This is a genomic window from Tenuibacillus multivorans (assembly GCF_900103915.1).
In the GTDB taxonomy this organism is placed as follows: domain Bacteria; phylum Bacillota; class Bacilli; order Bacillales; family Alkalibacillaceae; genus Tenuibacillus; species Tenuibacillus multivorans.
On record NZ_FNIG01000014.1, the window covers coordinates 1 to 57,671 of the forward strand.

Below are 57,671 nucleotides of genomic sequence, written 5' to 3' on the forward strand. Positions count from 1 at the left end.
ATCGAATCATGCGATTCGATGAATTATCCGGTATTAGCCCCGGTTTCCCGGAGTTATCCCAGTCTTACAGGCAGGTTGCCCACGTGTTACTCACCCGTCCGCCGCTCGTTCCACAAACGTCCTCCCGAAGGATTCTGTCTGCTTCCCGCGCTCGACTTGCATGTATTAGGCACGCCGCCAGCGTTCGTCCTGAGCCAGGATCAAACTCTCCATAAAAGTTTGATTGGCTTAATGTCCTTAAGTTTTATTTCCCAATCGAAAAATAAAACGGAATTGACTACAGGCTATTTTGTTTAGTTTTCAAGGTTCAAAGTCCGTCGCCTCAAAATGGCGACTTTATTAATATACCAAACTCTCAAACAAATGTCAATGCTTTTTTGTTTTATAAGAATTTGTTGAATGCGCGCTGTTTCTTAACGCGACGATTAATAATGTAACATGTTTTCACCTAAATGACAACAGTTTTTTTGAAAACAATTTTTAAATCATTTCGTTCGCGCTTTTTAGCGACAGGGAATAATATAGCATGCATGAAACATATTAGTCAATAGTATTATTAAAACCGCTATCTATATTATGTGCAAATCGTTTTAAATGTTCCACCTTTATTTAACCGAATAATTCCCTATTACAAGTCAGTTCGATTTGCATAACTAAATATATTACGCAAAAACCGTACCGTCAACATGAATCGGTACGGTAAATATATCCAATATTAATCTTTGACTAAATACTGTCGATGATATATGTTCTGACCTTTTGTTTCTACTGCTTTCGTTTCAACAATCCTCCGTTCCACTAAATATTCAAGTAGTATAGATAAGTCTAAAGTATAGTATTGAGTTTCTGGATGGACTTTTAATTCACCAAATGACCATGGTTCATTTTTTTCTCGCATAATATTAAGGAGATGTTCCGCCCCGCGTTCGGCCCTGGAATGGATAGCAAAATCACTGGCCAAGAGCATAAGCTGAATTCGTTTCTCCGGTGGTTCCTCACTTTCCATTAACTCTTCATATAATTTATAGACTTCAGGATCAAACCTTTTGACTTGATTCCAAACCGTGACTTCCGGATGTAAGCCTTTCTCTAAAACTGCCACACGAGCTAAATAATGTAATGACCTTACCATTAAGCTGTTAGCATCTAAGTAATGTTTGGCTGCGAATAAATCCTTACACTCACGATAAGTACGAATTAGTTTTGCGAATTCAACACATTTTCTTAACTGACGTGTTATTTCTGGAAACTCTCTTAGTTTTTCTCTTAAATGACTTAAATATTCATTTCGATCGAATACAATTTTTCCATTGATTAGCCAATCAATTACTTTACGATACCCACTTGTTTCAATCCATTGACCAAGTAAATCTTCTCGAACAATATGCATAGCAGCTGTTTTATCTTCATATTCATAATGTTTAACATACCAGTCCTCTTCTGCTTCACGAACAACGATTAATAAAATAACATCAAAGCTATCTGTAACCGGACTGTTATGATGTAGTTTCTCATATACTAAAACACCGAGTGTATTTGGTTGGCTTGCACGCTCTTGATAAATTGGGCGTAACAGATTTTCCATCACGTCTTCCTCCCTATAACTATCTCAAATGATTAATTCTACATAAATCATGAATTTCCTTTTTTCTTCACATACATCCTTCTGAAAATATGCTATAATTCTAAAGAAATGACAAGTCTTTAGGCGAAGTCAGAAACATAATGCACCTTTTAAAGGTAGGGTAAAATTTTATGCTTTCTATGAAACATATTAGGGAGGTGCCCTTTATTGTCACTTAAATATAGTAATAAAATTAATAAGATTAGAACAATCGCCCTTTCATTAATTTTCGCTGGTATGATTATTATGTATATAGGGTTATTATTCAAAAATTATGAATGGGTTATGGTCCTGTTCATGTTTTTAGGTTTAATAGCGATTGCACTTAGTACCGTTATATACTTTTGGATTGGAATGTTATCAACGCGTGCTATACAGGTTGTATGTCCTGAGTGTGAAAAACCAACTAAGGTTCTGGGACGTGTTGATGCTTGCATGCATTGTAAACAACCTTTAACGTTAGATCGCAATTTAGAAGGAAAAGAGTTTGATGAGAAATACAATTCAAAAAAATATTGGAAGGAACAAGAGAAGACAAATGACTAATGAATTCCCTGCTCCAGCGCAGGGAATTTTTATGTTTTTAATTAAAAAATCAAATAAAAAAGCCACATCACCACTTGGCGATGCGACACAATTTAATGAATTATTAATGACTTGTTTGTAGTTTCGTTTGGCATTCATCACACGTACCGTAAACCTCCATACGGTGATGACTAACATCGAAGCCTGTAACTTGCTCTGCTAATTGTTCAACCTCATCTAAAGTAGGATAATGAAAGTCAACAATTTTTCCACATGAGTCACAAATTATATGGTAATGTTTTGATGTATTACAATCAAAACGACTTGATGAATCACCATAAGTTAACTCTCGAACTAAACCAATTTCTTGAAAAACGCGCAGGTTATTATAAACTGTTGCAACACTCATGTTTGGAAATTTACCTTCAAGTGCTTTATAAATATCATCTGCGGTAGGATGGTTCATCGTATGCATGAGATACTCAAGCACTGCATGACGCTGGGGAGTAATTCTAACACCCGAATTTTTCAATTGAGCTAAGGCTTCTTGTAATTTCTGTTCTGACACCGTCATGCACCTCTCTTTCAACTTATAAAATTATTAAATAAGAATTCTTATAATTAGTTTAATTCTTCGGAAACCTGTTTGTCAATGTATATGGATGTCACGGAAAATTATACCTCTGTATTTAATGGTAGTTCTTCTCCGTTTAATTCTTTATTAACAAAACGTGCAGCTACAAATAAGTAGTCTGATAAGCGGTTCAGATACTGTAACACTAAATCATTTTCTAAGTCTTCAATCGCAACCGCCATACGTTCCGCTCTCCTTACAATCGTTCTTGCAACATGTAGTGAAGCTGCTGCCGGATGGCCGGATGGCAATATGAAATTTTTAAGTTCATCTAGTGATGCATCCCACTCATCAATTTGTTCCTCTAAATCATCAATATGCTCTTGCTTTAATTTCCAAGCGACTTCTTTACCACTAGGTGTTGCTAATTCTGCACCCACATGAAATAAGATCGTTTGGACTTTGTGCAAAGCATCCATGACTGATTTTTTTCCGTCCCAGTTGGTTTGACTTAAATAACTCAACGCCATCCCAATCGAAGAATTAGCTTCATCACAAGTACCGTATGCTTCGACGCGAATATCGTTCTTGTTAACACGTTTACCATAAATAAGTGACGTTTTTCCTTTATCCCCTGACCTTGTATAGATACGCACGACTAGTACCCCCTCTTTGGATCAATCACATTAAGTTCCGGTTTCTCACCTTTTAAAAACTGATCTAAATTTTGTTCAAAGATGTTCAGTGCTCGCGGCATATAGTTACTGGTAATAGATGAATTATGTGGTGTAATCGTGACATTTTCTAAATCCCATAACGGGCTGTTTTCATCAAGTGGTTCTTGTTCAAACACATCGAGAATCGCGTGGCGAATCTGATGGTTTTTAAGTGCGTCAATCATATCTTCTTCAACAACCGTTATGCCACGCCCCATATTAAGAAAAACAGCGTCACCTTTCATTTTGATAAAATGTTCTTTTGTTATCATTTTTTCAGTATCTGGCGTTGCTGGTAAAACATTAATAACAAAATCAGCTTTAGGAAGTAAATCCATTAGCTCCTCATTTTTATAGCATGTATCGAAATACGCTTTCAATTCCCCTGTTCTCGAAACACCAATCGTTTCCATATTAAAGGCTTTCGCAAGACGTGCTGTTTCTTGTCCAATAGCACCCGTTCCGAGAATGAGCATAGTTTTACCTGTAATTTCTTCAATTTTAACTTTCCGATTCCAAACATGTTGCTTCTGATACTCTTTTGATGTCGGTAAATTACGGTAGACTTGTAGTAACATTGCGATGACATATTCAGACATCTGAATCGTATGAATACCTCTCGCATTGGTCACTAATATATTCTTCTCAATGATCTTTTCAAACGGCATTTGGTCTAACCCGGCTGACATCACCATAATCCATTTCAGATTTTCTGCTTGATTGATATGTTCATTTGTTAAATCTTCACCATATGTAATGATAATATCGGCTTTCGGCATATAAGGTTCAGCCTCTGTAATCGGATATTTAAACTGAAAAGTTAATGACGGATATTTTTCTTTCAATTGATGTCTTAGCTCTTCTTTCATTTTTAACGTCACTAATACGTTCATGTCTTTCACCTCTTTTTAAAGGATATAAATGCTACTTCGCCTCTGTTTTCTTTAAAAACTGACCAAGGTTAAAACCCAGGTCAGTTTCAGTCATCATGTTTATAGGTTTTCTTTAATAAAGTCAAGTGCCTCTTCAACGTGATCTTCAACTTTAACTTTTCGCCACTCTTTAACTAGATTACCATCTTTATCGATAATAAAAGTAGAACGTTCTATACCGTAGTATTCTTTCCCAAAGTTCTTTTTAAACTTCCATACATCAAAGTCCTCAGCAACTTTATGATCCTCATCTGCTAATAATAAGAAGGGTAAGTCGTGTTTATCAATGAATTTTTCATGACGGTCAACTGGGTCTGGACTAACCCCTAAAATAACCGCGTCAAGTTCTTCAAAGCTTTTATGATTATCTCTGAAATCACACGCTTCTGTTGTACAACCTGGCGTCATATCTTTAGGATAAAAGTATAACACCACATGCTTCCCTCGAAAATCCGATAAACTCACTTGTTCTCCGTTACTAGCTGTTAATGTGAAATCAGGTGCTTGTTTTCCTACTTCAACTGTCATGACTACATTCCTCCTTAACAATAATCTACTTTAAGATTATCGAAGATTGAAGCTAAAGACAAATTATTTTATTAATTTATATAGAAATGCAGCTGGTAGTAAATAACCAATTGCAGCCTCTACTAATGAGACAAATCGCGCGACACCAACAGGATAAATATCACCGTAACCAACTGTCATTAACGTGACGCCACTGAAATAAAATGACCGCAGAAAACGATCTAACGATGCGCCATACTGGAGTGACATATCTGATAGGACCGTGAAACCAATTCGGGACATTAAAAAATAGATCAAGGCAAAGCCAACCATTAAAATCGCATAAATAATTAAAAATGAAATGAATAGCTCTTTCGAAAAAGCGTTTCGCATCCTAGTATTATGTTTTAAAAAGGTATAAATACTGGAGATAACGATGATTGCTACAAACGCTACACTGAATAACTTCATTTGACCACCATTTTCTTATTTTTGCTATTATTAATTTTTATGACAAACATGTCCACTTCATGTAAAAATGTGTCTCGATGTTATGTTAAAATGGGACTGAATTTAAGACTGGAGGAATGTTGACATGAACCGAGAAACATCTGAAGAACTCTATCAAGAGGCACAAGATTACATAGTCGGCGGGGTTAATTCACCTTCCCGTGCATATAAGGGAGTTGGTGGAGGCACGCCTGTTTTTATGGATAAAGCGAAAGGGGCACACTTTTGGGATGTTGATGGTAATCCATACATTGATTACCTAGGAGCATACGGGCCAATTATTACCGGACATGCCCATCCACATATCGCTGAAGCTATTTCTCATGCTGCATATAACGGCGTCTTATATGGAACACCGACTAAATTAGAAAACCGCTTCGCAAAAATGCTAAAGGATGCCATTCCATCACTTGAAAAAGTTCGTTTTGTGAACTCAGGTACTGAAGCTGTTATGACAACGATTCGAGTGGCACGCGCTTATACGAACCGCTCCAAAATCATCAAATTTGCGGGCTGTTACCATGGACACTCCGATTTAGTACTTGTGGCAGCTGGCTCCGGACCTTCGACACTTGGTACTCCTGATTCTGCGGGTGTCCCAGCTAGTATCGCACAAGAAGTCATTACAATTCCATTTAATGAAACTAAACCACTTGAAGAAGCACTCGAAAAGTACGGTGACGATGTTGCAGCGGTGTTAGTCGAGCCAATTGTTGGGAACTTCGGAATTGTTGAACCTAAGCCTGGCTTTTTAGAAAAAGTTAAAGAATTAACTCATCAAAATGACAGCTTACTCATTTTTGATGAAGTTATTACAGCCTTCCGCTTCCATTATGGCTCTGCACAAGAATTAACGGGTGTAACAGCTGATATGACAGCAATGGGCAAAATCATCGGTGGCGGTCTTCCAATAGGCGCTTACGGTGGACGTGTCGACATTATGGAACAGGTTGCACCGCTTGGACCTGCCTATCAAGCAGGGACGATGGCTGGTAATCCAGCATCAATGGCAGCCGGTATCGCTTGTTTAGAAGTTTTACAAGATCAAGGCGTTTATGACGAAATGGACCGATTAGGACACTTACTTGAAGAGGGGATTTTATCGCGAGCATCTAAACATGATATTCCTGTTTCCATTAACCGACTTAAAGGTGCTTTAACGCTATACTTTACGGATGAGAAAGTCACAAATTATGAACAGGCAGAAAATACAGATGGTGAGAAATTTGCACAGTTCTTTAAATTAATGCTTGATCAAGGTATTAATTTAGCACCGTCTAAATATGAAGCATGGTTCCTTACAACAGCACATACTGAAAAAGATATTCAAGATACATTAGAAGCCGTTGACCGAGCTTTTAGCAAAATGAAATAAATGTTTATCCAAAGCAGACTCATTTTAGTCTGCTTTTTCTATATGGACTGTCAGGGGTTTTGGGGTAGCTAGAGCTAGAGTTGCATTTATACAGTTAAGCTAAAATATTAAATCTTTCAAAAAATTTTAAAAAAGTAGTTGTAATTTTCAAAATACTTCTGTAAAATAAAGATAATTCAATTTAATGGATTACCCCTTATCAAGGAATTCATGTTATGAAACTCCCTTCCTTTCTGGTTATTCCAGATGCCTTTGCAAAATTGCAAAGGTTTTTTTATTTTCAGTACCCTTATAGGTTTTCTGATACAATGAACTTAAATCTAATGGATTGGAGGATGGTCATCATGAAACTCGGGGCAAGGGCATTTAAAACTGGACTAGCAACAGCCATAGCGCTTTATGTTGCAAGTGCATTTGGATTTAAAGCGGGCGTATTCGCTGCCGCCATTGCAGCCGTATCCTCCATTCAACCGTCCATTTACCGGTCGATTCAGACGATTATTGAGCAGGTTCAAGCTAATGTAATTGGCGCAACCTTAGCGATTTTCTTAGTTTTAACAGTTGGTAATGAACCCTTTTTAATCGGTTTTGGTATTATTATCGTTATCGGAATGTGTATGTTATTTAAAATGAAAGAAGATACAACCTTTATTGCGATTATTGCTGTTATTGCGATTATGGAAGCCCCTCAGGATCCATTTTTAGAGTATGCAGGTATACGTTTCACTTCAATTTTAATTGGTATCGTATCAGCGTTCGTTGTCAACTTAGCATTTCTTCCACCGAAATACGAAACACGTCTATTCGAACGGTTAACAAATACGACGAATGACATTTTACAATGGATTCGTGTCACGACTAGACATTTATCAGATCAACCCGCATTAAAAAAGGAAATTGAACGTTTGAATGAAGATATTACGAGACTGGATCAAACGTACTTACTTTTTTCAGAAGAACGTATATATTCAAGAAGAAAAGGCTACAGGCGGGCAAGGAAGCTCGTCCTATTTAGACAGCTCATTCATACAACTAAAAAAGCTTTCAATGTCTTACAAAACTTACATCGACTTGACTATGAAATTGAACATTTTAACAAAGACATAAATGCTCAAATCATTGTTGAGGTCGATAAAACACTTCACACCCACGAAAAGCTAATTTTAATGTATTCAGGGAGAATTCGAAAACAAGAGACTTATCCCGTTGATCAGTTAAGTAAACCTAAAATTCCAGATTTGGTGAATCAACTGATGAATGAATATGATGATAAAGAAAGAGACCGAATGAAATTTCTCCCTTTAGCTTCCAATTTAATGGAATATCACAATGAATTAGTTCATCTAAGAAAACTATTAACAAGTTATTTAAACAGTCAATAAGGCTCCCACGAACAAACGTGAGAGCCTTTTTTATTAAAGATAAGGCACTCCTTCCAATAAGAGTGCCTTACTATACAGTCTTTTTTAAAATAGTTAATTTCTACTTAAACCTCCAATGAGATACTCGAAACCTTAATACATCTTCAACTCTTCTTTTTTCGAATCAAGCTCTTGGACTTGGAATAAGTTATAATACAACTCTTTTCTACGCATGAGTTCGTCATGCGTTCCTTCCTCTTTTATTTCACCGTTATTCACAAGAACAATTCGGTCTGCATGTGTAATGGTTGATAAACGGTGGGCGACAATAAATGTCGTGCGATTATTAGCTAATTTTTCTAACGCTTCTTGGATAAGGTGTTCACTTTCTAAATCCAGCGCAGATGTCGCTTCATCAAAAATTAATAATGGTGGATTTTTCAAGAATACTCGTGCAATTGCGACGCGTTGTTTTTGTCCGCCAGAAAGTTTAACCCCACGCTCACCGACTTCCGTTTCATAGCCATTCGGTAAATCCATAATAAAGTCGTGCGCATTAGCGGCCTTAGCGGCTTGAACAACTTCTTCATCCGTTGCATCTGGATTACCGATACGGATATTCATCGCAACACTGTCACTAAATAAAATATTGTCTTGTAATACCATTCCAATTTTATCTCTTAATGAACGAGCTTGAAGATCTCGAATGTCTTGCCCGTCAACTTTTACCTTGCCACTGGTTACATCATAAAACCTTGGAATGAGACTAACGAGTGTTGACTTTCCTCCACCACTCATACCTACCAGTGCAACCGTCTCACCTTTTTTGATACTTAGATTAATATCTTTTAAAACCAACTCTTCTTCATCGTCATAGCGAAAAGAGACATTTTCAAAAGCGACATCGCCATGAACAGATTTTAATTCTTTAGCTCCCGGTCGATCAACAATGTCATATTCTTCATCTAATAGTTCAAACACACGATCCATCGATGCGTGAGATTGTGTTAGTAACGTAGACGAGTTCACGAGTCGACGCAATGGATTGTAAACGCGGTCCATATATCCAATGAACGCCACTAATGTACCTATCGACAAATTACCACCGATTGCTACATAGCCACCATATACAACAACTAATAGAGGTGCAATATCAGTAATCGTATGAGTGACGGCATAAGATTTAGCATTCCAGTTGGTAAAATTAATCGCACGGTCTAAATAATTCCCATTTCGTTTATTAAATGATTCCTGTTCATAATCCTCTAAAGCAAATCCGCGTGTGACTGGAACCCCTTGAACGCGCTCCGTTAAGTGTCCTTGAACTTCGGCTAATGCCTGGGAACGCTGTTTTGTTAAATTCCTCAATCTTGAATAAAAATATTTCACCGAGATGCCGTAAATTGGGAATAAGATAATGGCGACAATGGTTAACATCGGATCTAAAAACCACATAATACCTATTGCGATTAAAATAGTCACCATATCCAACCAAATATTCATGAGACCTGTTACGACAAAAGTCTTGGTTTGTTCGACATCATGTATTACCCGGGAAATAATTTCGCCAGTTTTCGTCTTAGAATAGAACTTTAAGCTGAGCTTTTGTATATGATCAAATAATTTGTCACGAATGTCATACAGAATTTTACTACTGACCCATTGTGCTAAATATTGTCTATAGTATTCAATCGGTGGTCGTAAAATAAAAAAGAGAAAGAATGATATCCCCATCACCCATAATAGTTTTGTCATTTTTTCATCTGTAGCCAAATCGGCATCAATGATGTCATCAATAACATATTTATAAATTAATGGCATTAATAATGGGATTCCGAATTTTAAAATCCCGACAAATATGGTGATGATTATTTTCCATTTATACGGTTTTACAAATTGTAAATAACGCTTGATACTGTCCAAACTTTCACCACTTTCAATCTCAAAAAACTATATTCTCCTCGCTGAAACGTCAATCACGGAAAAAACCTGTTGTTAGACAACAGGCGGTCAACTTGGAAGCGTTAAATATAATTCGTACCACTTATCAACGAATTCAGGGGAAAAAGGTCCCTTTCGTTGTTGTATCCAACGTTCCAATGTATGTAGTTGCTTATATAAGATCTTCTTTAACACATCAGGATAGTTCATTTGTTGCTGATGTTCATCAAACTCATCTTCATCTAATATCTTGTAGGTCATATCAGGAAAGACTTTTATATCTAAATCATAATCAATATACTTAAGTGCCTCCTCATCAATAACAAATGGTGAACTAATATTACAATAGAAATGAATACCATCATGACGAATCATACAGATAACGTTAAACCAGTAATTACTCGTAAAATATGTAATCGCAGGTTCTCGGGTCCGCCATGTTCGTCCGTCACTTTCCTTAACTAACACGTGATCATTTGCTCCAATTAGTAAATTAGATTGACTTTTTAGTACCATCGTTTCTTCCCAAATTCGATGAATATGACCATCGTGTTTATAGCTATGAATTTCGATGTTTTCACCAGCATTTGGTACTGCCATGCCCCTACCCTACTTTCATTTACCTCTACTTTTAGTATCGCCATTGTAACACAAGAAAATAAATTCAGCGATTATCTCGCATCATGTTTATTCTCTAGTTTAAAGAAGCACCCCTTAATGTAAGGAGTGCTTCTTATAATCCGGCTCACTTAAAAATGATTGTTATTGATTTTGTTGGTTTTGTTGATTCTTCTTCTGTTGAGATTGTTGGTTTTGGCGTTTTACTTCTTGTGGATCAGTCTCTGCAGCAAATTCCTGACCAAACTGTTGTTGTCCTTGGCCCTGTTGAGCTTGTTGGTTTTGCTGTCTTACCTTTTGTACGTTAGTACCTGCTTGACTCTGATTTGGCTGTTGTTGATTTTGTCTTTTAGCCATTTATATCACCTCCGCACTGATTAGACTAACCAAATCGTGCGAATTTATCCGAAATAACATAAGAAAATTGTCGATTAATGAATAAGTTTTTTTATCTTTTGCTGTATGTTTGGCATAGGGTATCGTTCTAGCTCTTCCAGCGTGACAAATTTCCCATCTCCATCAGACTTTTGACCGCCTTTTACAGAAGCATAAATGACATCAACTTCCCAAATAACGTGCGAAAAGACATGGCGAACTCTTTTACCTTGAGTGTAAATATTTATACTTAGACCATATTCTACTTCAAACCAATTGACTAATTCTTTTTGATCAAATTCTTCTTGTAAAACTATGGGGAACTCCCACATATTTGCCAATAACCCTTCATCAGGACGTTTTTGTATAAAAAATTTACCTTCATCATTTTTTAATACGAGGCCATAATAGGAAGAGACCTTTTGCTTTTTTTGTTTTGTCTTAACCGGTAAATCTTTTTGGTCACCATGTTCATAAGCTAAGCAATGCTGTTGAACTGGACAAGTTTCACATTCGGGGTTTTTCGGATGACAAACTAAAGCACCTAATTCCATTAGACCTTGATTAAAAGATGAAGGATCTTCATATGAAATGATTTCCTTTACGACTTCTTCAAACAATTTCTTGGTTTTAGGTTTCGCAATGTCTTCGTCAATATGTAAAATGCGTGATAAAACGCGCATGACATTACCATCAACAGCTGGTTCAGGGTGGTTAAAGGCAATGCTTAAGACAGCACCTAATGTATACGGACCAATCCCTTTTAATTGTTTTAATTCTTTTTTATCACTTGGAACTTGTGCATCATATTTTTCGACCACTTCTTTTACAGCTGTATGTAGATTTCGGGCTCGTGAATAATAGCCTAAGCCTTCCCAAGATTTTAAGACATTCTGTTCATCAGCCTCAGCTAATTCCTTTATGGTTGGATAACGTTCCATAAATTGATTAAAATAGGGGATAACCGTATCAACTTGTGTTTGCTGCAACATAATTTCAGATACCCAAATACGATAAGGGTCCTGATTTTCGCGCCACGGTAATAAGCGTTTATTCCCCTGATACCATGTTAATAGGTCGTGACGAAACGCTTCATCATTGAATAATAAAGGTATAGTAAAAGAAGTTTGTTCCATGACCATCACCTAACTTTGATTCGATTAATAAAAGGAGGAGCATAATTTGGATACTGCAACTCATATTACAATGGGAGTTGCTGTTGGTGGGTTAGCAACTGTTGATCCTGCTGTCCAACAAGACCCTAGCCTATTTCAAGCCGTGCTCATTGGTTCTATCATTGGTTCGCATGCTCCTGATTTTGACACTTTATTTAAATTTAAAGACAATGCAACGTATATTCGGCATCACCGGGGTATTTCACACTCTCCAATAGCAGTACTATTATGGAGTCTACTAGTATCAGGCTCAATATATCTCTTTTATTTAGACACTTCATTTTTACATTTATGGTTATGGGTTCTATTAGCAGTAATTCTTCATGTTTTTGTGGACATTTTTAATCCTTATGGAACTCAAGCCTTAAGGCCGTTTGTTAATAGGTGGATAGCAATTGGATTTATCAACACGTTTGATCCGTTTATTTTTAGTTTATATCTAGCCGGAATTATTGCATGGTTACTCGGTGCTAATCCACGTTACACTTTTTTAATCGTCCTTTTTGTCGTGGTACTCTATCATATAAAACGATATTTAGATAAGCGCGAAATCGTCAAAAAAATGAAGGACCATTTTGATCATGTCGAAAGAGTTGTTACACAGCCTACGATACGGCACAACATATGGCGAGTGGCTGTTATAACGAAGGAGTATTTCTTTGTCGCACGTTCTGAAAACGGTCATATTGAAATCAAGGACAAATTTGAACGAAAGCCTTTACCAGATACAGCAGAGATGAATGCTGCTTTACAGGATAAAAACGTTAAAGCCTTTATCAATTTCTCACCCGTATACCGGTATGAAATTGATCGATTTGACGATTATACTGAGATTCGTTTTATAGATTTACGATATCGCGCTAAAGGGCGCTATCCATTCGTGGCTGTCGTAGCCTTAGATAAATTTTATAACGTCATAACATCTTATACGGGCTGGGTATACTCCGAAGACAAATTACAAAAAAAATTAGAGCCTTTAACTTAAGGGCTCATTCAAAACTATCTTTTTAATAACCCAATTGGTAATGCTTCTTCGCCTTCTTTTAGAATGTTACCTTGTTGGTCTTTGCGTGTGCCCCAGGCGAAAACGCCTCTCATATAATCAATCTCGAACGTTTCTCCTGGAGCACCCTCTATTTCATAAACTTCTCCAGGTTTAAATTGACCGGGATCCATCGCATAGGACTTAGCCATTACCATTTTTCTTTGATAAACGGCATATTCATTAACCATTCCCATCTGTTCAGCTTTTCTTGCCTTTTCTGCAAGTTCAGCAACTTCCTGACGTAATTCCTCTACGGTATACTGACTGTATCGTCGTTGCATGGGAGTTATCTCCTTTCAATCTATGTACAGTACAAATTCTTTTATATTCTCACCTGCCAAGTATACCAAAATAATTTATAATAAGAAACGCACGAAATTTGGAACGAAAATCACATTGGAGGTTTAGACATGAAACGTGTATTAATTACGGGTGCAGGAAGCGGTTTAGGACAATCATTAGCAACATATTATGCCAAGGAAGGCCATAACATATTACTCGTCGGACGCCGAGAATCAAGGCTTCAAGAAACTAAAAGTCTTATTGAACAAGACGGCGGAACAGCTGAAATCCATACCTGTGACATTACAAAATGGGATGAGCTAGAAGCATTGTCCGCATCGATTAAGCAAGTTGATATGTTAATTAATAATGCTGGCGTTGGTTACTTCGGAGCATTTGAACAACTTGAAAAAGAACAAATCGATACGATGCTTAACGTCAATGCTGCAGGGTTAATTTATACAACGAAACATTTTATGCCACACATTTTACAATCCAAAGGTCGAATTTTAAACATCATTTCGACTGCTGGATTACGCGGCAAAGTCCACGAGTCAGGTTATTGCGCTAGCAAATTTGCACAACGTGGATTTACAGAGAGTCTTCAAAAAGAATATGAAGACCGTGACATTACGATAACAGCGGTTTATATGGGTGGTATGAATACGCCATTCTGGGATGAAAGTGATTATGTCGAGGATCCTTCTGTACTTCCATCACCTGATGCAATTGCCGAACAAATCATTGATCAAGATGACGGTCGAGACGAGATTGTATTAGAGAAATAAACTCCCTCACTTTGAGGAGTTTTTTTTCTTACAACCCCTCTTCTTTTTCATCTAAAAATTGATTTATTAAATCCATTGAGAAACCCTTTTGGTACAGTGATCCCATTACTTTCTGTCTCAACTGGAAACCTTCATGCTTACGCGCCTGCTTATTCCAAATTTTCTCACCCTGATACCTTAGGGCTTCCATTTCTTCATCTTCGTCAACTGTAACATCTACCTCTTGTGAAGCCATTTCAATCGCTTCTTGTGTAAATCCTTTTTGCATTAGGGATTGCTTTAACTGCATCATTTGTTGTTTATATGACTTTTTCCGACTTCCTGACAGTTTTTTCTCCATCATTCCGATTACTTTATCCGCTTCAATTTCAGTCTTGTATTCTGTTAAGGCTTTATCAATATATGATTGCGGAATTTTCTTTTGCATAAGCTCTTGCCTAATTTTATTTGGTCCCTTACTCGTCGTATTCATTTTAGTCCTAACATAAGCTTGACTAAAGGCTAAATCGTTAACGAGCTTTTCTTCTTCTAGTTTTTTAATGACGACTTCTATAGCCTCATCTGATGCTTCCTTTTCTTTTAAATATTGGATGATCTCAGATTTTGCCCGCATACGGTAGCTTAAATAATTAATGGAGAGGGTATAATATTGATAAATGGCATCTTGTTCCTTCAATTCCTTGATTTGTTCATCAGATAACTCCATGTCTTTTCTTAAATAATGACGTATTAATATATCTTCATGCACACTAAAAGCATACTCATCTGCACCATTTTTACTTATAAAAATATTAAACCGATTTTTATTCTTTTTCTGAGTGGTAATCTTACTAATCTTCATATATAACTCCTAATAGGTGAATATAGTTATCTATTATTATATTATAAATTAAAGGGGGTTTGCTACTTGCGATTTTTAATAGCTGGTGGTACAGGATTTATTGGAAGCAGGTTAACGCAATATTTAAAAGATCAAGGTCATGAACTATTCATACTAACTAGCCATCCAAGTAAACATGATGACGAACCACAAGTCTCTTACATCGGATGGCTACATCCACGTAGTCATCCAGAAACAGAACTTGAACATATCGACGCTTGTATTAATTTAGCCGGAACGTCACTTAACAGTGGACGCTGGACAGAAAATCGTAAGCAACAAATACTAGAAAGTCGAATGATCACTACGAGGGAATTTATTCGTGTTATGGGGGCATTGTCTGAAAAGCCAAGTGTTTATATTAATGCATCAGCAATAGGGTTTTACGGCACATCTGATGAACAGATTTTTACAGAGGAGACGATCATGCCTGGTCATGACTTTTTGGCAGAAGTATGTTCGGTGTGGGAAAAAGAGGCACAGGAAGCTGAACCTTTAAATATTAGAACGATTCTAGCTCGTTTTGGTGTCATTTTAGATAAAAAACAAGGAGCGTTACCTAAAGTTGCTCTTCCTTACCATCTCATGGCTGGTGGACCATTAGGCAATGGTGAACAATGGATGTCTTGGATTCATATTGATGATGTTGTAAGAGCTATTGATTTTATCGTTCACCAACAAGATATTAGTGGACCGATAAATTTAACAGCTCCTACCCCTACGCGAAATAAGGATTTTGGTCGGGCATTAGCTAAGACGTTACACAAACCTCATTGGTTACCGGCACCGTCATTTGCTATTCGTACATTACTTGGTGAGATGAGCATTCTCGTTTTAAAAGGTCAATATGTCTACCCTAAAAAGCTTGAAGACAACGGCTATGAATTTAAATACCCACAATTGCATGAGGCCATAGAGAATATTTACAAGTAGATTAATAACATATACCTAATTTAATTGGTCTACATCTAATAGCTGAAGCTTTTGGGCTATCTGTTCCGGTGACACTACGTCATTTAGATACTGTTTAATTGCCTTAATAATGCCATCTTTTTCTGGTATGTTCACATATCGTGTAGAAGATAATCCGGATTCAGCTAGCATTCGTTCCAATTCTGTAATCTCACTGATCAGTTCATCCTTAAAAACCACTAATAACAAATCATCACCGTAGCGATAAAACTTTAAATCATTTTTTAATAGAGTTGGTCGCTTAATATAGACTTGTTTATACTGTAAAACCATATGCAATAACCGCAACACAACATCATAACCAATTTGATCATGCTTAACGACTAATAAATGCTGGTTCATGCTAACCACCCTTCTTGATACGTTCCTTCTATGAACATTTTTTGAAATGTTTTAAAATGTTACTTATAATATCGACAGTTAGTGTTAATATATTGCTCAAATCTACTAAATTAGGAAGCGAATACCTATGGTCAATAATATGGCAACCAATATCAGATTTTTTCGTGAACAAATGAATTGGACTCAACAACAACTAGCTAATAAACTAAATGTTTCGCGCTCCGTTATTACGAAGTGGGAAAACGAGTCGGCCGTACCAGATTTAGACACCTTAATCAAAATTAGCGATCTTTTTTCGTTATCCCTTGATCAGTTGGTAGGTCGAAATCTTACAGATGAATTTCTTTTAAAGGAATTCAAAAAGGTGTATTCACTAGATTTAGAAGATCATGGAGACCAATTGATCATTGCCATTATTGATTTGCTGAAAAAAAATCCATCCTTATTAAACGATTTTGTTAGTTTGTCTCAATTACCAATTCGTAAACAACGAGCTATTTTGCAAATCATACAAACAACCATCCAAGAACTGAAACGAGTATAATAAGGATAAGCTACGTGCTTATCTTTTTTGTTTATAAAGAACTAGGACTTTTATACTAATACTTATTTACTATTTTTGCAAGTCTGAATATTGAAACTTAAAAACTATAAAAATCGTTATTATAGGTATAATTAATAGAAAGGTGGTCATAATGTTGATAAATCAAGATTTAATTCTATTACTTTTACCCGTATTAATTTTACAACTTATCTTACTCGTCATAGCAATCATAGATTTAATACGTATTGAAAAAGCAAACGGACCAAAATGGGTGTGGGCTTTAGTCATCATATTCATTAATATCATTGGTCCAATCGTTTATTTCATTTTTGGAAGGAGGCCATAAGCTTGGCATTATTGGAAGCTAGTCACTTAACAAAAACCTATAAAGATATCAGTGTGGTCAACGACGTATCTTTTTCTCTAGAACATGGGAAATGTGTGGCCCTACTAGGCCCTAATGGTTCCGGTAAAACAACAACATTAAGAATGCTAGCAGGTTTCATTAAACCAACAGATGGAAATATTTCATTTAACGAGGATAGACTATCTAAAGATTTCCGTAATTATGTCGGTTATTTACCGCAATTCCCTGTATTTCATAACTGGATGTCAGGAAAAGAGTTCCTCATCTACGCAGGGCAATTAGCCCATTTATCTAAAACGGAAGCTATCAAACGTGCTGATGAATTACTTGATTTAGTTAATCTGAAAGAGGTTCGTAAACTGAGAATCTCTAAATATTCAGGTGGAATGAAACAGCGATTAGGTATTGCACAGGCACTGATCCATGCACCTAAACTTATCATTTTAGATGAACCCGCTTCAGCATTAGACCCTATTGGAAGACGTGAGGTTTTAAACCTAATGCGTGAGCTAAAAAAGGATGCGACTATTTTATTTTCAACGCATATCCTAAATGATGCAGAGGAAGTCAGCGATGAAATCTTGCTATTAAACGAAGGGAAAATTATTGAACAAGGAAGTATGCATGAGCTTGAATCAGTACAAAGCACCGTTACGATTAAACTTTCCTTTACTGATGAACCGAAATTTATTGAAGATAGGCTTAAGGAAATTGAATCGGTTTTTAAAGTAACAAGAGAAAATAACGATTACTTCCTAACGGTTCATGATCTACAAATCGCTCGGAAGCAATTGCTAGAAGTGGTTCATCGTGAAAATTGGCAGCTAACCCGATTTGAAGTTGCAAAAACGTCACTCGAAGATTTGTTTATGAAGGCGGTGAAAAAATAATGCAATGGTATGTCATCTTTAAAAAAGAGATTCTTGAAAACTGGCGTAATATGAAATGGATTTGGGTTCCCATTGTCTTCATTTTATTTGCTGTTATGGACCCCATTACAACCTATTATTTACCTAAAATAATGGATGCTGTTGGGGGTATCCCAGAAGGTGCTGTCGTTGACATTCCGATGCCAAATGCAAACGAAGCAATCTTGATGAGCTTTAATGAACTAGGTCTGCTTGGTGTTTTAATTACGGTTGTAATTGCAATGGGTGTTATTTCAGGAGAGATGAAAAGTGGCGTCTATGAACTCATTTTATCCAAACCGGTTAAATATACAAATTATGTGTCAGCTAAGTTCATGTCTCTAGCTTTAATCGTCTTTCTCTCAATATTTTTAGCGGTTGTAGCTGGTTGGTATTATGTTAGTCTATTATTTGGCTCAATTGATTTTACAAAAATTTTAACAAGTATTTTATTTTTTAGTCTTTATTTTGCTTTAATCATTGGAATTGTCATCATGGTCAATACGTGGGTCCAGTCTCCAGGAGTTGTTGCCTTTTTATCACTCATCATCATTATAGCTCTTAATGTTTTAACAAGCATTTATGGCCATATATTCACGTGGAGTCCCGCTTTAATTGGGGATTATATTGGTGAATACTTACATTCAGGGGTTCTTTCGACAGAAATATGGTATTCAGCATTAATGGCTGTTATTTTTACCTTTGCGTGTATTCAGTTTGCCATTTTAACTTTAAAAAATCGTGCACTGCAATAATTGTTAGAAGGCTTTCGCAACTCTCGCGGAAGCCTTTTTATATGTCCTCAAATTTCCTAGAATAGGCTTGAAATTGGATTTGAAATGTTATCTTACCATTCCTTACTTGAAAATCAAACATTAGAATATTAATGAATCGATTTGATGATTCCAATTTTCTAACGAACTGATTTAGATGTTCTATACTAGGTGTATCACCACTAATTTCCATTGTAAGCTGCTTTACTTCTTCATCCTCTTGTAATGTGATCATGGACTGATCAGCGTAGTGATAGCTATACACGGTTGTCAAGCTCGCTTCGGCAGCCTGATTAAGCAAGTGAATGATCTCGTCTTCAAGCATCGACTCAGGGATAGAAGAACGAATTGATGATACATCAACGACTTCTGTTCCTTGTTCCTTTATTCGATTCATGAATACACCTTCTTTTTGCTCCTCAAGGCTTAAGGTTTCTTCATGACTTTCTAATTGATTGATTTGAGATTTGAAAACGAAAAGGTAAGATCCAGCTGCTAAAAAGACGAGTAAAATCACCCACGACATGATCACTCTTTTTTGAATATTAGTTAACCGCATTATTCATCTTCCTTTCCTTGTGTGGATTGGAGATGAACCGTGTAATTGGTGACATAATGGTCCTCTGTTTCAACATAATTAATCGTATGAATGGACACTTCAGCAAATGTTTTTACAGATTTTAATTGTAGAAAAAAATCTACCGCTTGCTCATTCGTTGGCGACGTGAGTGTTAGATCAATCTGTTGCTCATGAAATTGAAAGGCATCTAGTGAACTATTAGAAGGTACTAACTCAAGAATTTTGCTCATGACATTCGATATTGAAATTGAATTTTGCTTTAATTGATGAATCATATCTTGTAATTCATTTGCGCGTTGCTCCTCGACACCGCCTTGTAGCTTAGATTGTAAGACGGCATTTATCTTTTTTTGTTGATTAACGTGTTCTTCTACACGTTCGACGGTCTGTGCGTTTGTCCAAAACATCATGGTTCCGCATCCAATGATGATGATCGTAATGCCAGACAATAAAGTATATAAAATGATTGAACTATAATTTTTCTTCGGTCTTTTGGGTAATAGATTAATGTCAACTAACATTTATCGTCCTTCTTTCATCGCTAAACCAATTACATTGTGGTATTTTCGTTCAAGATTATTCTTTTCTAGACCATTTAAATCTTCATCAGTTAAATTCATCATCTCAGTCTTAGAACGGTTAGACATTTTCTCAATAATATCTGAAAGGTACGGATGATCTCCCGCTATGATTGTTTTTGTAAACGAGCGTTCGCCATGATTCATAGAATACTTATAAAATCGCTCTATACGTTCAATTTCTGTTCGAATCTCATCATAATCGAGTAAAACATCATCCTGATTAAAGTCCTCTTTTGTCATAGTGTCACCAAATGTTAATGGCTCGTCTTCTGGTAATCGTAAATGAAACTGTTGTAGAAAAATCGGAACATGTTGTTCAAAAGCACTAAAGACAACTTCAGTCGCATTATACTGAATGAGTAGTGTTTGGTCCTCTGTAAGAAGTTCTTTTTGATGATAAAACAAACGATAATAATTTAACGGTGAAATATCAACCGCAATGACCTTACATTTTAATTTCTTAAATTGATCAATATATGGTTGTACTAATGTTTCACAGGTTGAGATTAGACTAATCTCGTAATGTTCCTCGCCCTCGTTTAATAAAATCGTTTCAAAGATGGGCTTATAGAACGGAAGATGAATCGACTCTCCTAGTTGAAAATTGACATAATAATCGATATCCCGTTTCTGAATGGATTTCGGTATGTTCTGTTTTCGAATGATTACTAATGAATCTGGCATGGTCAGTCGGACGTGTTTACGTTTTAGTCGCCATTTTTTTGCAAGGGTTTGTAATATCTTTTGAAATGCCTCAGGCTTTTCAATCGTCCCACCCTTAATGACATCATTTGGAATGAAATATTCTCCAAATCCTATAATCTCAGCTGCATTCGATTGTGCAGTCTCAATATAGCGAATGACGTAATCATGTATTTCAAGGTTAACGATGTTTTGACTCATGATTGACACACCTTTTATAAGAAAAATGTTTGAGTATACCACTCTATGATGTCATTTTGATAGAAATAGGTTAGGATGGCTCCCAATGCGATAAATGGTCCAAATGCAAATGGCACACCTTTTTTCACTTTGCCAAAAACCATTAAAATAAAGCCAATCACAGCTCCTAGTAAAGAGGCTAGAAATAGTATCATGAGTGTCCCTTTAACACCTAACACTAAACCAATAACCCCAAATAGTTTAATATCGCCGCCACCCATACCACCCCTACTAATAAGAGCAATGATTAATAACAAAACGAACCCAACCATTCCACCAAGGTAGGCATCATACCATGGATCGGTTTGGACAAATAATCTAAGAATGATTAAAATAATGACGAAATACGATAGAATACGATTAGGTATAAGCTGATAGTGTATATCCGTTATCGTAATGATCACTAGTAGACTAATTAAAGCCCAAGCTACAATTAACTCTAGCTGAAAGCCAAAGTAATAGAATGCCATTCCAAAAAGAAAAGCGGTCAATAACTCAAACAGTGGATACAATGGTGAAATCCGCTCTTGGCAATGCCGACATTTTCCTTTTTGAAAAACATATGAGAAAACAGGAATCAACTCATGAACCCGAAGCCGCTTCTCACACTTTGGACAGTGCGAGGGCGGACTCACGATTGATTCCCGACGTGGTACACGAATGCCGACAACATTATAGAATGAACCTAGCATGAGTCCTAGTATCGTGACATAAAGATAGATAAATAGCATGGTGATCAGTCCCCAAGATTATTTAGTAACGGTTACATTATCATTATCGTCACCTTCATTTATATCTGATATCGATGCTCCTTCAAATTGAACTGTAATACCATCCATTGAACCGGTCGCAGTAATAGTTATATTACCGTCAGTATCTATTTCTACCTGTGGTCTACCACTTGAATCTCCAAAATTATTCCATATTGCAGTATCTTTATCATCTACATAACCATCATCAAATAACGTTTTTAAATCAATAGAATCATTACTTATATCATTGGTAACTGAGTATAATTCACCAGCATTAATATAGTTAATCGCCGACGACTTAATACTATCCACCTTCGAATCCTCAATCACACCTGCAATAGCTGGGACAGCGATAAGTGCAATAATCCCTAAAATAATGATGACAGCTAACAACTCAACAAGCGTGACACCCTTTTCCTTTTTAATCAAGCTTTTAGACATCTTAAACATCTACTCTCTCCCCTTTTAATTAATTTGATTAAATAAATCAAACATTGGAACGATAATTGCAAGAACTATTGTACCAACGATAATAGATAAGGCTATAATGAGTAACGGCTCTAATAAGGATTTTAATCGACCTGCAGCTGTATCGATATCTTCCTCATAAAAGCCAGAAACTTGTTCAAGCATCGCTACTAATGAGCCTGCATTTTCACCAACAGAAATCATTTGCGTAACGAGGAATGGAAAAACTGATTGTTCTTCCATTGGTTTAACAAAGGAGTTACCTTGCTTCAAAGATGTTTTAGATTGCTTAAGTGTGTCTCTGATGACTCGGTTTGGTATCGTCTTTTCGGTTAATTCAATCGCTTGGATGATCGGTACGGCATTTTTCAATAATGAACTTAATGTCCTTGTCATACTTGCGATATTCGATTTTAAAACTAGTGGGCCGAACACTGGTAGTTGAAGTAATAAGTGATCTAGTTTATAACGCCATTGATGATGTTGATATACCCAAATACTAGCTAAAATAACTAAACTAATGATTAGTATAAATAATAACCAATTTTGAACTAGCCAGTTACTCAACGCTAAAACAAATCGAGTAATTAATGGCAATTCAGCACCAAATTGATCGAACATACTAACAAACTGCGGCACAACATACATTAATAAAAATATAACGACCAAAAATGCGACAATCATAACTGTTACAGGATAGGCTAAACTTGATTGAATCGTTTGCATCGTTTTGTGTTGTTTTTGGTAGTAATCGGCTAATTCATCTAACGACTCTTCCAACGTTCCACTTAGTTCCGCGCTGTGAATCATATTGACTAGAATCGTATTAAAAATTTTTGGATGTTTTTCCATCGCGTTAGCAAGGGATGTCCCTTGTCTTAAGTCAATTTCAATATAATACAAAGCTTTGATCAAGGCTTTGTTATTTGTTTGTTCGCGTAAAATCCTAATCGTATCGACAACGGTTAAACCTGCCTTTAATAAGGCTGAAAATTGTTGTAAAAACACTACGAGGTCTCGCGATTTAACAGGCCTTCCAATATATAGTTCTTTAGTCCATATTGAACCTTTAACTTCTTCTATAGATTTAACCTTATATCCTTCATCCCTAAGTAATTTCTTAGCTTGTTCAGTGTTAAACGCCTCTAGGCGGCCTTTTTTAGCATGACCATAAAAATCAACTGCCGTATATCTATAGGAAGCCAATTTCCTTACCTCCCTTACTCCTTATTCTGTTGCTACTCTAAAGACCTCTTGTGTTGTGGTGATACCTTCTTTTACCTTTCGTAGTCCATCTTCAAATAAATAGGCAAAACCTTTTTCCCTTGCGATGTTTTCAATTTCAAGCGAGGTTTTGTTATTTAAAATAGCATTTTGAATGTCATCGTCGATGGTTAGTATCTCATGAATGGCTGTACGCCCTTTATAGCCAGTCCCTTTACAAGTTGGGCAGCCTTTACCCTTTTTGATGTGTTTAATATTAAGCCCATATTTATTAAAAACTTCTTGTTCACGTAATGTTGGTTCTACCTCTATTAAACAATCTCGACAATTCGTTCTCACTAACCGCTGTGCCACAACACCGTTTAGGGAAGTGCCGACTAGAAAGCGTTCAACACCGATATTCATTAGACGGTTAATCGTTCCAACCGAATCATTGGTATGTAATGTACTTAATACTAGATGCCCGGTAATCGAAGCACGCACAGCCATATTTGCCGTTTCTTCATCTCGAATCTCACCGATCATAATAATGTCCGGATCTTGCCTGAGAATTGACCGCAATCCTGATGAAAAGGTTAAGTCAACTTTAGAATTAACTTGAATTTGATTGATGCCATCTAGCTGGTACTCAACAGGATCCTCAATCGTAATAATATTAGACTCCTCACGATTTAATCGCGTTAACGCGCCATACATGGTAGATGTTTTGCCAGATCCAGTTGGTCCTGTTAATAGTACGATGCCATGAGGCTTTTCGATCATATCGATAAAGTCTTGTAAATGTTTTGAGTTGAAGCCTAAATCCTCTAATTGATTCGACACGGCATGAATATCAAGCACACGTATAACGACTTTTTCACCAAAAATAGTCGGTAATGTACTGACACGTAAATCAATATCACGTTCTTCGATTCTTCGCTTAATGCGTCCATCCTGTGGGACTTTTTGTTCTGTAATGTCTAATCCTGCCATGATTTTAATTCGAGTAAGCATTGATGACTGAACATTTATGGAGAGTGTTTGGACGGTTTGTAAGGCACCATCTATTCTAAAACGAACCTTAATGTGATGCTCTTGGGGGTCAAAATGAATGTCACTGGCTTTTTCAACAACAGCTTGTTGAATGACTTGATTCAATAGCTTTACAACTGGAGATGCTTCTTCTTCAATAGTAAGGTCTTGTACTTTTTCATACTCATCAAGCGTTTCAAATTCTTCTGCTATTTGTTCCTGCTCATAATACTTAAGAATACTTTGTCTAATTTCGTCTTTTATGGCCATGACTGGTTCAATCTTAAATCCTGTCGACAGCCTTAAGTCATTAAACACGAAATAATCGAGCGGGTCAGATACTGCTACAATTAATTTATTTTTATCTTTCTTTAAAGGAAAGACTAAGTTTTCACGTGCATAGTCTTTGGATATTAGATTAACTAGGCTTTGATCAACATCGTAGTGATGTAAGCGAACGTGGGGTATTCCAAGCTGTTGTTGTAGGACTTCCACCAATTGAAACTCGGTAATCATACCTAACTCAATTAACTTATCACCAAGCTTTTGTCCTGTCCTTTTTGTTTCGAGGGCTTGATTTAACTGATCTTTTGTCATTAAACCTTGCTCGATTAATATTTCACCAAGCCGGAGCTTTACCTTTTTCGCCAAGCTAATCTTCCTTTCAAATTAAAAAAACTTTATAATCTTTAAAAATATGATAAATTAGTCATATAGAACTAGGTATATTTTATTATACTATTTAATGAGTAAAAAATCGAGGACTGTTGTCAATGTTACTATACCGTAGTATTCAGAAGGAAAAAGGTATGACGTTAATAGAGATTTTAGCAGCACTCGTCATCTTATCGATTGTGTTAATCAGCTTTTTTACGATGTTTACACAATCATTCTCAATGCAGAACATTAATGAAAAAGATATGCATGCTATTAATCTAGCACGTACGGCTTTACAAGATGTTAGAGACATCGATGAATCTACACTATCACCTCAAGTGTATACCGAATTTAATTCACCAGGTCAACCACTTATACCAGCCGTAGAGGCAAATGGGCAGTTTCACTCAAACTCATCGTTCTCCTTACAGCTTACCATTTCAAATGAAGACAATACTGATCTATTAAAGGCCATAATTGAGATTGTCGATGAAACCAAAGACGTTGTAACCAAAACCTATAGTTACATAGAGGTGTCGTCATGAATAAACATGAACAGGGGCTTACCTTAATCGAAGTTTTAGCAACTTTTGTTCTAACATTCGTCATTGGGACACTCGTATTTTCTGTTGCGACAACAGCTATTAACCATTATAAGCACTCAGAGATTCAATCACAGACACAGTCAGAGGTTAATCAATTAATCTTAAACCTTACCGATATTCATCAAAATTATACCCATTACACCATTAGTCGGATTAATTCTTCCACTTATGTTGTTGAAACACCTGACACAAGTTACACATTTCATGGAGAAGCAAGCACTTACGATATTTATATCGCTAAAAATTTATGGTCAGGTGGCGACCTTTTACCTGATTCTATACTATTACCTGGTGAATCAATATCCATTAATGGTGGACAAACTTACGAAATGTTCATAAGCGTCACTAAGCCTGAAGTTAACCGTTTTAAACCGGTTGAAGTGTCAACGTCAATCTCACGTATTTCTACTAGTGAAAGTAGTGATGAATCATGATTCGATATAAAAACGAACGTGGAGCCGCGTTAATTGTCGTATTACTCACGATAGCCTTCATTATGCTATTTTCGACCGTTATCATGAATAATATTTTAACGAATGCGAAACAAAATGACATTTTAGCGCACCATAATCGTGCCACGCATTTAGCTGAGATGGGGTCAACTTTCGCTCGTGATCAAATCATGACTTATTTAAGCGAAAATGAATTAGAGGTTACTGAAGCATTTTTTGACGATATGCAACAGAAAATTGAAGCTAATATAAGTGCCATTACAGTCGACGAAGAGTATCCATACCGGTATTTTGCATTAGGTGATAGTTTTATTTATGAGGAAACCGATAAAGGGGCGCGTCTAAATATCGAAATCACAGGACATGACGGTGATTTCTCCGATCGAATTAGAATTACACTTCATTTAAGTAAAGGCGATTCCGTAGATGATTGGTTAGACGAGAGTGACACATTTCCAGACCCACCGGCTGATCCTGACTACAGCTATGAGGATGGAGTAGGCTGGAAGGATACCGGGAATAGTGAATGTCCCTCTGACCCCGATGGCACATATTATGTTAATGGGAGTGCTTCCGTTGCCTGTGATATAGAAACAGGAGATTTTTACACAGATGGTGGACTCGAAACGGCAAACCAAGGCTCATTAGTTGTTAATGGAACAGGCGTGTTCAATGGTGTTGAGGTTAATAACAAGTCGTCAGTTACCGTTAAAGAAGACGCTTATATTAATGCTCCATTATCTAGTCAAAACAATCCGAATAGTGAATTTTTAGTATGTGGCAACGCTCGCTTTAAGCAAGGGATTGATTACAGAGGGATTTTTTCAGTGAGAGGCTATGTTGTCTCAGATGAACGCGTCATCTTTAGCCAAAACCCTGTTAATATTGGTAGCGATACAATCTTAAAAGAAGGATTGGAACTGAATGGAACTAACCTTAATGTTAACGGTCATTTAACGATTCACATTGATACGGATGTCCAAACATTTGATAACAATCTAGGTGGGAATATTAATCTGACTGGGGATCTAATTCTCTATACGCCTATTCAAGATGAACCAATCATCAATCCAGATGGTAATTCATTTAATTATACGAGTGAAGTACCTGAATTCCCCGGTTGTGAAGGTGTTCCACCAACAAATTTAGGTGGATCTGAGCCTATAGTTGATTTAGAGGATAGTGAATATTAAAGAAAGACCAAAAGGTAAGTATAAAAGCACCCTTTTAACCGGGTGCTTTAACCCTCTATACTTCTCCATAAGGTTAAGGCTGCATAACTTCTAAATGGTGACCATTCCATCGATTTTTTCTCAATGTCCTTTTTAGAAGGTTTTTCATCCAATTGCCACCATTTTTTTAAGGCGTTTTGAATGCCAATATCAGCAGCAGGGAACAAATCATCGCGCCCAAGTGCAAATAATAACCAGTTTTGCACTGTCCATGGTCCGATTCCTCTAATTTTTCCTAATGTCTTTAATACCTCATCATTGGGAAGCTTAGATAATTTTTGCAAATCAAGCTCACCATCTACGATTAAGCGTGATGTATCAATGACGTATTCAGCTTTTCGCTGACTAAATTGCAGGTTTCTTAAATAATCATATTCCAGTGAGGCAACTTTTTCTGGTGTAGGATAGAACCATGACCCATCCTCTTCTTCGCCAAATGTTTGCACAAACCGTGTCGATAACGTATAGGCAAATTTCATGTTTAATTGTTGATGAATAATGACCTTCATTAAGGAATCATATAAGTTAAAATCGCGCACAATAGGTGTTCCTTGATATTGATGGAATAGCATTGACAATTCAGTTTGTTGGAAAAACTGATGAATGTCATTCAAATCTTTATCCCATTGGAAAATGTTACGTATATGTTCAAAAATAACGTCTTGTTCTTCATTATGATCTGACATAACTGAAAAAACAGGTTTTTCTATATCCCCTTCCGCTTTAACACGTACTACAGCACGGTCATTTTCAAGACGAACTGGGACATCAACATAGCGCTCTTTCATATTTGTTCGAATCAAAGGATCCATACTTAAACGGCGTAATGAATAATCAAAATCATACATGCCCGGAGCATGATAATACTCTTTCCACATAACAATCTCTCCCCTTACTAAAACAGCTAATTACAGTTTACAACTATATATAATCCTAAAGCAAATATAAAAAATGGCCCGTATTAGGCCATTTTACTAACTATATATTAGCTGATAGGAACTAATTTTTCCCATAATAATTCCTCTAATGAACCAAATTCATAACCGCGTTTTCTTAATTCATCGATCATATGATTTAAAGCATCGGCATTATCCTGTGAAACGGTGTGAAGTAAAATAATCGCACCTGGATGTATTTGTTTCATAACCTCATCAAAGGATTTTTTCCACCCATTTTTACGATCTTTATGCCAATCAACAAATGCTACTGTCCAGAATACATTAATATATCCAAGCTCGTCCGTTAAAGCTAACGATTTTTCATTAAAAACGCCTTTTGCTGGACGAAAAAATAGGACAGAATCTTGCTCTGTATATTTTTTGATTTTTTTATCTAAATTACTCAAGTCTTCTTTTATTTCTTTTTCTGAGCTTTTCGTAAAATCCAAATGTTTGTTTGAATGGTTTCCGATAATATGACCCTCATCTACCATTCGCTTCACTAAGTCTGGATTATCAGTTACATAATTACCTGTTAGAAAAAAAGTTGCTGGTACTTTCTTGTCTTTTAAAATGTCCAAAATAGTGCCTGTGTAACCCTGTTCATAACCATTATCAAACGTTAAGTATACTTTCTTCTGATCTGGGTCACCCATATAAATACCATTGTATTTTTCAATTAAAGGAGCGTAAAAGCCTAAATCCGGGGGCTGTTCATTATATTTTTTCTTATAACCATACCCATACGCCTCACTCGTTACGGGTATGGTCATGGAGAACCAAACAACGATCGCTAATAACCCTAAAAAAACACGCTTCAATTCGCATAACCTCCTCTTTACAGTTATTTTTTGTAGGGAAAAGGAAATTATACGCAATTAAGTATGTCGAGTGCCCAATAAATTGATTCCCCAATGAACCAAGCTGATTACCCCATCACTTATGATAAGTCCCCAATTAACTTCAATAACTACCCTATCTTGATTGATATTTGCCCTATGAACTTGATTTTTCGCCCAATAAGGTGTTCTGAATGCCCCATCACCGTAACTAATTCCCCGATGTTCCTTGATAATTACCCATTGCTATATCAACACCCTAAAAAAATGGCTTATCGTCAATTAATGGCGACAAGCCTTAAAGTTTAAAAACATGAAAAAACTCCGCCAAGCGCGGAGTTTTCCCCTTTAAAACATAATCGATGCAAACCACCCAAACAGGAATAACGGAATATTAAAATGGATAAATGTTGGTACACAGGTGTCCCAAATGTGATTATGTTTCCCATCAACATTTAAACCTGCTGTTGGTCCAAGTGTACTGTCTGAGGCTGGACTTCCAGCATCGCCTAATGCCCCTGCTGTACCGATTAACGTGGCAATCGCAATTGGAGAAAAACCAGCTGCTGTCGCAATTGGTACATAAAGAGCGGCTAAAATCGGAATAGTTCCAAATGAAGTTCCAATACCCATGGTCACAATTAAGCCAACAATTAATAAAATAAAGGCAATTAACGCTTTCTGTCCTTCTAACATTCCAGATGAAGCATTAACTAAAGCCTCTATCGATCCAGTATCTTGTAACACACCGCCAAAGCCAGATGCTGCCAACATAATAAAGGCAATCATGCCCATCATACTGATCCCTTTAGACATAACCTGTTCACTTTGTTTAAACGGAACAGCTACTAATACAAACATGAGTACTAAACCTGTTAGGGCACCCAAAACCATTTGCCCAGTGATTATTTGAACAGCTAAAGCAGCAATTATGGCAATAATCGTCATGAAGTGTTTGGTCTCAAATTTAAATGGTGTATCGTCTACTTCAGCAATTTCAGATGGCTGTCCTTCAGGCTCAATTTGACTGTAATCTCGTTTCTTACGATATGTCACAAAAATGGCGATTAATAAGCCTATTACCATACCTAACCCGGGAATTAACATGGCTGAGGCGATTTCCGTTATGGATAATTCAATCCCGCTATCAGCCATACTTTCCTGAATAGTTTCATGGAAAATAAGTCCAAAGCCTAAAGGAATCATAACATATGGGGCTTTAAGACCAAACGTTAAGGCCGTTGCAACCGCTCGACGGTCAATTTGCATCTTATCAAACAACGCTATTAATGGCGGAATTAATATCGGAATAAAAGCAATATGCACAGGTACTATATTTTGCGAAAATGATGCAATAACCGCAATTGCAATAAGCATGAAACCCCGCTTACCTTTCACAGCTTTTCTTAAAAACTGTACAATGACTTTCGTTATACCTGTCATATTAATAGCCGCTGCAAAACCACCAAGAAGTATATAACTTATTGCAGTCGCAGTACCCATGTTGTTAACAAACATTTCTATGAAATCTTTAAATGACAAATCCACCATTAATCCAGCTGTTAATGCGGATATGACAATTGCCACTAGGACGTTTACTTTAAGTAAACTTAGAATAGTCATTAATAAAACCGAAATAATGACTGCAGAAGCCATAATATCCTCCCCTTTTATTTATCTTGTTATCACGTTAATACTTTATCATAATAAAGAAATTAGCTTAAAAAATCAACCCCCTTTAATAAAAAATATGGGGGGTTGTTCAATTTTATACTATTCTTCTATAATTTCTACCGTTTCTTCGACCTCCATCGTTGGCACTACTGATTGCACCATCGAGCAGTTTTTTGTCGCAATTTCTAAGCTTTTATTAAGTTTCTTTTGATTTAATTCCTGTCCCTTAATTTTAAAGTTTAATGTTATTTTTTCGATTTTATTAACATCATCACCAGTTCTCACTACATCTGCTTCTACTGATAACTCATCATATTCTATTTTTTGTTTCTTTAGGATTCTTCTATATACAGATGCGCTACACCCCGCTATAGATGCAACCATTAATTGAAAAGGTCGAAATCCTTCTGTGTCATTTGGTGAAATATTTAACATACCATAATTAAAATCATCTGTCGTTATATCAGTGTCTGTAATGTTGAATCTCATCTAGTATACACTCCTTATGAATATAAGTCGTAAATAATTATCTTTAATTTTAACATGATTATAGGGTACAATGTCATTGACTTTGCTTAATTATGGGGGATATGAATGGTTAATGAACGTACTAGATTTGCGATCCTTGTTACAATCGTCGGGATATCAGGTTTTTCACAAGGAATGCTACTACCCCTAATTGCCGTTTTACTTGAACAAAATGGTATATCATCTTCTGTTAATGGTATACATGCAACGGCATTATACATCGGTATTTTATTAATTTCGCCTTTTCTAGAAAAGCCATTGAGAACGTTTGGTTATAAACCCATGATTTTAGTTGGAGGAGCCCTTGTTTTTACTTCATTATTTTTCTTTACAATCTGGGAATCGCTTTGGTTTTGGTTTATTCTTAGAATGATGATTGGCATAGGCGATAACATTTTACACTTTGGAACTCAGACTTGGATTACAACAACGACACCAGATGAACGTCGTGGCCGGAACATTGCCATTTATGGGTTAATGTTTGCAGTAGGTTTTGCAACAGGACCTGTTATGACTCGTTTAATTGAAATTGACCCTGCCTTACCCTTTATCATCAGTGCTTTTTTATGCCTAATTGTTTGGAGTTTAATGTTTTTTGTAAGAAATGAATTCCCAATTCAAGAAGAGGAAATGCAAGTAACGTCAACAAAGTCAATTGGAAGATTTATCGGGTCGATAAAATACGCATGGGTTGCTTTTTTGGCACCATTTGCATATGGCTTTTTAGAAGCATCCCTACACGGTAACTTCCCAGTATACGCTATGCGACTAGGACATGATGTTTCGATCATTTCAATTATTATACCTTGCTTTGCAGCTGCAAGTATTATTTCGCAAATCCCATTAGGTATTTTGAGTGATAAAATTGGAAGGAAAAAAGTACTAGCATTCGTTTTAATTGGGGGTATCATGACCTTCTTTATCGCAACCTTTGTAGAAGAATCGGTTGTTTGGTTACTTATCATTTTTTCTGTTGCCGGCTTACTTGTTGGTTCATTATTCTCTTTAGGGATGTCTTATATGACCGATCTTTTACCGAAAAGCTTACTTCCAGCAGGGAACATCATCTGTGGTGCAGCATTTAGCTTAGGAAGTATATCTGGTCCCGCCATTAGCGGGATGTTTATCGACTACTTTCCAGGCTATTCATTTTTCTATGTCATCACATTTTTCTTAGCCATTATCCTGATCTTAATTTTATCCAAACGTGAAATATCTAAATCATGAAGGATCTTTTATATTAAGATCCTTCTTAATCATTTAAACAATAGCCTTTCCTTATGACGTTCTAAAATGGCATTCACTTCGCCACCGATAATGAGCATCATTCCCGATAAGAATAACCAAATCAATAATACAATCATTCCACCAAGACTCCCGTACGTATAAGAAAAGTTCCCTAAATTCTCAACATAAAAAGAAAACCCAAGTGAAGTTAATTGCCAACCAGTTGTCGCTACAAACGCCCCTGGGATGGCGTGTCTTAATTTGATTTCCTTATTCGGTGCCAATATATAAAGAATGGTTAGCACAAAAATGATAATCACAAAAGATAAGATCCATCGAAATACATTCCAAAAAGCAATAAAACTCTCCGAGTAGCCTAATATAGTGAAAATGAAATCACCTATTTCTCGACCAAAAACAGGTAACGCTAAAGCGACAGCGAGCACTAAAATCATGGCGATTGTCATAACAATAGAAATTAAGCGCGTTACGATAAACGAACGATCCTCTTCCGTTTCATAAGCTCGATTAAATACTCGTACTAATGCATTAATTCCATTTGAAGCAGACCAAATCGTAAGTATAAGGCCGAACGAAAGAAGTCCCCCATTGCGGTTCGCCATTAACTGGTTGATATTATCGACTATAAGATCCATCGAATCACTAGGAAAATAGCGATAAATAATATTAAATACACTCGATTCTGGTATTGGCATAAAACCGATTAATGTCAGTAAAAAAATAAGAAATGGAAATAAAGACAAAAGAAAAAAATAAGACAATTGTGCTGACATTCCGACAACATCATCATCTATAAAATGATGATATAAGTCCTTCCAAAAATCTTTTGTGAATAACACAAACGCCACCTACTACTTTTTCTTATCTTGGTCATACTTGTGGAATATACGTTCTAATTGATCAAGCTGATCTAATAATTTGTTTGTACCTTGATTGACTTGATTTAATCTTAACCTTAGTTGTTGAAGGGACTGAGAAGGATGTTTATAAACATGCTTAATTTGATCATAGGTTTTTTTAGAACCTGTTTTCATCACTTGACGATCTTCTTTATTAAACATCGAAACAGCTAGTCCAACCATTGCTCCTATTAATATACTCGTTTTCCATGAATTTAATTTCATCATGATTCCTCCAATCTTGGTTTTACATATTATTTGAACGTCTAATCTCGTCTAATAAATGACGGCAAGCTTCAGATACGAGTTGATATGTTTCCTCAAAATCCCCAGTAAAAAACGGATCAGGTACATTTGTAACTTCCTGGCTTGGTAAATAATCAAGAAGCTTTTTGACAACGGTATTTGGTTCTGATGACATCATCTGCTCTAGAGCCTCCATATTGTCATCGTCCATGGCGATCACATAATCGAAAGCCTCGAAGTCATTTTCTGAGAATTGACGTGCTTTAAGACCTTCTGAACTAATTTCATTTTCTTTCAACTTTTTGATTGTACCTTCATGTGGTAGTTCACCTATATGATAATTAGAAACACCTGCTGAGTCCACGTCAAAATGCTGCTTTAAACCTTTCTTCTTAATTAAATCCTCAAATACTGCCTCTGCCATTGGTGAACGACAAATATTACCTAAGCAAACAAATAATACCTTTATCATTAACATCACCTTTATCCAAATCAAATGTTATTTATTCCCTATAATCAATATCATAAACAATAATGACTCAGAATTAAAGAATAGATATTTACAATGCATGAATTATTATTTTTTTAATAAATAATGACTTGCAGGGTAAGAATAAGAAAGAAATCAAGTTATCGCTTGAAAAATCTAGGGTGAAACACTCCTAGCCGATAAAGGTGGTTATCATGAGTAATGTAGGTTTAAGTACCAATGAAATAGCCTCCCTATGGACAGGCTATACCGAACATTCCTTATATGTTCAATTTCTTAAATATTTATTAGCTACAGTTGAGGATACCGAAGCTGAGGAATTATTACAGGACTCCCTTACATTATCGGAGCGGATGGTAGGTGAGATTGAACAAATCTTCATAAATGAAAATGTCCCGGTACCCCATGGATTTACGGATAATGATGTTAATTTAAAAGCAGAAAAACTCTTTTTAGACGGATTTATGATTCCCTTTTTAGAACATACACTTATGGTTGGAACGTTAGCTCACGGGACTGCTTTATTAACATCTATTAGAAAAGATATCCGCGACTTTTTCACCCAGTCTCTAGATGAATCAACAACCCTGTTCAATAAGACTATGGATGTTGGACTAGAAAAAGGAATGATCGTACGCCCACCACAAATCACGGTGCAACCAGGTGTCGAATATGTCCAGTCAAAAAAGTATTTAAGCGCGTTTGGAAATCGTCCTTTATCAACCGTTGAACTAACCCATTTATTTGGAAACATCAAAACAAATACGATGGGGCAAATGCTTTGCATGGCCTTTTCCCAAACGACAGATTCTGAAGAAGTCGGGGCATTTATGAACCGTGGTATGCAAATATCACAAAAACATGCTCAATTATTTGCTAAAGAAATCCGTCAATCAAATATTGATGCTCCAATGGGATCTAATAGCTATGTCACAAACGCAACTAGTCGAGTATTTTCAGATAAGTTAATGATGCATTTCATGTCGATGCTAAGTTCAGCAGGACAAGGAAACTATTCAACGGCTTCAACTGCGAGTATGAAATACGATTTAACCTTAAATTATCAACGCTTATCTGTAGAAATTGCTCTTTACGCAAAAGACGGTGTAGATATCATGATTAAAAACGGCTGGTTGGAAGAACCACCTCAAGCACCAGACCGGAACACATTATCTAATAAATAAAGAGGCGGGAACATGAGAAATAAAAAACTTGAAGTTCTATTTTGGAGCATCGCTTTCCCAGGTTTTGGGCAAATAATCAATCATCAATTAATTAAGGGCATTTTGTTGATCATTTTAGAAGTGATTGTAAATTTGTACAGTAATTTTAACCAAGCTATTTTATACAGCTTTATTGGAGAGATTGACAAAGCCATTCATACCGTTGATTATCAATGGTTAATGTTTTACCCATGTATTTATTTTTTCGGCATTTGGGATGCTTATAGAAATGCAGAAGGAGAAAGTTCACCATATGAGTTTCTCCCTTTTGTTTTTTCAGCTTTTTTCGTTACAGTTGGGTTGATATATTCCTATAGAGTAGAATTATTTGGCTATATTCTTGGACCAATATGGCTTCCCATACTATCCGTTATTCCTGGGGTCGTGGTTGGTTTAATCATCAAAAAAATATTAAGATCCATTAATTAAAAGAGGGGCTCATCTTACATAAAAACCCCCTCTTTCTTTATTTTTTAATACATAATGTAGTAACCTGTTAATAACATATAATGACAGGGGGATAGGGAATGGAGTTATTCGGGAGAGGTTGTCTGTATTCCTTAATTTTTGTTGGGGTTATGTTCGTATTAGCTATTATGGCTGGTGGGCATATTACAATCCCATGGTTTATCTTTTTACCGATCATCGCATTTATATGGTATTTAGCTTATAAAAAAACAAATGAAAAAGATTAGAGGAAGCTGTAAACGGCTTCCTTTAAATGAGTGATGCAATACAATGTTCATCATCATAACGCGGGTTGTTCACATGTGAGCTAATTTCATAAGCTGTCATGTCATCATCAGGCAATTGTAAAATAAAATCCTTCATGTCACTTGCCTTCTTAATATCTCGGGCAAGCCATGCTTCTTCGGCATCCTTTGGTAAAATAACAGGCATGCGATTGTGAATCGATGACATAAATTCATTGGCTTCCTTTGTTAAAATCGTACAAGTGACACGTTCCTCATCACCTTGCTTCCAGCGATCCCAAAGTCCGGCAAAAGCAAAAAGCTTACGCCCCTCAAGAGATATACGCATCGGTTGCTTACCGTCTTTTCCTTTTTTCCATTCATAAAAACTATCAGCTACAATTAAGCAACGTCGACGTTCCATTAGTCGCTTAAAGCTTGGTTTTTGATCAGCCGTTTCAACCCGAGCGTTGATCATTTTACTACCGATGGCTGGATCCTTCGACCACGATGGCACTAATCCCCACTTCATCGTTCCCGCGCGATTTTGTTCACCATCATGAATAACGACAAATACATCCTGAGTAGGCGCAATATTATAACGAATTGGAAAGTCCAAGGGTTCACTTAAGTCAAATTCCTGCATAACTTCATCTGGATTAGCTATAAATGTAAATCGACCACACATATTATCTACCTCACTTTCACATCATCCAAAGCTTCTTGAATACGTCGTTGTGTTTCCTCTGCTAATTCATCTAAACTCATTTGTTCCACCTCATCAACTGAGATCGGATCACAAATCGTCATATAAACGGTGGCTTTTTTAATACGGTTATGATTATCTTCCAATATTTTATGCGTTCCATCGATCATAACAGGTAAAACGGGAACCTTTGCTTTTCTGGCTAAATTAAAGCTTCCACTTTGAAACGATAGCATCTCACGACCTAATGAACGTGTTCCCTCTGGAAAAATAGCAATTGGATGACCACCCTCTAACAATTGTATACCATTCTTAAAGGTTTTAACCGATTGTCGTCGGTCTTCCCGGTCTAAAAACAAGCAATCCATGACCTTCATCCACGGCCGTACAATAGGAATCTTACTGACCTCAATTTTTGATATAAAACCAAATGGATCTTTAAAATAGCCTAAATAGGCAAATATATCATAATAGGATTGGTGATTTCCGACGATTAAATAAGGTCCATCAGGGATATTCGCCTCACCTTTAATTATCATTTTCGAACCGGATTGTTTAAAAAATTGTCTTCCAAACCGCTTTGGAATGCGATGAACTTTTTGATTATATTCTTTTCTTGTTAGCTGTGTAGATTCTAATTTTCGGGCTTTCTTTAAAAAAGGTACTGTGTAAAGGACATAAATGACACCGTAAATCAAACTCCATATCGTACGCATAATCCTACGCTCCCTCACTATCTTTCTACGACTATTTTACTAAAAATATATCGAAAATAGTAGGATTCACTCTTTGTTTGTCTTGAAATATTTTGAAATATGTTAGAATGATTTTAACAATATTAAAGGGAAGGGTTATGGCATGTATAAAGACTATTTAGAACAAGCTAAAGTTATCATTTTTGACCTTGATGGTACATTGTATGAAGGAACCGATCACTTTAAACTACATGTTGAGAATTTAAAAGCAAAGCTCGATCAAGAGAAAAAACAAGCTTTTCAAGACATTTATGATCAAATATTATCTGGGAATCATCCTGTTCAGATTGGCAAGATTTATGATGGTTTACGAGACATCGTATGGGGATGGAATCCTTTTACTGAAGCGTTAACAGAAGCTTGTAATTGGGAACATGAACGCGTTCATGTTGATGGCGCTCCATCACATATCGCAGCCCATGAATTTGATTTCAAAAACTGGGTACCAATTGGAGACGGTTGGTGGCCACCATATGCGATTGCAAGACATTTTGGATTATCTATTGATGCTATTCAAGAATCATATAACCGTACAAAAGAACAAATGGCCCAGCTCGGCGGCTATTTAAACCAAACGCCAGGGTTAAAAGAATACTTAAGCGAGTTAAAAAACGATAAACATCTAATCGTTTGTACAAACAGTGATGGCGATGATGCGAAACGCTTGTTGCAGTTTTTAGAGATTGAGGAAAACTTCGACGAGTTAATTCCAGCAGCGATGAAGCCAGTCAATACGAAGAAGCATTTTAATTATGTTTTACAAAAATATGACGTTGAACCGAATCAAACTGTATCTGTCGGTGACAACTTCATGAACGAAGTTGCGCCTGCCTTACAACTAGGAATGAAAGCTGTATGGTTAACAGATGCGGCTGAAAAACCTGTCGATGATGATCAATTTGTATTAACAGATACGCTAGCTCAATCATTTTAAGAAAACCCGATTCACATATTTGAGCTTGCTGAAAATTATTCGTAAGAAATTATAAGAGTAAAGGACTCGCTGAGCACGAGTCCTTTTTTAACCGCAAAAATTGCCGACAAACAAAAACTTTCTCATAGAACGTGAGTGTTCAAGTTTGTTTAGTTTTTGTCCAAGTATTCCGTCTAAGTGTCCAAGTTGATAATCTTTTTGTTCAAGTTCCTTTAATAATTGTCCAAGTTAAAATTTCTCACACTATTAAAAAATAACTTAACTAAAGGTTAGACAAAACCAAAAGCTCTCATCCAAGGTTCGTAATTTCTTATTGTTCCACCCATTCCTTCAAAAATACTGGTAAATAATCATGCTGATATATATCTGTTGGATAATCTAAAAATTCTGGATGTTCATCTTCAAACATGACCTGTGCAGCCGCGTTTAATGCACCCATATAATCCTCATACAAAAATTCAAAGCTCACGGCCTCTTCAGGTAAATATTTTTCTTCACAATATTTTGGATTTGTATAATTCACGTAGGTCCGACACGGTAAAGGTCTAACGTCATAGGCCATACATGTATTCGTTTCAGTGTTTAATAATGGGCATGGAAGCTGTTTTTTCATATAATCGTACTTAATATCATGCTCTTGGAAATCAAGTGATGTTGCTTCTTTAACTAAACCTTCATATTTAGAATAATAGTCACGCAGATGACGTTTTATCGCTTGACGTCTTTCTTCGGGCATGGACTCTATAGATGCGATGATCATTTTCGCCTCTAATTTAGAAACGATAATTGGAAAATAACAACAGAATGCACAGCCCATCTGACAACTGGGCGCCATCCCCATATGTGCATCCATTTCATTCATCTTTTGTGACACTTCTTGAAGAAGCGTTTGGTAAATCTTCATCATTTTTAGTTTGGCCGGTTTTGCTTGGTCAAGTTCATCTTCAGCTAAGTCATAGAATGAATCTTCATTCAATTCAAAAGCCTTTAAGCTTTCCAAACGTTCCTTAACCTCTTCTATCGTACGATTTTCCATTATATACAACCCCTTAAAATCCTTCTGTTATCATATCACAAGATAAATCGCAAATATATGTTAAAAACTTCAAGGGGTTATCTCTTTAATCTTATAAATATAGATGATACAATGGCTTCTGCACAACTTGTGATGACATTCGGAAGAAAGAGGTGTTATAGATGTACGTAGGTTCTAAAGGATGGTACGTCAGTGAACTTAAAAAATTAGGTGTAAGTTATCATGAAGGGCGTAAAATTGAAAAATATGACGCCTCAACACTTGCAAACTTACTAGAAAGCAAGAAAAATTAACCACATTTATTACAGAGGCATTTCCCTCTGTAATTTTTTTGTTAAATTTTCTTAACGTCATTCGACATCATTCCGTGTTAGAATAGTTAAGTATAGATAATATGACGAGAGATGGAGGCATCTTTAATGTTTGCGAATGCAGAGATTGGAATCGATTTAGGGACTGCCAACCTATTGATATATAGTAAAAGCAAAGGCGTTGTTTTCAATGAACCATCAGTTGTAGCAATTGATACACATTCACGTAAAGTCTTAGCTGTTGGTAATGAAGCTAAACAAATGATTGGTAAAACGCCAGCGAATATTACATCAATTCGGCCGTTAAAAGACGGTGTGATTGCGGACTATGAAGTCACATCACAAATGTTAAGTGTCATGTTGAAAAAGGTTAGTAAACGTCTAGGAATGTCTATGCGTAAACCTAATGTGATTGTTTGCGCACCAACAGGATCAACTTCTGTCGAAAGACGTGCTATTGATAATGCGATTAAAGAATATGGAGCTAAACAAGTGCACATCATTGAAGAACCTGTAGCTGCTGCAGTTGGTGCTGGTCTTCCAGTGGACGAGCCAATATCAAACGTTGTCGTTGATATCGGTGGCGGAACAAGTGAAGTAGCGATTATTTCTTTTGGTGGTGTTGTTTCGGCTAATTCCATCCGAACGGGTGGAGACCTTATGGATTTATCCATCATTCAACATGTGCGTAAACATTACAATGTCTTAATTGGTGAACGAACAGCCGAGAACATTAAAATGGAGATTGGTCATGCGTTAATCGATCATGATCCATTAACGATGGAAATTCGTGGTCGAGACCTAGTGACAGGCTTACCAAAAACGATTACCTTAAATTCATCTGAAATTCAGGATGCTTTAAGAGAACCGTTAGAATCCATTTTAGAAGCTGTTAGATCCACGTTAGAAAACTGTCCACCGGAGCTGAGTGGTGATATTGTTGATCATGGTATCATGCTTACAGGCGGCGGTGCTTTATTAAAAGGCATGAAAGAATGGTTATCACAAGAAATTGATGTCCCTGTTCATGTCGCAGAAAACCCATTAGAATGCGTTGCGATTGGTACAGGTAAGTCCCTACACCTAATTCATAAATTACAAAAAGCAGCAAAATAACTAAAAACCTCTAGCACTCACGCTAGAGGTTTTTTCGTTACTAAATGGTTATTGTTAAACAGCGTATTTTGCTTTTCTATCAGTGTATTTTAGAATTATACAGGTGTATTTCGAAGTTTTATCGGAGTGATAGTTAAATCTATCGGTATATTTTTAATTGCTATCAGTGTTTTCCGGAATTTTATCAGTTTCATTTGCTTCTTTTTCGGTATATTTTGATTTGTCCAAGTATTTATAATCTCGTTTAGCGCCTTTTTTGATTGCCTTAAGATTAACATTAACTAAAATAACTCCAATAATAACGAGTAAACCACCAAATATCTGTGAGAACACAACTTTTTCGCCTAAAAAGATTATAGCACCTATCGTTGTAAATACAGGTAATAAATTTAAAAACACGCTAGATAATGATGGTCCAAGATCCGAAACGGCCTGATTCCATAGAATTAGAGCAATAACAGATGGGAAAATCCCCAAATACAACATACCAGTCATGTTAGAAGGCTCAACAATCTGCTCTGGGAAACCGACTACAAGCCATTCAATCATCATAGCCGGAAAGGTAAAGATGGAACCAAGTCCGATCATCACAAGCGTCCCACCTAATACAGGGAACTTATGATTATGTTGCTTCACGATAATGGTATAAAATGACCAAACAATCATAGCTAAAAGCATCGTTAAATCACCTGGGTTAAAATCCAATTGAATTAACGCATCGATTGAACCCCGTGTTAAGACCCATAAAGCACCAGTAAACGAAATAATCGTACCGATGATATGTCTCATATGTATAGATTCTTTTAAAATAAAATAAGATAAAATCATTGCAAAGGCTGGCGTCGTAGCTTCCACAATTCCTGCATTGGTCGAAGTCGTGAAGTTTAAGGATAAATACACTAACACATTAAATGTCGTAATGCCTGTAAGCGCAATGCCTACCAATGGTTTCCAATTTTCTCGCAAAATTGAATGATAAGCACGGAATTGCTTAATTCCGAATGGTAAAATGACTAAAAAAGCAATTAAGGTTCTAAAAAAGACAATTGTAATGGGTGGTAGTTCATTAATGGCTTTTCCGACTAAAAGATTACCGGAGAAAATAATTACTGTGACGATTAGAAAAATATAAGACCGAATCATGTCATCACCGCCTCAATTACCCATCATACTACTTTCCAATTATTAATCAATAAGTTAGATTAAAAAAAGCGGCCCATATTATAGAGCCGCTATAAACTTTGAACCGTTTTCGATATATCGTTTGATCTCGTAATAGCAGAAATGACGGAGACACCATCTGCACCAGCTTCAATGACCTCTTGTGCATTTTCGGGAGTAATACCACCGATTCCGACAATTGGCGTATTGGGGAGTTCTTCTCTTAACCGCTTAATCCATGCTGTACCAACTGGAACTTTCGCATCTTCCTTCGTTGACGTTCCAAAAATGGGCCCTGCACCAACATAGTCCACTTGGTCTATCGGACTTCGTTCAAATTCACGCATGTTTGATACCGATAGTCCAATTATTTTATCGGGATAACGTTCTCTTAAGGCTTCTGCTTTTTCATCATCCTGCCCGACATGAATACCATCGGCCCCCAAGATCTCCACTAACTCTGCATCATCATTAATGATAAAAGGAATATCATATGTCAGGCAAACATCTCGTAATTGTCGACCCAAATTCACTTTAGCCTGACCCTTCAAAGCATACGAACCCTTTTCACGAAATTGAAATATCGTTACTCCCGCTTCTATTGCTTCTTTCAATATTTCAACGGGTTCACGTTCACAATTTTGACTTCCCATAATAAAATACTTTCTTAATAATGCTCGATCCATCTGTGTCACCTTCTTACCTATTAACTTTTAATCTCTTGCTGCTCTTCCCTAAGCCCCCAATGATTCGTCGGACCATGTCCGCTCCCTAATGGATGGGCATGTTTTAATGCTGCAGTGACAAATTTTTTACTCCTATTAACAGCATCAACTAATGAATGGCCCTGACTTAAATGAGCAGTGAGTGCTGCTGAATAAGTACATCCCGTTCCATGAGTACTCGTTGTTTGAATACGTTCGGAGGTAAAATGATGGAAGCCCGCCCCATCATATAAAATGTCCGTGGCTTCTTCATTCAAATGTCCCCCTTTGACGAGAGCCGCTTTAGCGCCAAAGTCCTCTACAATTGTCTGGGCTGCCTTTTTCATATCGTCAAAACTTTCAATTTTTAATCCTGTTAAAAATTCAGCCTCAGGTATATTAGGTGTTACAACTTCAGTTAGTGGTAATAAATAATCTCTTAAATAATCCCTTGCCTGAACTTCTATTAAAACGTCCCCACTCGTTGCAACCATAACGGGATCCATAACATAAGGGATTGGGGATCTAGACAGTTTCTCATAAATAACCTCCATCATCTCAATCGTCGCAATCATTCCAGTCTTTACGGCATGAACAGGCATATCTGTAAAAACAGATTCTAGCTGTTCATCAATAAAATCAATGGGCAAATGATGGACAGATTGTACCCCAGTTGTGTTTTGAGCAACAGCAGAAGTCACAACCGACATACCATAGCTTTTTAATTCCTGGAACGTTTTTAAATCAGCCTGAATACCAGCACCACCAGTGGGATCTGTACCTGCTATCGTTAGTGCGCAAAATACGTTTTTCATATGCGTGACGCCTCCTGTTCGGAAGGCCATGTTTCACAAATGTATGCCATCTCCCAAAACTTCCATTCCAACTCACAGCTCTTTCGAAAAGCTTCTTTAATTAATTGCTTTTGTTCTTGTGAGACATCCTGTGCTTCCTGATCTAAACGATGTCTTAATTCAAGTGTGATTCTTTCGACCTCTTCATCGGCGTAAAAAGTAATCCACTCATAAAACGGATGAGACTTAGTCGGTTTATAAGTTTTTAACAATTCTTGGCCAATCTCTAAATATGTCCAAGGACAAGGGAGTAACGCCGCATAGATCTCTGCAATTGTCCCTGTTTGAGCATGATGCATCATGTGCTTAATGTAATGATCAGCTGTTGGCGGTAATGACGAGCTTTGAAGCGCTTCATATTCAACGCCTACATAATCACAAAAATTGTGGTGTGGATGAACCTCATCATTTAAAACAAACCCAATTTGATCAAAGAAAAAACGAATATCATCGCGCGACTTGGCTTTCACCATAGATAAAGCATAAATTTTCATGAAAGCATTTAAATACTCAAAATCTGCCTTCACGTAATGAATAATCGAATCCTTAGGAACATCACCTCTACCAATTCCATCGACAAAAGGGTGCGTGAATATCTTTTGAAAAACATCATCATTTTCTTGACGTAATTGCTCAGTAAAAGTCATTTTAATGGCCTCCTCATTTTTAAATCAAGATTATTGAACAATTAGAAGCATTAAGATCTCCTCATTACGTCACTCCCGTCTGTCTAGAGGCACAAAAAAACGCCAGGCCAAATAATGGACCTGACGATTTAGTCATACTTGTATTATAGTCAGCTACTTCCCTACGCTGGTATTAACCAGATCAGGTCCATAAGAGTCAGAAGCATGCGTACTTCCTCTCAGCCCACGCTTTAGGGCACCCCTAGTAGTTCTTATTATTTTAATTTTTACAATTTTAACATAACAAAGATTATCTACTTTGTCACGTAACTTTTTAATATTGGCTGAGAAGTCCCTTTTCCATTGCTACTTTTTCACACCTCAAATAAACCAATAGTCCTAAAACAATATAGAAAATCGAATTCAAAATTAACGCACTATAATCTAATGCCGTAAAGTCAGTCCAAGTATAACCATGAATCATCACATGGCGAATCATGTCCACACCTTTAACAAAAGGAGCGAAGACTAAGTATGGCGCGACTGATAATGGTACAAAGGTTAGACCCATTAAGATGAATTGTAAGATTTGTAGAAAGGATTGAATTTGCTTAACAATAATGGCTAACCCCGCCAGTAAAAATCCTATACCAACCATACCAATAGTCGTAATTAAAAAGATTGGTAATATTAAATCTACCCTAAAATACAACCACTGATTAGCGGTTAACATGGATAAGATGAGGAGAAATATCACAATAGTTCCATTTAAAAAGAAATTGGCTGTAATTCTGGCTAGTAATATTCTCCACATACCTTTAGGCGACATAAATAGCTGTTCTAATGTTCCCCGTTGAGCTTCTATTAATATAGTGAAGCCAAGGTCTTGTAAGGTCATTAGCATAAAGAACCATATGACATAGTTTACAATAACATATTGAATATTTGTATCAGCCATCTGCGGATCCCCAACTACATGAATACCTAATAACATGGCCAGAAAGATAAAGTAAAAGGTTAAAATCATACTAATGGTATTCGGATAATAACGTTTAAGTTCGATAAATTCTTTACGAGTATTCGCATTAACTAGATGCCAGAACTGTTTCATTCTCCGAACCCTCCTTAATCAGTTTCATAAACACTTGCTCAAAATCAACCGTTGTTCGGTCAATTTTTTCAATATGGGTTTGTTCTTCTTTTAAAATATCCATCATGATATAGAGATCATCGTCTTTTTCTAACGTTATTTCTATTTGATTTTCATTAATGTGGTATATTGGGAAGTTTTCTTGAATAGCCATTTTTTGATGCTCTGTTAGTTCATCAGTAATGGTGAAACAATAAGCCCGAGATTCGAATAGTTTTATAAGGTTATCTACTTTTTCATCGGCAATGACTTTGCCACCGTTAATAATAACCGTTCGTTCACAAAGGTCTTGAACAACAGGCATGTCATGTGTACTAATGATAATCGTTTTTCCTTGCTCCTTTACAATTCGCTTTAACATCTCCCGAACTTCATAGCCTGTTTCAACATCTAATCCTAATGTAGGTTCATCAAGTAATAGCACTTCTGTATCCGCGAGTAAAGCAACCGCTATCGCTAACTTTTGCTGCATCCCGCGAGATAAACTACTAACGAGTTCATTCTCCTTACTCTTTAAATTAAACAAGTCGAGTAACTCATTAATTTTGCCTTGTGCTTGTTTACGACTGACGCCCCTGTTACCGATAAAATACTCAAGATTTTCTTTTACAGTTAAACGCCAATATAAATTCCTGTTCCCCTCTAAGACTGCACTTATGTCATTCAAGGCTTTTAACCGATTTTTACTTGAATCCAAACCATTTATATAAACGGCTCCTCCATTAGGCTTTAATAAACCACAAATTGACTTAATCGTTGTCGTTTTGCCCGCTCCGTTTGGCCCTAACAAGCCTAGGATTTCGCCCCGATATACATCAAAACTAACGCCATCAACTGCTTGAACTAATTCCTTCATTTTTCTCTTTTTATAAATCTTTTGTAGGTCTTTTACCTCAATAATTTTCTCTTTTTCCAATCGGCACACTCCTTTATTTTTCCAAATATTTAAAACTATTATATCAGAAATATTCAGAAAAGTGATACAGCCTTGAGTGTGTTTGTTATTCAGACTAGAGACTGAGTTAAAAACCAAAAATATCCCTGAAAGATTGATTTATCTTTCAGGGATATCATCCTTATACCTTTGAGTATTCTTGAATAAGTAACGTTTTGCTAATTTTGCCGACGTGTGTTTTGGGAAGCTCATCGATAATGAAAAACTTTTTCGGAATTTTATAGCGACTCAATTTTTCGCCACAATAAGCGGCAAGTTCTTCTTTTGTCATGTTTTCATTTAATGAGACAAATGCGGCCACCATCTCGCCCCATTTATCGTGTGGAAGACCAACAACTGCGACTTCGTTCACTTTTTCATGTGATTGTAATAAGTGCTCAATTTCCAGTGGGTACACATTTTCCCCGCCTGTAATAATCATCTCTTTTTTCCGACCCGCAATATAGACAAAACCTTCTTCATCTTTTCGAGCAAGATCTCCTGTTTTAAACCAGTCCTGATAGAATGCTATTTCCGTTGCCGCATCATTATTCCAATAATATTCAAATAGATGCTTACCTTTCAGCCAGAGCTCACCCACTTCGCCGACATCAACCTCTTGGCTATTATCACCTACGATTTTGATATCATTAAACATCATAGCTCGACCTACCGACCCTGGATATTCCTTAGCGTCATCTGGATCTATATAAAAATTATTCGGTCCCGCTTCAGTCAGTCCGTACCCTTCTTTAAATGGTAGTCCTTGCTTATGAAAGGCTTGATAGATTGTTAATGGGCAAGGTGCACCGCCTGATAAGAATACCTTCATATCAGGGAACTCCGTTTGCTTAAATTCATCGGTTTGAATAATCATATGGTACATCGTTGGAATAAATAAAACGGTCGTACAACGATAATGAATTAAATCATGAACTGCTTTAATTGGATCAAAATTAGCCCGCAGTACAACTGTTCCACCAGATAATAAAACCGGGATCGTTAACGCATTCAAACCACCCGTATGAAACATCGGAATGGTCGTCAATGTGCAATCCTCCTGATTCAAATTCCAACTAACAATCGTATTAATCGCATTCCAAAATATCGACTGATGACTCAAAACAGCGCCTTTTGGCTTACCTGTTGTCCCACCCGTATAGATCATCGCTAACGGATCTTGTTCCTGTATATTGGGTTGAGGTAAAACAACATTTTCGGTAAATAATTGATCCACATAATCATTCGAACGAATATTAAGCGAAACATCCAGCCACTCATGTTCCCTCATGAAGTCTCCATGGACGGCAATAAGTTTCGGTTCTGAATCATTAACAACATATTCTAATTCATTTGATGATAATCGCCAATTTAACGGAACGAAAATGGCTCCAATTTTCATACAAGCGAATAAAAAATCTAAATAACTAATATGATTAGGGGCTAACAGTGCAACTCGATCTCCCTTTTTAATATCGTGATAGATGAAACATTTAGCCAAAATTTCAGCACGATTATTCATATCCTTAAATGACCATTGATCATTAGACTCTGCATCAATAAGTGCTATATCGTTTGCAAAAAGCTGTGCCCGTTTACTAATCCAATCTATCTCTACTGGCACACTCACCAACCCCTTCCATAAAACTATTAATTTTTATCTTATAGAAAGGGGTTACAAACGAGTTACAAAGGGAATTGTCAATGATTATACGTATAGTTTAGACGCGAAAGCCAGTTTTCTTTAAAGGCTCTTTTCGTAAATGTTGTTTCTATATAGCATGATATTGATTCGCTATCTGCGGACGCTTTCCGTGGGCACGGCCTCAACTTCCCAAAGCTCACTACCGTTCGCTTTGCGTGATTTTCGGCTCGTGCTGGAGTCGTCGCCTATCGCTCATCAATATTATTTCACCCATTATCTGATCATTGGTTCTAAAAACAACAACAAATACGAAAACAGCCTCTTTAAAAGTAAAAAACCCGCGAGCTTCGCGGATTCTTGCTTACATCATAATGCCACCATCAACATGTAAAACATGACCATTGACGTAATCGGATTCATCTGACGCTAAATATAAATAGGCATGAGCAATGTCACGTGGCTTACCCAATCTCCCCATCGGAACCTGTTTTTTCATGGCATCGACAACATGATCTGGCACTGATTCAACCATCGCTGTCTCTGTAAAGCCTGGAGCAACCGCATTTACATTAATATTTTTCCGAGCAAGCTCCTTTGCCCAAGTTTTCGTTAATCCGATTAAGCCTGCTTTTGCTGCGGCATAATTAGATTGACCGACATTACCATACGCTCCCGATACGGATGATGTATTAATGACTTTACCTTTTCCTTTTTCAACCAAATAAGATAAAACGGCTTGAGTACAATGGAAAACACCCGTTAGATTCACATCAATCACTTGTTTAAATTGTTCAGGTGTCATTTTAGACAGCATGGCATCCCGAGTAATGCCGGCATTATTCACTAAAATGTCAATGCCACCGTAAATGTTACGTGTCTGCTCAACCATTTGATCGACACTGCTACGATCTGCTACATTAACTTGAATAAATCTTACATCAAATCCTTGATTCTTTAAATCCTTTTCTCGATTCTGACCTGTCTTTTGGTCAAAATCTGCCAGAACTACTTTGGCACCTTCCTTGGCAAAAAGCTGTGCTGCCTCAAATCCAATTCCATTTGCACTCCCTGTAATGATGGCTACTTTATCTTGTAATCGTCCCATTGTAATCTCCTTTCAATTTGTCAAAAAATCTTCTATGGTATGCCTTAATTGTTTTAAATCATCGACAAGTGGTGAATGACCACAGCTCTCTAACAATTTGAACGTAGCGCGTTCACCTAAGTCTTCCAAAAGCTCATTTGTCATTGGTTCTGTCACAACTAAATCGTTCTCACCGCGCATAACTAAAACCGGTATATCAATTTGGTCAACCTCACCTGTACCGTCACTTAGCCCGTTATGCTGATGACTTATATTAAATATATTCAAAGCCTGATAGATTTCCGCTAAATTCCGTTGGGTAAGCATATCATTTAAATATTCATCATATTTGACTTCATCAGGTTGGTTATGGACATAAATTAATTGATTCCACATCATCTTTAAAAATTCCTTGTCCTGACGATCATAGGCACCTTGAACGGCTTGGGTTTTTCCCGTATCCTGACGTACCTCATGAAGTGTTTTTAGACGATGGCTTAAATCTGGTAACCCATCAGATCCCGTTCCATAAAACGGAAACCCACGCGTCGACCCTGAGGCAAGTAATACTAGTTTTTCACAAGGATGATCGTAGTCAGCACAATATTGTAAAGAGACAGCACCGCCCATTGACCACCCAATTAGTGCATAAGGCTCTAAACCCAACGCTTCAATAAATTGTTTCACCGTTTTACTCAAATCTCTTATGGAACGAATTTCGTTATGATAGGTTGATTCACCAAATCCCGGTAAATCAATCGCATATAATTTATATTGCGAATCGAGTACATCCATTAATAGATCCCAATGTTTTGAAGACGTCATATTACCATGAATGAGTAGAACAACCTTCTCCCCTCCTTCACGTCCCCGATAAGCGACATTTTCACCATTCGGTAAAGCAACTTGACTCAATTCTACTTCTACCACAACAACCACCCTTTCATATTTTTATATCCCCCATCGAATCACATTAGCTCCCCAGGCATAGCCAATACCAGCACTCACGAAAACGACAACATCGCCATCCTTTAACTGACCTTTTTCTAAGGCTAATTCTAGTGAAATGATCTGATCCATTTGACCAATATGACCATAGTCTTCGAGATAAATAGATTGCCCTAATGATAAGCCCAATTCATTTAACACGAATTCATGCGCTGAACGCTTCATATGTAATAAGGCAACATAATTAATATCCGCATCCTGATAACCACTCCGATGAATGGCATCTCGTATCACCTTGATAAAGTTCTGCATCGACTTTTCTTCTAAACGTTTTTTCATTCCATCGGGATCAAGTACATCAAGTTGGTATAAATGATTATCTAATACTTCTTTCGACATTGGATTTTTTGTTCCTCCACCAACCACGACGACATCTTCAGAAAAAGTCCCATCTGTAATGATCGTACTTTCTAGTAATTGGTTTCTGTCATAATCGCGCTGTAAAATCATCGCAGCTCCACCGGCACCTAAGTTATACATAAAACGCGTGCGCGGATTCTCGTAATCAATAAAATCAACATTTCGATACCCACCAGCTAATAAAACGGTATTAATTCGCGAATCGGCGATCATCATATCCTTCGCAACTTTCATCGCCATAATCGCCGTTCCACATCGGAGCTGCACGTCAAACGCCCATGCATTCATACACCCTAGCTTTTCCTGTGTAAAAATCCCAGCTGTCCACAGTGGATATTCTTTATGCTCTTCGCCTATATAAATAACTAAATCAATGTCCTCCGGTTTAACATCACACGCTTGAAATGCCTGCTGAGCGGCCCATACTCCCATTTCAGCCGTATGATCTTTAGGTCCAGGAATCGGCTTTTGATTAATTCCGAGCTTTTGTTCCACAATTTTTTGCGGAATCCCTGAATGCTTAGCCAACTCTCTTGAAGTCATCCTATGCTCAGGGATATAAATACCAGTTGATACAACGCCTACTTGCATCGCTCCTCACTCCTTTCTTTCATGCTTGGAAACCAATAGTTTGATATGTTCAAACGCATCATCTAATTGATCAAAATAAAGGTCCTGATTACTTTGAACATGCGTTAATTTGACTTTAATATGGGATTCTTCCTCCGAAACATGTTGGCATCTAACGATAAATGATGTGATAGGGTCAAGAGACATGAATATCCTCCTTATGATTTAAAAAACGATTAGGATGCTAGTTTATCTGATTGCTCGTCTTCTTTCTTCCTTTGCTTTCGAGTGGCTAGCTTGTGATTAATCGTGCCAACAATGCCTGATGGGAAGAAAATCACGACTAAAATATAAAGAATTCCAAACAAAATAATCCAGCGTTCAAAAATCCAATGTACATCTGATAACTCTGATAAATAATGGTGAGCAAATTCGATGATTCCAGCACCTATAATGGGACCAACTAGCGTACCGACACCCCCGATAATCGTCATCAGTAAAGCATCCAACGTCATATCAATCGCAAACACACTAGTATCGACAAAACGAATACTAATCGCATAAAGAACCCCTGCAAAGCTTGCGACGACACCCGAAATAACACTTATAATAACTTTGTAAGGCATAATTTTATAACCTAACGATACAACACGTTGTTCATTTTCACGTATCGCCACTAATATTTTTCCTAATGGTGATTCGGTGAGCCGTTTTAAACCAAAAAAGATAACAACCATTGAAACCAAACAAAACAAGTAAATGACCATATTGCGGTGATCTTCTAATCCTCCTGGTAATTCAGGGATTTGAAAGGTAAAACCGTCATTACCTTTAGTTAGAGACCGCCATTTTTCAGCTAATACCAAAAATAGATTGGCTAAAGCTAACGTGAGCATCGCATAATAATGGCTTTTTAATCGTAGTGTTAAAATCCCGGCTATAAAAGCAATCAATCCACCTACAGCCATGGCTATGACGATTCCTAATAGTAAACTCATGAAGGATGGCTCAAACCGGTCAAGGGTGATGGCTACACTATAAGCTCCAACACCGAAAAACATCGCATGACCAAATGAAACAATCCCTGTATAACCAAGCAATAAATCATAGCTCATCGCGAAAATACCGAAGACAAAGATTTGAATCATTAAAAATAAAAACCAACGTTCGTCCTTAAAAAATGGTAAAAGAACGAGCATAAGCCCTGTAAATAAGTAAACCCACGTTGACTTCTGCAGCGTTTTTATCATTTATTCGACACCCCACTTACCTTAAACAATCCTTCTGGTCGGAAAATCAAGACTAAAAACATGAGAATCATCGTTACAGCCATCGCTAAGGATGGAACATAATAAGCCATAAAAACATTAGATAAGCCTACTAATAAGGCAGCGATTAATGAACCAGGTACACTACCCATACCACCAATAATGACGACGATAAAGGCAAATATTCCAAATTCCATTCCCATTTCGGCATAAGCTACACCTGAACTTGGTGCGAATAATGCACCCCCTAAAGCAGCTAACGCTGAGCCAACCATAAAGACACCTATGAAAACGAGTCTAATATTAACACCTAAGGCCTGAATCATTTCTTTATCCATAACACCTGCACGAACAATTAAACCGATTTTCGTATATTTCAAAACAGCCATTATCGCAACGAAAATAATAAACCCAACAACAATCGTAAAAGCACGATACTTTATAATCGTGACATCTCCAACTAACCAATAATCTTGTAGAAATGGAGGCTTTTGAGCAGCTAAAATATTAGGGCCAAAAACAACTTTAATAAACTCTGATAGAACGAGCATAAACCCTAACGTAATTAAAATTTGTTGGATATGATTTCCGTAGACTGGTCGAATAATTAAGTACTCCGTAATCAAACCAATAAGCAAACCAGCTATAACAGCTAAAACGATACTGATTAGAAAATTTTGGGTCACACTGTATCCCCATACACCAACGAAAGCGCCCCAAGCGAAGATCCCACCATGAGCAAAATTAAGAACATCCATGAGACCAAAGATCAATGTTAAGCCGCAAGCAATCAAGAAGATTAACATACCCGTTGCAATCCCATTTATAGCTAAATTAATAAATAAGTCCATTCGCCTCCTCCTTTCTAGGCAATGCCTAAATATTTACGTTTTAACTCTTCATTTTCACGTAATTCTTTCATATCACCTTGGTGAACCGTCATACCATCGTCTAAGATAAAGAATGAATCACCCAAGCGGCTTGCCATATAGAAGTTTTGTTCCACTAAAACAACGGTTGTTTTTTCCTTCATTTTCTCAATCGACTCGATCACTTTCTCGACGATAACCGGTGCTAAACCTTTACTCGGTTCATCAATTAAAAGAAGGTCATTATCATTCACGTAGGATCTCGCAATTGAGAGCATCTGTTTTTGTCCCCCACTTAATTGTCCCCCAGGCTTCTTCCAAAACTTCTTTAAATCAGGGAATAACTCTAGTACCCATTCCATTCTATCCTTTGTAGCCTCATCTTCTTGTCGCATACCAACACGCATGTTTTCCCCAACTGTTAAATCATAAAAGATCCCTTGATCCTCAGGGACATAGCCAATGCCTTTTTTCGCAATTTTATAGGCTGGTAGTTTTGTAATATCTTCATCCTTATAAACAATTTGACCACTCAAAGCTGAATTAAGTCCCATGATGCTTCTTAAAGTCGTTGTCTTACCAGCTCCATTACGGCCCAGCAATACCGTAACCTCACCACTTTTAACCTCAAAATTAACGTTTTGTAAAATATGAAACTGATCAATATACGTATTAATCTGTTCCAATTTCAGAAGTGTGTTTGTCATCTTGACTCCCTCCAATATAAACGGCTTGAACGGTCTCATTTTCCATAATCTCGTCTGGACTGCCTTGAGCTAAAAATTCACCGTTAAAAAGCACCATTACTTGATCGGATAACCCTAAAACCATATCCATTTTGTGCTCGATTAAGATAATAGTTCGATTTTCCTCTTCCTTGATCTGTTTAATGACATCTAATATAGCTGGTACTTCTTCTAACGACATACCTGCTGTAGGTTCATCAAGTAATAAAACCTCTGTATTTAACGCGAGGAGCATGGCAATCTCGAGCTTTCTTTTTTCACCATGTGATAGATTAACCGCTAAAGCTTTCGCTCGGTCTTTTAACAGAACTGTTTCTAGAATGGACATCGCTTCATCAGCGAATGCTTTATATTTTGTAAAATGGCGAAGCATTTGAAAACGTACATTTTCTCGTGATTGAATCGCTAAACGTACATTTTCAAAAACCGTGATATTTGGAAATACGTTCGTAATCTGGAAGGACCGCCCGATTCCGATTCGGGCTCGCTCTGTAGCAGATTTTTTCGTAATATCTTCACCCTTAAAAAAGACTTGACCTTTAGTCGGGGTTAATTGACCGCTTAACATATTAAAAAATGTTGTTTTTCCTGCACCATTAGGGCCAATAACTGACGTAAACTGATTCTTCGGAATGTCTACAGAAACTTCATTTACAGCTACATGACCACCAAAGGCAATCGTTAAATCCTTAGTCTTTATAATCGACTCCATTAGACCACCACCCTGAAATTTTTATGTATGATTATATAAAATAAAGCCCTTTGTTATATGTAACAGGTAGGCTTTGAACCTACCTGTCAAAACTTAAAACTATTAATCATTCATAATAGGTGGCTCGGTTTCTTCTGGTTCTAGTACGCGAATCAACTTTGGTACGGGATAGTCGAATCCATCCTTTTCAACGAGTTCAACCGCGTATAAGGCTTGTAAAGCTTGGTGATCTTCTTCACGGAAGGTCATTGTACCTTTTGGTGAATTAAAGCTCATACCCTCCATGACGTCAATTAATTCATTTGCATCTGTACTGCCATTTGATTGTTCTAATGCTTCAACTATTGCCATAGAAGCACTCATTCCACCCGGCGTAAATAAATCTGGTAGATCACCATCATAACGGGCCGTATGTTCTTCTACTAACCAGTCATTGACTTCGTTATCAGGTAATGTATGATGATAAACCGTGAATCCTTCCATACCAACCAAATCATTCATTGTCTTTAATGCCGCAATATCTGGCGCACCTGTTGAGATTTTAATTCCTTTATCTTGTACGCCCATATCGACAATAGCGTTCCAAGGACTATTAGCACCAGACCATACAACGAATAAATAGTCTGGATCCGCTTCAATGATTTTTTGAACATGAGGCGTAAAATCTGTTGCGTCTTGAGGTGCATATTCTTCTAAGACTATTTCTGCTCCTAGCTCTTCAGCAACCGGTTTAAAGGCTGCAATACCATCATGACCAAAAGCATAGTCAGGTGCCAAAGTTGCAATCGTAACACCTTCATCTGCGATCGCTGCTGCCCCTGCGACAGCATCCTGTGAAGAGTTACGTCCCGTACGGAAAATATAGTCGTTATATTCACTACCTGTAATACTATCCGCTACCGCCGGCTCAACAACCATAATCGTTTCATATTCTTCCGCTAAAGGTGTAACGGCTAATGTGTCTCCGGAGCTTGATGAACCTACTAAAAAGTCAACCTCATCATCTTCTAATAGTTTTAAAGCCTTCTGACGTGCCACATCTGGTGACGTTTCTGTATCTTCATAGATGACCTCAATTGGACGACCGTTAAACTCTCTTGTTCCGTCCGTTACATAATCTAACCCCAATTCAAACCCTCTTTGTGTCTGAACACCATAAGCCTCCAGTGCACCAGACAACGATACTAGGACACCAATTTTAATTGGTTCGCCTTCTTCCTCAGCTGCATCATTATTATTCTCTGTCTCCGTTTGATCATCTGCGCCTTCCTCTGAATCACCACACGCTACTAAAAGCAAAGCTAGCATGAGTGACAGTGCTATTAAACCAATAAATTTTTTGGACATGTTCCATCCCCCTTAAATTGTTATTAAGATAAACTCGGTTAGCTTAACGCCAAGTCCTAATGGCTAAAGCCTTAAACAGCATTAAACGTACCTAAAGTTGTAATCATTCAAGCTTGTTATTAAGATAATTGAAAAGAGTTACAAAAGAGTTACATCCGACAGCTAAATATTGCATGAGGCCTAACAGGATGGTTTATAAAAAAATGATCTGCTCTAGCCCGAGCAGACCATATCTATACCTGTTCCATAACCATTTCATACATTTCTTGTGTAGTTTTCATCGGCTGAATACTAAGCTCTTTTTCTAAAACATCTTCCAATCTCTTATACCACCTAATCGCATGTGGGCGATTATTTTGCTGATAGTAGCAATACATTAATAATCGATAAGCCTCTTCCCACGTTTTATCATGGTATAAAATTTCCTGGCACCAACGAATACAGGTGTGATAATCCTCTAGTCTAACAGATACTTGAGCAAGCTTTTCAGCACCACGCAAAAATAAAACCTGGAGTCTTTCACGTTCATGTAATAACCAATCAACTGTACGATGATTCGCTAAATAATCTCCCTCATATAATTTTAGACCGCGTAATAGGAGCTCCTTTGATTTATCAGGTTCATTCTCATCCAAACCCGCCTGTATAAATTCCTCAAATAGATTAATGTCGAGCTCATAACCTGATTTTGGATTTAACCGATACGAGCTACCCGAACGCTGGATAAAAAATGATTCTTCACGTGCTTGTCTATGTGGTTCTAATATTTTAAGTAAGCCATTAAGCGTCACCTTAAAATTTTTATTAGCACCTGTTTCATCCTGTTCTGGCCAAAGCTGCTCAAAAACCTCTTCCTTCGTCATTGTCGTATGCCGATTCGTGATGAATAATTCTAGAAGCTCTTTAGACTTTGCTCGTGTCCAATCTGAATCATTAACCTGTTCATTACCAACTAATATTTGAAACTCACCCAATGTCATTAAGCGTAAGGTGTATCCTGGATGTTTTTTCAGATCCCCAAAACCTAACTCATGAATCATTCGAGTCACATAGGTTTCATAAATACCTTTTTCCTGTGCACGGTATAGTAAAGGAGCGATCAATTGCAAATCAACCGGACCAAAATAAGTCCGATGTTTTAAGAAAAACTCATAAGAACCCGTTTGAAGTCTTTTAATAAACGCCTCCATCTCAGTATAAAAGGTTTTAGAATCTTTTGTTTCGAAGGCTAAAAAGGCCTTCCAAAATGCGACTAACATTAGTCCATAATCATCTTCACAAGCTTGAAAATGCTCACGTGTTTCCTCTAGAATTTCAAATGCATAATCATAGCGTTTACACTGTACCGAAGCGATCGAGA

68 protein-coding genes, 1 rRNA gene and 1 riboswitch (1 of these 70 running past the window's edge) are annotated in these 57,671 nt (G+C 36.9%); of the genes, 21 read left to right on the plus strand and 48 right to left on the minus strand.

What is annotated here, in order from left to right; all coding sequences use genetic code 11:
* Together BLP77_RS14915 and BLP77_RS14920 are read right to left on the minus strand one after the other, a co-directional pair.
* A 16S ribosomal RNA gene (locus BLP77_RS14915) occupies positions 1-216 on the minus strand; the annotation flags it as partial.
* Between the two features lie 499 nt (positions 217-715).
* Positions 716-1,585, minus strand: coding sequence for a nucleotidyltransferase-like protein (locus BLP77_RS14920; RefSeq protein ID WP_093857920.1), 870 nt, complete (start codon positions 1,583-1,585; stop codon positions 716-718).
* Between the two features lie 207 nt (positions 1,586-1,792).
* Here BLP77_RS14920 and BLP77_RS14925 point away from each other — a divergent pair, with 207 nt between their 5' ends.
* Positions 1,793-2,170 carry a YgzB family protein gene (locus BLP77_RS14925; RefSeq protein WP_093857921.1) on the plus strand — a complete coding sequence of 126 codons (378 nt, stop codon included), beginning with the start codon at positions 1,793-1,795 and terminating at the stop codon, positions 2,168-2,170.
* On the plus strand, positions 2,163-2,291 hold the full coding sequence (locus BLP77_RS16175; RefSeq protein WP_261753372.1) for a hypothetical protein: 129 nt from the start codon (positions 2,163-2,165) through the stop codon (positions 2,289-2,291). The genes BLP77_RS14925 and BLP77_RS16175 overlap by 8 nt, the downstream gene beginning before the upstream one ends.
* On the opposite strand, the gene perR is transcribed toward BLP77_RS16175, so the two are convergent.
* The 5 genes from perR to BLP77_RS14950 all read right to left on the minus strand — a co-directional run bounded on the left by perR (position 2,274) and on the right by BLP77_RS14950 (position 5,349).
* The gene (gene perR / locus BLP77_RS14930) at positions 2,274-2,723 is read right to left on the minus strand and encodes a peroxide-responsive transcriptional repressor PerR (RefSeq protein ID WP_093857922.1); all 450 of its coding nucleotides are present in this window, start codon (positions 2,721-2,723) and stop codon (positions 2,274-2,276) included. The genes BLP77_RS16175 and perR overlap by 18 nt on opposite strands.
* A gap of 101 nt (positions 2,724-2,824) precedes the next feature.
* Complete coding sequence (locus BLP77_RS14935; protein WP_093857923.1) at positions 2,825-3,379, minus strand: cob(I)yrinic acid a,c-diamide adenosyltransferase; 555 nt, start codon at positions 3,377-3,379, stop codon at positions 2,825-2,827.
* 2 nt (positions 3,380-3,381) lie between these two features.
* Positions 3,382-4,332, minus strand: coding sequence for a D-2-hydroxyacid dehydrogenase (locus tag BLP77_RS14940; RefSeq protein WP_093857924.1), 951 nt, complete (start codon positions 4,330-4,332; stop codon positions 3,382-3,384).
* 99 nt (positions 4,333-4,431) lie between these two features.
* Complete coding sequence (gene bcp, locus BLP77_RS14945; RefSeq protein WP_093857925.1) at positions 4,432-4,899, minus strand: thioredoxin-dependent thiol peroxidase; 468 nt, start codon at positions 4,897-4,899, stop codon at positions 4,432-4,434.
* 63 nt (positions 4,900-4,962) lie between these two features.
* On the minus strand, positions 4,963-5,349 hold the full coding sequence (locus tag BLP77_RS14950) for an ion channel (protein WP_093857926.1): 387 nt from the start codon (positions 5,347-5,349) through the stop codon (positions 4,963-4,965).
* A gap of 124 nt (positions 5,350-5,473) precedes the next feature.
* Here BLP77_RS14950 and BLP77_RS14955 point away from each other — a divergent pair, with 124 nt between their 5' ends.
* Positions 5,474-6,763, plus strand: coding sequence for a glutamate-1-semialdehyde 2,1-aminomutase (locus tag BLP77_RS14955; RefSeq protein ID WP_093857927.1), 1,290 nt, complete (start codon positions 5,474-5,476; stop codon positions 6,761-6,763).
* Positions 6,764-7,107: 344 nt separating this feature from the next.
* Positions 7,108-8,145 carry an FUSC family protein gene (locus tag BLP77_RS14960; protein ID WP_093857928.1) on the plus strand — a complete coding sequence of 346 codons (1,038 nt, stop codon included), beginning with the start codon at positions 7,108-7,110 and terminating at the stop codon, positions 8,143-8,145.
* A 132-nt stretch (positions 8,146-8,277) separates the two neighbouring features.
* Here the strand turns inward: BLP77_RS14960 and BLP77_RS14965 are convergent, their stop codons facing one another.
* The 4 genes from BLP77_RS14965 to mutY form a co-directional block, all read right to left on the minus strand.
* Positions 8,278-10,047: an ABC transporter ATP-binding protein gene (locus tag BLP77_RS14965; RefSeq protein ID WP_093857929.1), complete on the minus strand. Its 1,770-nt coding sequence runs from the start codon at positions 10,045-10,047 to the stop codon at positions 8,278-8,280.
* Positions 10,048-10,134: 87 nt separating this feature from the next.
* Positions 10,135-10,665 (minus strand): nucleoside tri-diphosphate phosphatase, encoded by a 531-nt coding sequence (gene ntdP, locus BLP77_RS14970; RefSeq protein ID WP_093857930.1) that lies wholly within the window; start codon positions 10,663-10,665, stop codon positions 10,135-10,137.
* A 162-nt stretch (positions 10,666-10,827) separates the two neighbouring features.
* On the minus strand, positions 10,828-11,040 hold the full coding sequence (locus BLP77_RS14975; protein ID WP_093857931.1) for a gamma-type small acid-soluble spore protein: 213 nt from the start codon (positions 11,038-11,040) through the stop codon (positions 10,828-10,830).
* A 74-nt stretch (positions 11,041-11,114) separates the two neighbouring features.
* The gene (gene mutY, locus BLP77_RS14980; RefSeq protein ID WP_093857932.1) at positions 11,115-12,194 is read right to left on the minus strand and encodes an A/G-specific adenine glycosylase; all 1,080 of its coding nucleotides are present in this window, start codon (positions 12,192-12,194) and stop codon (positions 11,115-11,117) included.
* A gap of 46 nt (positions 12,195-12,240) precedes the next feature.
* On the opposite strand from mutY, the gene BLP77_RS14985 reads away from it, so the two are divergent.
* Complete coding sequence (locus BLP77_RS14985) at positions 12,241-13,218, plus strand: metal-dependent hydrolase (RefSeq protein ID WP_093857933.1); 978 nt, start codon at positions 12,241-12,243, stop codon at positions 13,216-13,218.
* 14 nt (positions 13,219-13,232) lie between these two features.
* On the opposite strand, the gene BLP77_RS14990 is transcribed toward BLP77_RS14985, so the two are convergent.
* The gene (locus BLP77_RS14990) at positions 13,233-13,559 is read right to left on the minus strand and encodes a YfhH family protein (protein ID WP_093857934.1); all 327 of its coding nucleotides are present in this window, start codon (positions 13,557-13,559) and stop codon (positions 13,233-13,235) included.
* A 129-nt stretch (positions 13,560-13,688) separates the two neighbouring features.
* Between BLP77_RS14990 and BLP77_RS14995 the strand changes: the two genes are divergently transcribed.
* Entirely contained in the window at positions 13,689-14,348 is a 660-nt protein-coding gene (locus BLP77_RS14995; protein ID WP_093857935.1) for an SDR family NAD(P)-dependent oxidoreductase, read from the plus strand.
* A 28-nt stretch (positions 14,349-14,376) separates the two neighbouring features.
* On the opposite strand, the gene recX is transcribed toward BLP77_RS14995, so the two are convergent.
* The gene (gene recX, locus BLP77_RS15000; protein WP_093857936.1) at positions 14,377-15,189 is read right to left on the minus strand and encodes a recombination regulator RecX; all 813 of its coding nucleotides are present in this window, start codon (positions 15,187-15,189) and stop codon (positions 14,377-14,379) included.
* A 66-nt stretch (positions 15,190-15,255) separates the two neighbouring features.
* Between recX and BLP77_RS15005 the strand changes: the two genes are divergently transcribed.
* Positions 15,256-16,161: a TIGR01777 family oxidoreductase gene (locus BLP77_RS15005; RefSeq protein ID WP_093857937.1), complete on the plus strand. Its 906-nt coding sequence runs from the start codon at positions 15,256-15,258 to the stop codon at positions 16,159-16,161.
* A gap of 15 nt (positions 16,162-16,176) precedes the next feature.
* Here BLP77_RS15005 and BLP77_RS15010 read toward each other — a convergent pair whose 3' ends face one another.
* Positions 16,177-16,542, minus strand: a complete 366-nt coding sequence (locus BLP77_RS15010) for a hypothetical protein (RefSeq protein ID WP_093857938.1) — start codon at positions 16,540-16,542, stop codon at positions 16,177-16,179.
* Positions 16,543-16,669: 127 nt separating this feature from the next.
* Between BLP77_RS15010 and BLP77_RS15015 the strand changes: the two genes are divergently transcribed.
* The 4 genes from BLP77_RS15015 to BLP77_RS15030 all read left to right on the plus strand — a co-directional run bounded on the left by BLP77_RS15015 (position 16,670) and on the right by BLP77_RS15030 (position 19,116).
* Positions 16,670-17,086, plus strand: a complete 417-nt coding sequence (locus BLP77_RS15015; RefSeq protein WP_093857939.1) for a helix-turn-helix transcriptional regulator — start codon at positions 16,670-16,672, stop codon at positions 17,084-17,086.
* Positions 17,087-17,240: 154 nt separating this feature from the next.
* Entirely contained in the window at positions 17,241-17,432 is a 192-nt protein-coding gene (locus BLP77_RS15020) for a PLDc N-terminal domain-containing protein (protein WP_371859607.1), read from the plus strand.
* A gap of 2 nt (positions 17,433-17,434) precedes the next feature.
* A complete protein-coding gene (locus tag BLP77_RS15025) occupies positions 17,435-18,343 on the plus strand; it encodes an ABC transporter ATP-binding protein (RefSeq protein WP_093857941.1) in 909 nt (302 codons plus the stop codon).
* Entirely contained in the window at positions 18,343-19,116 is a 774-nt protein-coding gene (locus tag BLP77_RS15030) for an ABC transporter permease (RefSeq protein ID WP_093857942.1), read from the plus strand. Before BLP77_RS15025 ends, BLP77_RS15030 begins: the two co-directional genes overlap by 1 nt.
* A gap of 37 nt (positions 19,117-19,153) precedes the next feature.
* Here the strand turns inward: BLP77_RS15030 and BLP77_RS15035 are convergent, their stop codons facing one another.
* The 7 genes from BLP77_RS15035 to BLP77_RS15065 are packed head-to-tail and all read right to left on the minus strand — an operon-like array spanning position 19,154 to position 25,343.
* Positions 19,154-19,693: a hypothetical protein gene (locus tag BLP77_RS15035; protein WP_093857943.1), complete on the minus strand. Its 540-nt coding sequence runs from the start codon at positions 19,691-19,693 to the stop codon at positions 19,154-19,156.
* Positions 19,693-20,235 (minus strand): PilN domain-containing protein, encoded by a 543-nt coding sequence (locus BLP77_RS15040; protein ID WP_093857944.1) that lies wholly within the window; start codon positions 20,233-20,235, stop codon positions 19,693-19,695. Before BLP77_RS15040 ends, BLP77_RS15035 begins: the two co-directional genes overlap by 1 nt.
* A complete protein-coding gene (gene pilM / locus BLP77_RS15045) occupies positions 20,236-21,198 on the minus strand; it encodes a type IV pilus biogenesis protein PilM (protein WP_093857945.1) in 963 nt (320 codons plus the stop codon). It abuts the gene before it with no gap.
* Between the two features lie 14 nt (positions 21,199-21,212).
* Positions 21,213-21,968, minus strand: coding sequence for a prepilin peptidase (locus BLP77_RS15050; protein ID WP_093857946.1), 756 nt, complete (start codon positions 21,966-21,968; stop codon positions 21,213-21,215).
* Between the two features lie 18 nt (positions 21,969-21,986).
* The gene (locus BLP77_RS15055) at positions 21,987-22,439 is read right to left on the minus strand and encodes a prepilin-type N-terminal cleavage/methylation domain-containing protein (RefSeq protein WP_093857947.1); all 453 of its coding nucleotides are present in this window, start codon (positions 22,437-22,439) and stop codon (positions 21,987-21,989) included.
* Positions 22,440-22,454: 15 nt separating this feature from the next.
* Positions 22,455-23,663, minus strand: a complete 1,209-nt coding sequence (locus BLP77_RS15060; protein WP_093857948.1) for a type II secretion system F family protein — start codon at positions 23,661-23,663, stop codon at positions 22,455-22,457.
* Positions 23,664-23,684: 21 nt separating this feature from the next.
* The gene (locus BLP77_RS15065; RefSeq protein ID WP_093857949.1) at positions 23,685-25,343 is read right to left on the minus strand and encodes a GspE/PulE family protein; all 1,659 of its coding nucleotides are present in this window, start codon (positions 25,341-25,343) and stop codon (positions 23,685-23,687) included.
* Between the two features lie 122 nt (positions 25,344-25,465).
* Here BLP77_RS15065 and BLP77_RS15070 point away from each other — a divergent pair, with 122 nt between their 5' ends.
* The 3 genes from BLP77_RS15070 to BLP77_RS15080 are packed head-to-tail and all read left to right on the plus strand — an operon-like array spanning position 25,466 to position 27,599.
* Positions 25,466-25,894 (plus strand): type IV pilus modification PilV family protein, encoded by a 429-nt coding sequence (locus BLP77_RS15070; protein ID WP_093857950.1) that lies wholly within the window; start codon positions 25,466-25,468, stop codon positions 25,892-25,894.
* Complete coding sequence (locus BLP77_RS15075; protein ID WP_093857951.1) at positions 25,891-26,388, plus strand: PulJ/GspJ family protein; 498 nt, start codon at positions 25,891-25,893, stop codon at positions 26,386-26,388. Before BLP77_RS15070 ends, BLP77_RS15075 begins: the two co-directional genes overlap by 4 nt.
* Positions 26,385-27,599: a hypothetical protein gene (locus tag BLP77_RS15080; RefSeq protein ID WP_093857952.1), complete on the plus strand. Its 1,215-nt coding sequence runs from the start codon at positions 26,385-26,387 to the stop codon at positions 27,597-27,599. The genes BLP77_RS15075 and BLP77_RS15080 overlap by 4 nt, the downstream gene beginning before the upstream one ends.
* Positions 27,600-27,646: 47 nt before the next feature.
* On the opposite strand, the gene BLP77_RS15085 is transcribed toward BLP77_RS15080, so the two are convergent.
* The 4 genes from BLP77_RS15085 to BLP77_RS15100 form a co-directional block, all read right to left on the minus strand.
* Positions 27,647-28,516: a DNA-3-methyladenine glycosylase family protein gene (locus tag BLP77_RS15085; RefSeq protein ID WP_093857953.1), complete on the minus strand. Its 870-nt coding sequence runs from the start codon at positions 28,514-28,516 to the stop codon at positions 27,647-27,649.
* Positions 28,517-28,623: 107 nt separating this feature from the next.
* Entirely contained in the window at positions 28,624-29,397 is a 774-nt protein-coding gene (pdaA, locus tag BLP77_RS15090) for a delta-lactam-biosynthetic de-N-acetylase (RefSeq protein WP_093857954.1), read from the minus strand.
* A gap of 366 nt (positions 29,398-29,763) precedes the next feature.
* On the minus strand, positions 29,764-31,071 hold the full coding sequence (locus BLP77_RS15095) for a Na+/H+ antiporter family protein (RefSeq protein WP_093857955.1): 1,308 nt from the start codon (positions 31,069-31,071) through the stop codon (positions 29,764-29,766).
* A 117-nt stretch (positions 31,072-31,188) separates the two neighbouring features.
* Positions 31,189-31,578, minus strand: a complete 390-nt coding sequence (locus BLP77_RS15100; RefSeq protein WP_093857956.1) for an OsmC family protein — start codon at positions 31,576-31,578, stop codon at positions 31,189-31,191.
* 105 nt (positions 31,579-31,683) lie between these two features.
* Here BLP77_RS15100 and BLP77_RS15105 point away from each other — a divergent pair, with 105 nt between their 5' ends.
* A complete protein-coding gene (locus tag BLP77_RS15105; RefSeq protein ID WP_093857957.1) occupies positions 31,684-32,844 on the plus strand; it encodes an MFS transporter in 1,161 nt (386 codons plus the stop codon).
* A 29-nt stretch (positions 32,845-32,873) separates the two neighbouring features.
* On the opposite strand, the gene BLP77_RS15110 is transcribed toward BLP77_RS15105, so the two are convergent.
* The 3 genes from BLP77_RS15110 to BLP77_RS15120 are packed head-to-tail and all read right to left on the minus strand — an operon-like array spanning position 32,874 to position 34,482.
* A complete protein-coding gene (locus tag BLP77_RS15110) occupies positions 32,874-33,704 on the minus strand; it encodes a YihY/virulence factor BrkB family protein (protein ID WP_093857958.1) in 831 nt (276 codons plus the stop codon).
* A 12-nt stretch (positions 33,705-33,716) separates the two neighbouring features.
* Positions 33,717-33,989, minus strand: a complete 273-nt coding sequence (locus BLP77_RS15115) for a hypothetical protein (protein ID WP_093857959.1) — start codon at positions 33,987-33,989, stop codon at positions 33,717-33,719.
* 22 nt (positions 33,990-34,011) lie between these two features.
* Positions 34,012-34,482, minus strand: coding sequence for a low molecular weight protein-tyrosine-phosphatase (locus BLP77_RS15120; protein WP_093857960.1), 471 nt, complete (start codon positions 34,480-34,482; stop codon positions 34,012-34,014).
* A 212-nt stretch (positions 34,483-34,694) separates the two neighbouring features.
* Between BLP77_RS15120 and BLP77_RS15125 the strand changes: the two genes are divergently transcribed.
* From BLP77_RS15125 to BLP77_RS15930, 3 genes are all read left to right on the plus strand, one after another.
* Entirely contained in the window at positions 34,695-35,684 is a 990-nt protein-coding gene (locus tag BLP77_RS15125) for a DUF3231 family protein (RefSeq protein ID WP_093857961.1), read from the plus strand.
* 12 nt (positions 35,685-35,696) lie between these two features.
* A complete protein-coding gene (locus tag BLP77_RS15130; protein ID WP_093857962.1) occupies positions 35,697-36,152 on the plus strand; it encodes a hypothetical protein in 456 nt (151 codons plus the stop codon).
* A gap of 98 nt (positions 36,153-36,250) precedes the next feature.
* Positions 36,251-36,418, plus strand: coding sequence for a hypothetical protein (locus BLP77_RS15930; RefSeq protein WP_176753098.1), 168 nt, complete (start codon positions 36,251-36,253; stop codon positions 36,416-36,418).
* Between the two features lie 22 nt (positions 36,419-36,440).
* Here BLP77_RS15930 and BLP77_RS15135 read toward each other — a convergent pair whose 3' ends face one another.
* Positions 36,441-37,103, minus strand: coding sequence for an SOS response-associated peptidase (locus BLP77_RS15135; RefSeq protein WP_093857963.1), 663 nt, complete (start codon positions 37,101-37,103; stop codon positions 36,441-36,443).
* A gap of 5 nt (positions 37,104-37,108) precedes the next feature.
* Complete coding sequence (locus BLP77_RS15140) at positions 37,109-37,837, minus strand: lysophospholipid acyltransferase family protein (protein ID WP_093857964.1); 729 nt, start codon at positions 37,835-37,837, stop codon at positions 37,109-37,111.
* Positions 37,838-37,979: 142 nt separating this feature from the next.
* Between BLP77_RS15140 and BLP77_RS15145 the strand changes: the two genes are divergently transcribed.
* Complete coding sequence (locus tag BLP77_RS15145; RefSeq protein WP_093857965.1) at positions 37,980-38,810, plus strand: HAD family hydrolase; 831 nt, start codon at positions 37,980-37,982, stop codon at positions 38,808-38,810.
* Between the two features lie 310 nt (positions 38,811-39,120).
* Here the strand turns inward: BLP77_RS15145 and BLP77_RS15150 are convergent, their stop codons facing one another.
* Positions 39,121-39,846, minus strand: coding sequence for a YkgJ family cysteine cluster protein (locus BLP77_RS15150; protein ID WP_093857966.1), 726 nt, complete (start codon positions 39,844-39,846; stop codon positions 39,121-39,123).
* 161 nt (positions 39,847-40,007) lie between these two features.
* On the opposite strand from BLP77_RS15150, the gene BLP77_RS15155 reads away from it, so the two are divergent.
* Together BLP77_RS15155 and mreBH are read left to right on the plus strand one after the other, a co-directional pair.
* On the plus strand, positions 40,008-40,139 hold the full coding sequence (locus BLP77_RS15155) for a YflJ family protein (RefSeq protein ID WP_093857967.1): 132 nt from the start codon (positions 40,008-40,010) through the stop codon (positions 40,137-40,139).
* A 126-nt stretch (positions 40,140-40,265) separates the two neighbouring features.
* Positions 40,266-41,273, plus strand: a complete 1,008-nt coding sequence (gene mreBH, locus BLP77_RS15160; RefSeq protein WP_093857968.1) for a rod-share determining protein MreBH — start codon at positions 40,266-40,268, stop codon at positions 41,271-41,273.
* A gap of 153 nt (positions 41,274-41,426) precedes the next feature.
* Here mreBH and BLP77_RS15165 read toward each other — a convergent pair whose 3' ends face one another.
* The 17 genes from BLP77_RS15165 to BLP77_RS15245 all read right to left on the minus strand — a co-directional run.
* Positions 41,427-42,416: a DMT family transporter gene (locus BLP77_RS15165; protein ID WP_093857969.1), complete on the minus strand. Its 990-nt coding sequence runs from the start codon at positions 42,414-42,416 to the stop codon at positions 41,427-41,429.
* Between the two features lie 89 nt (positions 42,417-42,505).
* Positions 42,506-43,120, minus strand: coding sequence for a thiamine phosphate synthase (gene thiE, locus BLP77_RS15170; RefSeq protein WP_093857970.1), 615 nt, complete (start codon positions 43,118-43,120; stop codon positions 42,506-42,508).
* Between the two features lie 20 nt (positions 43,121-43,140).
* Positions 43,141-43,953 carry a bifunctional hydroxymethylpyrimidine kinase/phosphomethylpyrimidine kinase gene (gene thiD, locus BLP77_RS15175; RefSeq protein WP_093857971.1) on the minus strand — a complete coding sequence of 271 codons (813 nt, stop codon included), beginning with the start codon at positions 43,951-43,953 and terminating at the stop codon, positions 43,141-43,143.
* Complete coding sequence (gene tenA / locus BLP77_RS15180) at positions 43,950-44,639, minus strand: thiaminase II (RefSeq protein ID WP_093857972.1); 690 nt, start codon at positions 44,637-44,639, stop codon at positions 43,950-43,952. The genes thiD and tenA overlap by 4 nt, the downstream gene beginning before the upstream one ends.
* Positions 44,640-44,780: 141 nt before the next feature.
* A riboswitch (TPP riboswitch) is annotated at positions 44,781-44,892 on the minus strand.
* A gap of 60 nt (positions 44,893-44,952) precedes the next feature.
* Positions 44,953-45,729, minus strand: a complete 777-nt coding sequence (locus tag BLP77_RS15185; RefSeq protein WP_093857973.1) for an ABC transporter permease — start codon at positions 45,727-45,729, stop codon at positions 44,953-44,955.
* Positions 45,704-46,684, minus strand: a complete 981-nt coding sequence (locus BLP77_RS15190; protein WP_307723647.1) for an ABC transporter ATP-binding protein — start codon at positions 46,682-46,684, stop codon at positions 45,704-45,706. Before BLP77_RS15190 ends, BLP77_RS15185 begins: the two co-directional genes overlap by 26 nt.
* A 160-nt stretch (positions 46,685-46,844) precedes the next feature.
* Complete coding sequence (locus BLP77_RS15195; protein WP_093857974.1) at positions 46,845-48,326, minus strand: AMP-binding protein; 1,482 nt, start codon at positions 48,324-48,326, stop codon at positions 46,845-46,847.
* Between the two features lie 382 nt (positions 48,327-48,708).
* Positions 48,709-49,452 carry a 3-oxoacyl-ACP reductase FabG gene (gene fabG / locus BLP77_RS15200; protein WP_093857975.1) on the minus strand — a complete coding sequence of 248 codons (744 nt, stop codon included), beginning with the start codon at positions 49,450-49,452 and terminating at the stop codon, positions 48,709-48,711.
* A gap of 12 nt (positions 49,453-49,464) precedes the next feature.
* Entirely contained in the window at positions 49,465-50,361 is an 897-nt protein-coding gene (phaZ, locus tag BLP77_RS15205) for an intracellular short-chain-length polyhydroxyalkanoate depolymerase (RefSeq protein ID WP_093857976.1), read from the minus strand.
* A gap of 21 nt (positions 50,362-50,382) precedes the next feature.
* Positions 50,383-51,390, minus strand: a complete 1,008-nt coding sequence (locus tag BLP77_RS15210) for a 3-oxoacyl-ACP synthase (RefSeq protein WP_093857977.1) — start codon at positions 51,388-51,390, stop codon at positions 50,383-50,385.
* A gap of 6 nt (positions 51,391-51,396) precedes the next feature.
* Complete coding sequence (locus BLP77_RS15215; protein ID WP_093857978.1) at positions 51,397-51,576, minus strand: hypothetical protein; 180 nt, start codon at positions 51,574-51,576, stop codon at positions 51,397-51,399.
* A 29-nt stretch (positions 51,577-51,605) separates the two neighbouring features.
* Positions 51,606-52,619, minus strand: a complete 1,014-nt coding sequence (locus BLP77_RS15220; protein ID WP_093857979.1) for a branched-chain amino acid ABC transporter permease — start codon at positions 52,617-52,619, stop codon at positions 51,606-51,608.
* A complete protein-coding gene (locus BLP77_RS15225) occupies positions 52,616-53,488 on the minus strand; it encodes a branched-chain amino acid ABC transporter permease (protein ID WP_093857980.1) in 873 nt (290 codons plus the stop codon). The genes BLP77_RS15220 and BLP77_RS15225 overlap by 4 nt, the downstream gene beginning before the upstream one ends.
* A gap of 14 nt (positions 53,489-53,502) precedes the next feature.
* Positions 53,503-54,213 (minus strand): ABC transporter ATP-binding protein, encoded by a 711-nt coding sequence (locus BLP77_RS15230; RefSeq protein WP_093857981.1) that lies wholly within the window; start codon positions 54,211-54,213, stop codon positions 53,503-53,505.
* Positions 54,179-54,964: an ABC transporter ATP-binding protein gene (locus tag BLP77_RS15235; protein WP_093857982.1), complete on the minus strand. Its 786-nt coding sequence runs from the start codon at positions 54,962-54,964 to the stop codon at positions 54,179-54,181. Before BLP77_RS15235 ends, BLP77_RS15230 begins: the two co-directional genes overlap by 35 nt.
* 102 nt (positions 54,965-55,066) lie before the next feature.
* Positions 55,067-56,311 carry a substrate-binding domain-containing protein gene (locus tag BLP77_RS15240; protein WP_093857983.1) on the minus strand — a complete coding sequence of 415 codons (1,245 nt, stop codon included), beginning with the start codon at positions 56,309-56,311 and terminating at the stop codon, positions 55,067-55,069.
* Positions 56,312-56,544: 233 nt separating this feature from the next.
* Positions 56,545-57,671, minus strand: the 3' end of a protein-coding gene (locus tag BLP77_RS15245; RefSeq protein ID WP_176753099.1) for a BTAD domain-containing putative transcriptional regulator. It continues 2,104 nt past the right edge of the window; the window shows 1,127 of its 3,231 coding nt (coding positions 2,105-3,231); its start codon lies beyond the right edge, outside the window; it ends in the stop codon at positions 56,545-56,547.

Coding starts and splice junctions, on each gene's coding strand:
- BLP77_RS14920 (WP_093857920.1), bottom strand. CDS start 1,585: ATGGAAAATCTGTTACGCCCAATTTATCAAGAGCGTGCAAGCCAACCA.
- BLP77_RS16175 (WP_261753372.1), top strand. CDS start 2,163: ATGACTAATGAATTCCCTGCTCCAGCGCAGGGAATTTTTATGTTTTTA.
- perR (WP_093857922.1), bottom strand. CDS start 2,723: ATGACGGTGTCAGAACAGAAATTACAAGAAGCCTTAGCTCAATTGAAA.
- BLP77_RS14940 (WP_093857924.1), bottom strand. CDS start 4,332: ATGAACGTATTAGTGACGTTAAAAATGAAAGAAGAGCTAAGACATCAA.
- bcp (WP_093857925.1), bottom strand. CDS start 4,899: ATGACAGTTGAAGTAGGAAAACAAGCACCTGATTTCACATTAACAGCT.
- BLP77_RS14950 (WP_093857926.1), bottom strand. CDS start 5,349: ATGAAGTTATTCAGTGTAGCGTTTGTAGCAATCATCGTTATCTCCAGT.
- BLP77_RS14955 (WP_093857927.1), top strand. CDS start 5,474: ATGAACCGAGAAACATCTGAAGAACTCTATCAAGAGGCACAAGATTAC.
- BLP77_RS14960 (WP_093857928.1), top strand. CDS start 7,108: ATGAAACTCGGGGCAAGGGCATTTAAAACTGGACTAGCAACAGCCATA.
- ntdP (WP_093857930.1), bottom strand. CDS start 10,665: ATGGCAGTACCAAATGCTGGTGAAAACATCGAAATTCATAGCTATAAA.
- BLP77_RS14975 (WP_093857931.1), bottom strand. CDS start 11,040: ATGGCTAAAAGACAAAATCAACAACAGCCAAATCAGAGTCAAGCAGGT.
- mutY (WP_093857932.1), bottom strand. CDS start 12,194: ATGGAACAAACTTCTTTTACTATACCTTTATTATTCAATGATGAAGCG.
- BLP77_RS14990 (WP_093857934.1), bottom strand. CDS start 13,559: ATGCAACGACGATACAGTCAGTATACCGTAGAGGAATTACGTCAGGAA.
- BLP77_RS14995 (WP_093857935.1), top strand. CDS start 13,689: ATGAAACGTGTATTAATTACGGGTGCAGGAAGCGGTTTAGGACAATCA.
- recX (WP_093857936.1), bottom strand. CDS start 15,189: ATGAAGATTAGTAAGATTACCACTCAGAAAAAGAATAAAAATCGGTTT.
- BLP77_RS15010 (WP_093857938.1), bottom strand. CDS start 16,542: ATGAACCAGCATTTATTAGTCGTTAAGCATGATCAAATTGGTTATGAT.
- BLP77_RS15015 (WP_093857939.1), top strand. CDS start 16,670: ATGGTCAATAATATGGCAACCAATATCAGATTTTTTCGTGAACAAATG.
- BLP77_RS15030 (WP_093857942.1), top strand. CDS start 18,343: ATGCAATGGTATGTCATCTTTAAAAAAGAGATTCTTGAAAACTGGCGT.
- BLP77_RS15035 (WP_093857943.1), bottom strand. CDS start 19,693: ATGCGGTTAACTAATATTCAAAAAAGAGTGATCATGTCGTGGGTGATT.
- BLP77_RS15040 (WP_093857944.1), bottom strand. CDS start 20,235: ATGTTAGTTGACATTAATCTATTACCCAAAAGACCGAAGAAAAATTAT.
- pilM (WP_093857945.1), bottom strand. CDS start 21,198: ATGAGTCAAAACATCGTTAACCTTGAAATACATGATTACGTCATTCGC.
- BLP77_RS15050 (WP_093857946.1), bottom strand. CDS start 21,968: ATGCTATTTATCTATCTTTATGTCACGATACTAGGACTCATGCTAGGT.
- BLP77_RS15055 (WP_093857947.1), bottom strand. CDS start 22,439: ATGTTTAAGATGTCTAAAAGCTTGATTAAAAAGGAAAAGGGTGTCACG.
- BLP77_RS15070 (WP_093857950.1), top strand. CDS start 25,466: ATGTTACTATACCGTAGTATTCAGAAGGAAAAAGGTATGACGTTAATA.
- BLP77_RS15075 (WP_093857951.1), top strand. CDS start 25,891: ATGAATAAACATGAACAGGGGCTTACCTTAATCGAAGTTTTAGCAACT.
- BLP77_RS15080 (WP_093857952.1), top strand. CDS start 26,385: ATGATTCGATATAAAAACGAACGTGGAGCCGCGTTAATTGTCGTATTA.
- BLP77_RS15085 (WP_093857953.1), bottom strand. CDS start 28,516: ATGTGGAAAGAGTATTATCATGCTCCGGGCATGTATGATTTTGATTAT.
- BLP77_RS15095 (WP_093857955.1), bottom strand. CDS start 31,071: ATGGCTTCTGCAGTCATTATTTCGGTTTTATTAATGACTATTCTAAGT.
- BLP77_RS15100 (WP_093857956.1), bottom strand. CDS start 31,578: ATGAGATTCAACATTACAGACACTGATATAACGACAGATGATTTTAAT.
- BLP77_RS15105 (WP_093857957.1), top strand. CDS start 31,684: ATGGTTAATGAACGTACTAGATTTGCGATCCTTGTTACAATCGTCGGG.
- BLP77_RS15115 (WP_093857959.1), bottom strand. CDS start 33,989: ATGAAATTAAATTCATGGAAAACGAGTATATTAATAGGAGCAATGGTT.
- BLP77_RS15120 (WP_093857960.1), bottom strand. CDS start 34,482: ATGATAAAGGTATTATTTGTTTGCTTAGGTAATATTTGTCGTTCACCA.
- BLP77_RS15125 (WP_093857961.1), top strand. CDS start 34,695: ATGAGTAATGTAGGTTTAAGTACCAATGAAATAGCCTCCCTATGGACA.
- BLP77_RS15130 (WP_093857962.1), top strand. CDS start 35,697: ATGAGAAATAAAAAACTTGAAGTTCTATTTTGGAGCATCGCTTTCCCA.
- BLP77_RS15930 (WP_176753098.1), top strand. CDS start 36,251: ATGGAGTTATTCGGGAGAGGTTGTCTGTATTCCTTAATTTTTGTTGGG.
- BLP77_RS15135 (WP_093857963.1), bottom strand. CDS start 37,103: ATGTGTGGTCGATTTACATTTATAGCTAATCCAGATGAAGTTATGCAG.
- BLP77_RS15140 (WP_093857964.1), bottom strand. CDS start 37,837: ATGCGTACGATATGGAGTTTGATTTACGGTGTCATTTATGTCCTTTAC.
- BLP77_RS15145 (WP_093857965.1), top strand. CDS start 37,980: ATGTATAAAGACTATTTAGAACAAGCTAAAGTTATCATTTTTGACCTT.
- BLP77_RS15150 (WP_093857966.1), bottom strand. CDS start 39,846: ATGGAAAATCGTACGATAGAAGAGGTTAAGGAACGTTTGGAAAGCTTA.
- BLP77_RS15155 (WP_093857967.1), top strand. CDS start 40,008: ATGTACGTAGGTTCTAAAGGATGGTACGTCAGTGAACTTAAAAAATTA.
- mreBH (WP_093857968.1), top strand. CDS start 40,266: ATGTTTGCGAATGCAGAGATTGGAATCGATTTAGGGACTGCCAACCTA.
- BLP77_RS15165 (WP_093857969.1), bottom strand. CDS start 42,416: ATGATTCGGTCTTATATTTTTCTAATCGTCACAGTAATTATTTTCTCC.
- thiE (WP_093857970.1), bottom strand. CDS start 43,120: ATGGATCGAGCATTATTAAGAAAGTATTTTATTATGGGAAGTCAAAAT.
- thiD (WP_093857971.1), bottom strand. CDS start 43,953: ATGAAAAACGTATTTTGCGCACTAACGATAGCAGGTACAGATCCCACT.
- tenA (WP_093857972.1), bottom strand. CDS start 44,639: ATGACTTTTACTGAGCAATTACGTCAAGAAAATGATGATGTTTTTCAA.
- BLP77_RS15185 (WP_093857973.1), bottom strand. CDS start 45,729: ATGAAACAGTTCTGGCATCTAGTTAATGCGAATACTCGTAAAGAATTT.
- fabG (WP_093857975.1), bottom strand. CDS start 49,452: ATGGGACGATTACAAGATAAAGTAGCCATCATTACAGGGAGTGCAAAT.
- BLP77_RS15210 (WP_093857977.1), bottom strand. CDS start 51,390: ATGCAAGTAGGCGTTGTATCAACTGGTATTTATATCCCTGAGCATAGG.
- BLP77_RS15215 (WP_093857978.1), bottom strand. CDS start 51,576: ATGTCTCTTGACCCTATCACATCATTTATCGTTAGATGCCAACATGTT.
- BLP77_RS15220 (WP_093857979.1), bottom strand. CDS start 52,619: ATGATAAAAACGCTGCAGAAGTCAACGTGGGTTTACTTATTTACAGGG.
- BLP77_RS15225 (WP_093857980.1), bottom strand. CDS start 53,488: ATGGACTTATTTATTAATTTAGCTATAAATGGGATTGCAACGGGTATG.
- BLP77_RS15230 (WP_093857981.1), bottom strand. CDS start 54,213: ATGACAAACACACTTCTGAAATTGGAACAGATTAATACGTATATTGAT.
- BLP77_RS15235 (WP_093857982.1), bottom strand. CDS start 54,964: ATGGAGTCGATTATAAAGACTAAGGATTTAACGATTGCCTTTGGTGGT.
- BLP77_RS15240 (WP_093857983.1), bottom strand. CDS start 56,311: ATGTCCAAAAAATTTATTGGTTTAATAGCACTGTCACTCATGCTAGCT.